Source organism: Pseudomonas auratipiscis (assembly GCF_036324085.1).
GTDB lineage: Bacteria > Pseudomonadota > Gammaproteobacteria > Pseudomonadales > Pseudomonadaceae > Aquipseudomonas > Aquipseudomonas auratipiscis.
In genome coordinates this window covers 1-56,264 of record NZ_JAZDCU010000007.1, presented here as the reverse complement: position 1 = coordinate 56,264, position 56,264 = coordinate 1, and the positions used below count along the sequence as shown (strand labels likewise).

The following is a 56,264-nucleotide window of genomic DNA, read 5'->3' as shown; positions in this document are numbered from 1 at the left end:
ATCCCGCCAGCGCGGTATCCCGAGGATGAGATGTCCGGTGAGCCGTGGTATTCGATTGGGCCGCACGATGTGTTCCCCGAGGAGTTTCCTCCGTTTCTGTTCGCCGATAGCGGGCAGCGGCGGCTTTTCAGTCAGTTGCATGGCGAGTTGTATGACGCTGACTATTGGAAAAGTCTGCAGGAAGCGATTCGCGGGGGAAAAGTGATTGATGTGTTCCCGTATCGGCGCAAGGCCCGGGAGTGTTGAGCTCAAGCCCGCGGGGAACACAGTGGTAGCGGGCTTGCTGTTTAGCTTTTCAGGCACTTGAGGTCGCTTAGGTCTTTTTGCACCTGGCTCAGCCGTTGTTCCAGGTGTTGGCGTTGCTGGGGAGTGCTCTGGGCGATCAGGTCAACCAGCAACTGTCGGGCGGCTTGTTCTGTACGTTGGTAGGCCACGCGGTATTCGGGGGTCCAGAGGCTTTCGCGATTTTTCAGTAGTTGTTCGAGTTGAGGTTCGAAGTTGGCGTTTTTACGCTGCTCCATGGCTTCGCTGAAGTGCGCCTGCCAATTCGCTCGATTGGCAATCCACTGGCGGTTCTGTTCGCCCAGACTCTGCGACCAGGTGACTATCCGCAGTTGTTGCTGCGCAGTGAGTTCACCCAGCCAGGGGGTAAGGCGCTTTTCCATGCGTTCGCTACGCGCTTCGATCTGACGGGCAAGAGGTGTCTTGACGAATTTGGCCTGGCGTTCGCGGATGTCTTCGCTGAAGGCCTGGCGCATTTCGCGTACTTGATCGTCGTCCATTGCACTTAGCAGTTGTGCGGCGGAGGGGGTGATCTGGTCCGCAACTTTGGCGATGGCCTGTTTTGCTTCTTGGGTGCGCAATTGCAGTTGCGCGTCAGTGACTTGATCATCGGCGACCATTTGTCGGACTTTATCGATCCAGGTCAGGTACTCGGGCAGTTGCGTGCGGCAGTGCCAGGCCAGATGCTGTTTGAGGCGCTGATTGAGCCAGGTCTTTTGCTGGCGGTTCATGTCCAGGTAGTCATTGAGTGACCAGGGCACCAGTACATCGAGGTTGCGATAGGCCAGGTCGATGCGGCTGCACGCCACCACCAAGAGGGCAGGAGCGAGTAGCAGCAGGCAGGGGCGCAGGTACTTGTGCAGGCAGGCGTACATGAGCGAATCCTTGCAGTGGCTTGCGTGTCTTTATAGAACAGCTTGGCTCATTGCGGTTCCTTTTGCCGGTTGGGTGTAGAATGCCGGGCTCGCAAAGAGGATTTCCGGAAATGGCTTTAGTTGGGCGTTACAACAGTTTGCAAATCGTCAAATACACAGACTTCGGCCTGTACCTGGACGGCGGCGCGGATGGTGAGATCCTCTTGCCCAATCGCTACATTCCGAAGGACACGCCCACCGAGGTCGAAGATTGGCTGAACGTCTTCGTCTATCTGGACAGTGAAGACAAGCTGATCGCTACCACGGAAAAGACCAAGCTACAGGTCGGCGAGTTCGCGAGCCTGAAAGTCAAGGAAATCAACAGCATCGGTATTTTCCTCGATTGGGGCCTGCCCAAAGACCTGCTGATGCCGTATTCCGAAGAAAAACGCCAGATGAAAGCCGGCGAGTACTGCGTGGTGCACGCCTATCTGGACAAGCGTACGCGTCGTATCACCGCGACCGCGCGTCTGGACCGTTATCTGGATAAAGTGCCGGCTACCTACAAGGAAGGTCAGGAAGTCGATTTGCTGGTGGTCGAAGAAACCCCGATGGGGTTCAAGGCAATCATCAATAACAAGCACTGGGGCCTGATCCACAAGAACGAAGTGTTCAAATTCCTGCGTTCGGGCAAGCAGGAGAAGGGCTATATCAAGGAAATGCGCAGCGACGGCAAGATAGCCTTGAGCCTGCAGCCGATTGGCCAGGACCTGGCCAACAGCTTGAACGACAAGATTCTGGCCAAGCTCAAGGACGCCAATGGCGTGCTGCCGGTCAGCGACAAGAGCGATCCGCAGGTGATCAGCGATATGTTCGGGGTCAGCAAGGGTAACTTCAAGAAGGCCATCGGTGCCTTGTACAAGGATGGCCACATCGTCATTCACGCCGACCGCATCGAACTGGTCTGATCAGGCCTGGCGAAAGCCTGCAAAGTTCAGGTTTTCGCCGCCTTGACGAGTGTCCTGGAGCAGCGAGTCGCGATCGGCGCTCAGTGCCAGGCTAATGGTGGAGCGCCGCTTGCCGGGGTGGCGCACTTCCATTTTTTCCAGATGGGCTTTCAGAAAGTTCACCGGCACCTTCAAATGCTGCAGCTCGTCGGTTTCGGGTGTATGCAGCAGCAGGTTGACCCAGTCGGCCGCCCCTTTGCGCAGCACCAGCTTCACCGGCACATCGAACCACCACAGGCTGCGTTTGCTGTCGAGCACGGCGAATAGGCTGTTGTCGCTGGAGAGCACCGGTTTTCCCAGCTCCAGGTTACGACGGGCGATGGCGGCGGGTTTATCGAGTTTCATGCAGGTTCCTACGGGTGACGCTTGAAAGGTCGACTATTGTGCTGGCAACGCGGCGAAACATAAAGCGGCGTAATGATTGAACCGGCGCCCGACAAATAATTGAAACTCCTGAACACAGCCATTGGTCCACTGACTGTCGACTCTGACAACCCGTTTTTCCCCTTCAGGAGAACTCTCATGAGTGGCACCAAAGATAAAGTCAAAGGCATGGCCAACGAAGCGGTTGGCAACATCAAGCAAGGCGTAGGTAAAGCAACCGACAATGATCGCATGCGCGCAGAAGGTGAGATGCAGGAGCGCAAAGGCGAGGTTCAACAAAAGGTCGGAGAGGTCAAGGACGCAGTGAAAAAGCCTTGATAGTTGTAGGCAAGGTTACGCGACGGCCATCCTGAGATGGCCGTTGTGCTATCTGCGCCAATCAATCGCAACTTTGGGCCAATCGTCGTTTAGACTTCAGTGCAAAGCTTATTGAGGCGCCGTGCCCATGATTTTCGAGCGGCGAAAGGAGACGCTATGATTTTTCCCGCCCTGCGCGGCTTGCCGTTGCATCGAGTGCTGGTACGCACCGTAAAGGAATTTCTCGACGACGAGATGTCGACCTATGCCTCGGCTCTGGCCTATCAGATGTTGTTCTCGCTGTTTCCCTTCCTGTTGTTCCTGATCGCTTTGATCGGCTTTCTGCACTTGCCTGACTTTTTTTCCTGGCTGCGTCTGCAGTCAGAGATGGTATTGCCACCACAGGCATTGGAGCAGGTCAATCCAGTCATTGACCAACTGCAGCAGTCCAAAGGTGGCTTGCTTTCGGTGGGTATCGTGATTGCTTTATGGACGGCATCTGCAGGTGTGCGCTTGATGATGAGTGCGATGAATGCCGCTTACGATGTGGTCGAAGGCCGCCCAGTGTGGAAGCGCATTCCACTGTCGGTCGTCTACACCGTGGGAATCGCGGGTATGTTGCTGGCCGCGGCGGCGTTGATGGTGCTCGGGCCGCAGGTGATGGAGTGGATCGCCTCGCAGGTCGGCATGCAGGAGTTCATCGTGACCTTGTGGACGATTCTGCGTTGGCCGGCAATCATCATTTTGATGATGGTGGCAGTGGCGTTGATCTACTACGTAATGCCCGATGTAAAACAGGAGTTTCGTTTTATCACCCCAGGCTCGGTACTGGCGGTGGTGGTATGGATCATCGCTTCGTTGGGGTTCGGCTATTACGTCAAAACCTTCGCTGACTACAACGCCATGTACGGCAGTATCGGTGCGATTATTGTCCTACTGCTGTATTTCTATATTTCTGCCGCGGTGTTGTTGTTGGGGGCGGAAATGAATGCAGTCATTGAACATATGTCCGTCGAGGGTAAGGATCCCGGTGAGAAAGAGGCCGGTGAAAACCTCCATGAACATGATAAAAAGCATGTTTCCGGGTTGGGACGCGATCACTCGCTCGACCACCCGGCTACCTCGGAAGATGAGCCCGTGAGACGTACATCCCATGATTCGTGACATTCTGAAAATGGGCGACGAGCGTTTGCTGCGTATCGCTGCGCCGGTGCCTGAGCAATTGCTTGCCAGTGCTGAGCTCGAGCAGCTGATTGCTGACATGTTCGAGACCATGCGCCATGTGGGCGGCGTTGGCCTCGCCGCCCCGCAAATCGGTATCGACCTGCAATTGGTCATTTTTGGTTTCGAGCGTAGCGAACGCTATCCGGACGCCGAGCCTGTTCCCCAGACCATCCTCCTCAATCCGCTGATCACGCCCTTGGACACCGAAGTCGAAGACGGCTGGGAAGGGTGTCTTTCGGTTCCGGGCCTGCGGGGGGTGGTACCGCGCTTTCGACGTATTCGCTACCAGGGGATCGATCCTCAAGGCCAGGTAATCGATCGGGTCGCGGAAGGTTTCCATGCCCGAGTGGTGCAGCATGAGTGCGATCACTTGATCGGACGGCTGTATCCGTCACGCATTCATGACTTCAATAAGTTCGGTTATACCGAGGTGCTGTTTCCCGGGCTGGATCCTGCCAGCGACGATTGAACCCGGGCCATGGCCAATAGCTGTTTGCTGCGCTGGTAACGCACCAGGCGCTCAGCCAGCGCGGCGGGCAGATCAATGCGCAGCTCGAAGCCTTGTCGCTGATAGAAGGGTACAAGCTCGGGGTGGCAGAATAACCAAGTGATTCCTTGCGCGTCTTGCATGGCCGTGTCAATCAAGTGCTGAGCGATCCCTTGTCCTCTATGTTCATGCGCGACCCAAAGTCCGGTCAGCCAAAAGCCACCTGAAACCGGCGTCAGGCACATCGCTGCGACGAGGTCTTCGGCACGGGCCACCCACAACTGCCCTTGAGCCGCCGCGCGCATGGAAGAACCCTGGCTTTTATAGAATTTATTCAGCAATGGCCGCTCAAGGGCGGTCAGCTGACAGTAGCGTAATTTGGTCACGGCAATCGTCCAGCAAAGGCTCTGGCTTGGGCTTTTACAGGGGCAACGTTCACCTGTCGAGGGTGAACATTCCAGTGGATTGTTACAGTTTTGGTAATAGTGATTGTCCGGCTTAGGGATTTAACCCGATTGGCCAACTTGTAAACTATGTTTGTCCCGACAAAAAGTAGCAGCGGGACCGGTACTTCGTGTTATGTCAAAGTGGTAGATGTAACAACTTCTCCGCGCCTCTGTTGGCCAATGAAGTCAATCGATTAGTTTGATTGCTTTGCAGGCTTATTATCATGAAAAGTTTACTTGTTCTTGCCCTTGTCGGTATGTCTTCTTTTGCCTTGGCTGATGAAGTTAAAGTCGCCAATGTACAGCCGGTAGTTGAACAGTACGATTATTCGACCAACCTGGATATTGCCAAGGTTATCAGCTTGTCGACCATTCCCAACGTCTGTGAAGTGGTGCCGGCAACCATGGTTTACGAAGATCACCAAGGTCAACGCCACACCCTCGAATACCGCGCCATGGGTAATGGGTGCACTAACGGCTGAGCCCAGCCCAGACCTATTACCGTGCTACGGATTTTCGCGCTCCAATAGCTGACGCTTTCGTTCGACGCCCCAACGGTAACCGGAAAGGTTACCGTCGCTGCGCACCACCCGGTGACAGGGGATCGCTACGGCGAGCGCATTGGCAGCGCACGCTTGGGCCACCGCACGCACCGCTTTGGACGCGCCGATGCGCTGGGCTATTTCGGCATAGCTTGCCGTTGTCCCGGCCGGGATCGTGCGCAGCGCTTGCCAGACCCGTTCTTGAAAGGCTGTGCCGCGCAAGTCCAGGGGCAAATCCAGGCCGATTCCGGGTGCCTCGATCAATCCCACCACCCTGGCCACCAGAGATTCAAACTCGCGATCACCGCCGAGCAGATTTGCCTTGGGGAATTTGTCCTGCAGATCCTGCAGCAAGGCCTGTGGGTTGTCGCCCAGGAGAATCGCACAGATACCGCGTGCGCTTTGCGCCACCAGAATCGCCCCCAATGAGCACTGGCCGAGGGCAAAACGAATATCGGTATTGGCCCCGCCATCGCGGTAAGACCCCGGGGTCATGCCCAGGCGTGCGTTGCTCGACTCGTAGAAGCGACTGTTGGAATTGAAGCCGGCTTGGTACAAGGCATCGGTTATGCTGCTGGAGTGCTGTAACTGATGACGCACTTTGTCTGCGCGGTGGGCCGAGGCATAGGCCTTGGGCGTCACTCCGGTAATGGCCTTGAACACCCGATGCAGGTGAAACGGGCTCATGCTCAATTGTTCGGCCAGTTGATTGAGGCTGGGTATCGACTCGGCGTCCTCGATCAGTTGGCAGGCTTGGGTGACCTTCGCCCGATGTTGCTCGGCCATCAGCGTCTGGTCAGCAACCTTTCGTTTGCTAGGCCGGTAACCCGCCGCTTCAGCTTGCGTCGGGGTGTCGAAGAACTCGACGTTGTCGATACGCGGCAGGCGCGAGCTGCTACTGGGCCGGCAGTACACACCGGTGGTGCGCACGGCATAGACAAACTCACCGTCGGCCGCCGGGTCGCGGGCGAGCATGGCTTGCCAGCGTGGATCGGATTCGCTGATGGAGGATTTACCTTGGCTCATACCGGGAATCTCTTGGTCAGTAGGGATGTGCTCAGGTTAGGGCGGTCGTTGAAGGAATAAACTCCGGGTCTTGCGTTCAAACTCGCGGGTTGGGCACGCGCCACAGGTACCAGGCAGCGACCGTGCGGTAGGGGCGCCATTGCTCACCCAGCTCGAGCATTTGCCGGCGGCTCGGCTGCGTGTCCAGACCTTGCAGGCGACGGTAACCTTCACGCACGCCGAAGTCATCGACGGGCAGGATGTCCATACGTTCCAGGGTGTAGATCAATAGCATCTCCACGGTCCAGCGGCCGACACCGCGTAAACTGATCAGGCGCTCGATCAGCGCTTCATCGGTCATTGTCAGCGCCTGCGCACGGTCTGGAACCACACCTTGCTGACGCGCCTGGGCAATGCCCTGGATGGTAACCAACTTGCTCCCCGAGAACCCGCACGCCCGCAGTTGCTCGGCTGGCGTGGCCAGCACTTGTTCGGGGCTGGGAAAATCACTGCCTGGATACAGTGCAAGAAAGCGCCCGAGGATGGCATCGCCTGCCTTCACGTGCAGTTGCTGGTAAGCAATGGCGCGTACCAGTGCCTGGTACGGGTCTCGCTGCGGGCGTGGCTGATGCAGGCATGGACCAATGGCCTGGACATGCGCGGCCCATTTCGAATCCAGCGTGCGCAGAAATTGCTCGGCCTCAGTGAATAACGTGTTCATGTCGCCTCCATGGCGTGGACCACCCGCTCCAGGGCCTGTTTGAGTTCCGCGCGGCTGCTGGCGGCCGAAAGGCTGACACGCACCGCCGGCAGTTCGCTCTGCTTTACGGCAAATACTTCTGCAGGCACCACTTCCACGGCATTGGCCCGACAGCGTTGTACCAGCGTTTGTGCAGGCACCGAACAGTTCACCCAGACATGCGGCGACGGCGCCTGGCCATAGAGCCTGTCAGCACCCAAAATTCTGCGCGCCAGGCGCCAGCGCTGTTGGGTCTCGGCACGTTGCCAGGCCAGGCGCCGATGTGCAGTGCCGTCACTGATCCAGCGACAGGCTATCTGCAAATTCAGCGGCGATACCTGCCAGTGTGTTGCCTGGGCGTGCGGGTCGATCCTGGCCAGCAACAGCGAGTCAGCGACGATCCAACCCAGGCGTAGCCCCGCCCCGACTGTCTTTGACAGGCTGGTTATCAATATTCCCTGCGAACCCAGTAACGGCCATAGGGGCGGCTGATCGGTCAGAGCACCATACACATCATCCTCGACCAACAGCAGGCCATGGCGCTGGATGACTTCGACAATCGCCTGCTGACGCTCGCGACTCATGGTGGCCCCCGTGGGGTTTTGCAGGCTGGGGGTGAGTACTACGAGCCGTGCACCGGTGGCGCGGGCGACGCGGTCCAGATCCTCAGGCAGAATTCCTTCCTGGTCCTGGGCGATGCCGTGCAGCGGCAAACGCAATTGGCGGCACGCAGCCTTGATGCCCGGCGCGGTCAGCGCTTCCACCAGCACCGGGTCTCCAGCCTGGCAGAGCGATAACAGAACACTGAACAGACCTTGTTGAGCGCCGCCGCACAACAGCAGTTGGCTGGCGTTCAGGTGCAGCCCGCGATTGGCTAGCCAGCTTGCCCCATGGGCGCGGGCCATTAGCAGCGCTTCGGCATTCAGATAATGGTCCAGGCCGCGAACTGCACCTTCGTGCAACAGTGCCTGCAAGGTGCGCTCAATATCCTGGTTGTCTGGATCGATCACCGGTACGTTGGTGGACAGATCGATCAGGCTGGGCTGCAGGCCGTTTTGCTTGAGATGAAACAGCGTTGCCTCTTTGCTGCCCGCCAGGACATAGGTGCCGCGACCCACTTCACCACTGACCAGATGGCGAACGGCAGCTTCACGGTACGCCTGTTGGGTGGTACTCGGGTTCAGCCCCAGGGCCCAGGCCAGGCGACGCTGTGGTGGCAGGCGTTCGCCGACTTTCAGTTCACCGCGCTCGATGGCGTCGGCGATGGCCTCGACCAAAGCCAGGTAGCGGGGGTGTTCAGTGGCGGGGAGGGTGGGCGTCCACATTTATTGTCGGCCATGCAATATAAGGTTTTACCCATACAATGGCTCGGCGCTAGGATCTGGTCAAATCCACTGTTGCCGAGGTGTTCCATGTTCGACCTGAATGACTTGCGTGAAGCTGCCCGCCTGGTACATGCCAGCGTGCCTGCCACTGCCCAGTACGCTTGGCCCCGGTTGGCGGAGCGACTGGGATGCGAAGTCTGGGTCAAACACGAGAACCACGCCCCGACCGGTGCTTTCAAGGTGCGCGGTGGATTGCTCTATGTGCAATGGCTGCAGGCCCAGAAGCCACAGGTTCGCGGCCTGGTCACTGCCACTCGTGGCAATCATGGGCAGAGCATGGCTCTGGCGGCGCGCAAGGCCGGGTTGCCGATCATTATCGTGGTGCCGCAGGGCAACTCTCGAGAAAAAAACGCGGCGATGCGTGCGCTGGGTGCGGAGTTGATCGAATACGGCGTCGATTTTGATCAGTCTCGGGAAGAAGCGGCCCGTCAGGCACAGATGCATGGCTATGAAATGGTACCGTCATTCCACCCGCAACTCGTTCGCGGAGTGGCCACCTATGCCCTGGAGTTGTTCGATGCGGTACAGAACCTGGATTGTGTCTATGTGCCGATCGGCATGGGCTCGGGAATCTGTGGGCTGATTCAGGCCCGCAACCTGCTGGGGTTGAGCACCGAAATCGTGGGCGTGGTCTCCAGCGCGGCCGATGCTTTTGCCTCGAGTTTCGAGCAAGGGCGCATCGTTACTACCGCGACCGCCGATACCTTTGCCGACGGTATGGCGTGCCGTATTCCTGTGCCCGAAGCATTCAATCTGGTTTACCAGCATGCCGCGCGCATCGTACGGGTGAGCGATGAAGAAGTCGCTCAGGCTATGCGCATCTATCACGAAGATACCCATAACACAGCTGAAGGCGCTGGGGCTGCCGGCCTCGCTGCCCTGATCCAGGAGCGCGATCGCCAGCAAGGGCGCAAAGTGGCGGTAATCTTGAGTGGCGCCAATATCGACCGGCAACGTTATGCGCAGGTCTTGGCGGGTGACTGAAAAATTCTGAATTGATCAATAGGAAAAAATGCTATCTTAATTTGATAGCATTTTCCGATGAACAATCGATACCGCAGAATCCTCGAGAGTATTTTTCGCTCACCTACAAGCGCCAGTCTGGCGTTCAGCGACATTGAAGCGCTGGTGCTGTATTTAGGCGGGCAAGTTCTGCAGCGTGAAGGTTCCAGGGTCAAGCTGGTTCTAGGTGCAGAGCAATGGCGTTGCCATCGCCCCCACCCCGGTAAAGAGGCCAAGCGATATCAAGTAGAAGAAGCCCGCGAATTTTTGCTGCGGGCAGGAGTTCAGCTATGAACGCGATGAACTACAAGGGCTATAACGCTCGAGTCGAGTATGACCCTCGTGACGACATTTTCGTCGGTCGGGTGCTGGGGGTGCGTGACATTATTAGTTTCCACGCCAGCTCTGTGAGCCAGTTACATGAAGCATTCCACCTGGCACTGGACGATTATCTTGCAGATTGTGCGGAGCGAGGCGTGCTCCCTGAGCGTCCAGCCTCGGGCAAAGTCATGTTGCGCATTCGCCCTGAGGTGCATGCCGCTGCGACGATCGCCGCGAAATCTGCAGGCAAAAGTCTCAATCAATGGGCGGATGAGGTTTTTGCGCGTGCAGCCCAGTTCTGACAGACCGGGGTAAAGGCAAGGCAGTTTTTCCAGTACAGCGCCCGTGTTTCCGCTTTAATAGCGCCTGCCTTCAACGCTGCCTATGGAATGCCCCATGCCTTTCTCCAATGGATTTCTTCTCAGTCTTTCCTTATGCCTCGATATCGGCATTGCCAACATCGCCATGATCACCCTGGCCATGCAGCGTGGGTTCTTCCAGGGCTTCTGGTTGGGGTTGGGTACGTGCGTCGGTGATCTGGTCTACGCAGTGGCTGCGCTGGTCGGGATGACCGTGTTACTGCAATTTGAGACGGTGCGCTGGGTGCTGTGGCTGGGCGGATCGCTGCTGCTGGTGTGGTTTGCCGTGAAGATGCTGTTGGCTGCCTGGCGCGGTGACGGCCAGGTACAAGCGGGGCAGGTGGTTGTGGAGTCGTTCTGGCGTGAGTTTCTGCGCGGGATTTTCCTGGCCATGTCATCACCGACGGCGATCCTCTGGTTTGCGGCTGTAGGCGGGGTGCTGATCTCCCGTTCCGGTGGTGGCAGTCTGCTTGAGGCTAGCCTGTTTCTGTCGGGGTTCTTTGCGGCAGGGCTCATCTGGTGTCTGTCGCTGTGCTTGATCGCCAGTCACGGTGGACGCTTGCTGGGTAATCGACTGCTGACGTGGTCGTATCTGCTTTCAGCGGCGATTTTCTGTTACTTCGCCGTCTATGTGATTGTTTCCGGTTATCGGGAATTCATCCTTGCCGTGCCTGCCGCCACAGCGGGTCTATAATCATTCGGGGTGCCCATTTGCAGGCGCCGACAGGCCGGAGGATTTTCGAGATGAAAGGTCTGGATGCAAAGAAAATGGCCAAGAAAAAGCCCCTCAGAACTATTGATGAAAAACGTGCCGCCAAACGCGCCAAGCGCTCGGCCAACAGTGGATTCCTTCCATGACATCCACAAGGAGCCCCGCAAGGGGCTTCTTGTGGTTTCCAGGTGCCGCGTTTTTCCCGGCGCAAAAGTTTTCCAGCAGCGTTGTCGATTTTTCCAGCAGCCATTCGACCATCTGTGAACGCACCGATTTGCTCGGTGCCTGGCACTCATCGAATCTGTGAGGATAAGACCATGAGCAGCACTGCCGAAAATGAAGTACGCCAACTCATCGAACGCTGGATACCTGCCGTTCGTGCGCGAGACATCCCTGCCATTCTCGCCCCATATACCGAAGACATCGTTGCATTCGATGCGGTCAAGGAATTGCAATTCAAAGGCAAGGCAGCTTATCGCGACCACTGGCAAGCCTGTATGGAGCACTGTCCCGGCGACATGATCTTCGAGATGGAGCAACTGCAGGTTCATGCCAGCGCCGACCTGGCTTTTGCCCACTGGCTGGTCCGCTGTGGTCCGGCCAGCGATGAGAGTGGCGAAGACAAGAGCTGCTACATGCGCGCCAGCGCCGGTTACAAGCGCATCGATGGGCAATGGATGGTTGTTCATGAGCATTGGTCGGCACCTTTCGACATGGAGACCGGTGCTGCGTTGTTCTCGCTCAAGCCTTGAGTCGAACACTTTCGAAAACGTGACCAAAGGCGCCTGCTGCAGCGGCGCGACTTGCAGCCATGTTGGCATTTGCGCTGGAGAAGACGATGAAATACCTATGCCTGGTCTATTGTGAAGAAGGTCTGCTGCACAGCTTGCCCGATAGCCCCGCCGATGCCGAGTGCATGGCGTATGCCGAAGCGATCCAGGGAACTGGGCGGATGCTCGCCGCCGAGGCGCTCAAGCCCGTGCAGACTGCCACCACGGTGCGTGTCCGGGGTGGGCATATGAGTTTGACCGACGGGCCGTTTGCCGAAACCAAAGAACAACTTGCGGGCTTCTATCTGGTAGATGCCCGTGACCTGAATGAAGCCCTGAACATTGCCAGGGGTATTCCTGCCGCCAGAGTTGGCAGTGTCGAAGTGAGGCCGATCCGCGAGTTGCAACCTTGAGTCGAAGGAGAACAACAAGATGAGCCTTCACCCTCCAGGGGCTGCGCAGTATGAGCTGTCCCTCAGCCGATTGATTGATGCTCCACGTAGAAAAGTGTTCCGGGCCTGGACTGACCCGCAGTTGTTGGCCCAGTGGTGGGGGCCGAACGGCATGATCACCCCGGTGTGTGAAATGCAGTTGTGGGTAGGCGGGTTGTTTCGCACGGTGATGCAGGCGCCAGACGGTGCCGAGTACCCCAACCAGGGGGTGTTCCTGGAAATTCTTGCACCTGAGCGAATTGTTTTCACTGATGCTTTCGGGCCAGGCTGGGTGCCGTCGAGCAAGGCATTCATGACGGCGGTAGTGACCTTCGAGGATGTTCAAGGCAAAACCCAGTACACCGCACGCGCCTGGCACTGGAATGCCGCCGATTGCTTGACCCATGAAGAAATGGGTTTTCATCGCGGGTGGGGTGAAAGCCTGGACCGACTGGTGACTGTGGTGACCACGCAGATGCCGGACTGATGGCAACGCAGGCCCAGGTGCAGGCCGAGGTCGAGTCTGTTTATCAGCGAGAATCGCGGCGCATTCTTGCTACATTAATTCGTTTGCTGGGAGATTTCGACCTGGCCGAGGAGGCCATGCACGAAGCGTTTTTTGTTGCTGTCGAACGTTGGCAGCGCGATGGAATACCCGCCAGTCCAAGGGCCTGGCTGGTGTCCACCGGCCGCTTCAAGGCCATCGACGGATTGCGTCGGCGCGCTCGTTTCGACCGCACCCAGGCGCAGTTGATGATCGCCTTGGAGGCACAGCAGGAGGATGAGGTGAAAGACGAGGAGCTGGAAGATGATCGCCTGCGCCTGATCTTTACCTGTTGTCATCCGGCGTTGGCCGCCGATGCCCAGGTGCCACTGACCTTGCGTGAGGTCTGCGACCTGACCACCGAGGAAATCGCCCGGGCCTTTCTACAGAGCCCGGCCACTATTGCCCAGCGCATCGTGCGTGCCAAGGCGAAGATCCGTGATGCGCAGATTCCCTATCAAGTGCCGGCGCTGAACGAATTGCCGGAGCGCCTGGACAGTGTGCTGAGGGTCATTTATCTGGTGTTCAACGAAGGCTACTCGGCGTCCTCGGGCGACAACCTGATGCGCAACGACCTCAGTGATGAAGCGATTCGCCTGGGGCGGCTGTTGCAGCAATTGCTGCCAGACCCGGAAGTGCTGGGGTTGCTGGCGTTGATGTTGCTGCAGGCTTCGCGGCAGGACGCGCGCAGTGACGACAAGGGCGAATTGATTTTGCTCGATGAACAGGATCGCAGTCTTTGGAATCGCGCATTGATCGCCGAAGGCAGCGAGTTGGTGCAGCAGGCATTGCGAACGCGCCACTTCGGGGTGTATAGCCTGCAAGCTGCAATTGCTGCGGTGCATGCTGAAGCGGCCAGCGCAGAACAAACCGACTGGGAAGAAATTGTCGGCCTTTACGATGTATTGCTGCGGGGCTGGCCATCGCCTGTGGTGGAACTCAATCGTGCCGCTGCCTTGGCGTCACGCGATGGCCCCCAGGCGGGGTTACTGGCGGTGGACGCGATTTTGGCGCGAGGCCAGTTGCAGGACTATCACCTGGCCCATTGCGCCCGTGCTGAACTCTGTCGGCAACTGGGGCGCGTGGATCAAGCGCGCGCGGCCTATCAAACCGCGCTGAACCTAACCCAACAAGGTGCCGAGCGGCGCTTTATCGAACGCCGCTTGAGCCAGTTGTGAGGGTTAGCCGATGGTGATTGGCGGCGGGCTGACCAATTCCACTGTCTGTTGTTTACGCGGCGCGAGGATCTCAGCCTCGCCATCGACGACCAATTCGTCATTCTGATTGAACACCCGCGTGGCGATGCGCACTTTGAACTTGGGCAGTTTTTCCAGGATTTCCAGGCGCACGGTCAGGGTGTCGCCGAACTTGACCGGCTTCTGGAAGCTCATGGTCTGTCCCAGGTAGATGGTGCCCGGGCCAGGCAGTTCGCAGGCAACTGCGGCGCTGATCAGTGCACCGCTGAACATGCCGTGGGCGATACGCTCCTTGAACATGCTCTTGGCTGCGAACTCGGCATCCAGGTGGACGGGGTTATGGTCACCGGACATCGCTGCGAACAGCTGGATGTCACGTTCTTCGACGGTCTTGCTGAAACTGGCAGTCTGGCCGACTTCAAGGGCTTCGTAAGGAGTGTTGGTGACCTGGGACATCGATTCGGTTCCTGCTAAGGGCGTGGAAACGGCCATTATTCACTGCGGGCAGGGCGGCACAGGGCCAACGCGTGCTCACACCAGTCAATGATCGCGGCCGTGACCTCGTCACGGTTGGTTTCGTTGAGCAGTTCATGTCGCGCTTTTGGATAGAGCTGCAACTGAACATGCTGGTTGCCGGCCAGGCGCAAGGCACCGGCCAGATCCTTGAGACGCTTGCCGGCACTGACCGGATCACATTCGCCGCCCATGACCAGGATCGGCAGGTTCGGATCGATCTGTTTGAGGTTGGCCGGTTGGCTGATTTGTTCAAGCCCCATCAGCAGGTCGATCCATAACCGGTTGGTGCAGCGAAAACCGCACAAGGGGTCGGCAATATAACGGTCGACTTCGGTAGTGTCGCGACTGAGCCAGTCAAAGGCTGTGCGAGTGGGTTTGAACGCTTTGTTGAACGAGCCAAAGGACAACCATTCGATCAATGCACTGTGACCCAGTGGTCCCTGACGCCAGGCCTCCAGGCGGGCGATCATGCAGGCCGCGCGGTACAGCGCCGGTGGCTGGAAATTCGAGCCACTGAGAATCGCACCTTGCAAGCTGGCGCCGTGGTGGATCAGATAGGCTTGGGCAATGTAGCTGCCCATACTGTGGCCGAAAAGAAACACAGGGGTGCCCGGGAACTGCTGGCCAATGTGCTGGTTGAGCAGCCCGAGATCGTTGACCACGGCGCTCCAGCCATTGTGGCGAGCGAACAGCCCCTGGGTTCCGAGTTCGGCGGTACGGCCATGACCGCGCTGGTCATGGGCAATCAGGGCATAACCCGCAGCACTCAGGGCCTGGCCGAGGCGCTGATAGCGACCGGCATGCTCGGCCATGCCGTGGGCCAGCAGCACGACGGCCTTGATAGGCGTGCTCGGCAGCCATTGGTAGACATAAAGGCTGCAATGATCGCTGGCCGGAAGCCAGAACGCATCGTGGTGCATGGCGAGTCCTTGTGCGCACAGGTGAAAGAGTCAGCTCAGTGTATAACTCAAGCGCACAATCGAAAGGTCGCAATAAACAAGATTCATAATGTTAATGACAGTGCTTGGCATATTTGCCACCTGCGGCATACCTGCTACCGTCGGCACAACATCCTTTCGTCAAGCAGACAGAGGACCGGAGCGGCCAAGGTATGAGGACAAGAATAAATGCAAGCTGATTTCTGGAATGACAAACGTCCTGCAGGTGTTCCGTCGACTATCGACATGAATACTTACAAGTCTGTGGTCGAAGTATTTGAGCGCTCTTGCAAGAAATTCGCTGACCGCCCTGCGTTCAGCAACCTGGGGGTAACCCTGACGTATGCCGAGTTGGAAAGGCACTCCGCAGCCTTCGCCGCCTACCTGCAGCAACACACCGATCTGGAACCGGGCGACCGCATCGCCGTACAGATGCCCAACGTGCTGCAGTACCCGATTGCCGTGTTCGGTGCCTTGCGCGCCGGACTGATCGTAGTCAACACCAACCCGCTGTATACCGCGCGTGAAATGCGTCATCAGTTCAAGGATTCCGGCGCCCGGGCACTGGTGTACCTGAACATGTTCGGCAAACTGGTGCAGGAAGTGCTGCCCGATACCGGCATCGAATTCCTCATTGAGGCGAAGATGGGCGACATGCTGCCGACGGCCAAGGGATGGCTGGTCAACACCATCGTGGCCAAGGTCAAGAAGATGGTGCCTGATTACCATCTGCCCCAGGCTGTATCGTTCAAGACCGCGCTCGGCCAAGGCCGCGGGGTGGTACCGAAGCGCGTGTCGCTGAGCCTCGAGGATATCGCCGTACTGCAGTACACCGGCGGCACCACTGGCCTTGCCAAGGGCGCGATGTTGACCCATGGCAACCTGGTCGCCAACATGCTTCAGGTGCTGGCGTGTTTCTCGCAACATGATGAGGACGGTCAGCGGCTGATCAAGGAGGGGCAGGAGGTGATGATTGCGCCACTGCCGCTCTATCATATCTATGCCTTCACCGCGAATTGCATGTGCATGATGGCCACCGGTAATCACAACGTGCTGATCACCAACCCTCGAGATATTCCAGGGTTCATCAAAGAACTGAAAAAGTGGAAGTTTTCCGGACTGCTGGGCCTGAATACGCTGTTCGTGGCGTTGATGAATCACCCAGGGTTCAAGGACCTCGACTTCTCTGCCCTGAAAGTCACCAACTCCGGTGGCACGGCCCTGGTCACCGCCACCGCCGAACGCTGGGAAAGCCTCACGGGCTGCCGCATTGTCGAAGGCTACGGCTTGACTGAAACGTCGCCCGTGGCCAGCGCCAACCCCTATGGCAAGCTGGCACGCCTCGGCACTGTCGGCATTCCGATGCCGGACACGGCATTCAAGGTCATCGACGATGAGGGAGTCGAACAACCGCTGGGGGAGCGCGGCGAGCTGTGTATCAAGGGCCCGCAAGTAATGAAAGGCTACTGGGAACAGCCACAGGCCACTGCCGAGGCACTGGACAGCGATGGCTGGTTCAAGACCGGTGATATTGCCGTGATCGATCCGGATGGCTTCACCCGGATTGTCGATCGCAAGAAGGACATGATCATTGTTTCGGGCTTCAACGTGTACCCGAACGAGATCGAAGAAGTGGTCATGAGCCACCCTCAGGTGGTCAATTGCGCGGTGATCGGCGTACCGGACGAGCGCTCGGGAGAAGCCGTGAAGCTCTTCGTAGTGCCGCGAGATGGCAACGTCAGCGTTGAAGAGCTCAAGGCCTTCTGCAAAGCCAACTTCACCGGCTACAAAGTACCCAAGCAAATCGTCCTGCGTGACTCGCTGCCGATGACGGCAGTGGGCAAGATCCTGCGCCGCGAACTGCGCGACATTGCCTGAAGGCAAGTACAGCCGCCGGCTTCAAGCGGCAAGTGATGCAAGACGAACCAAGCCGTTCGGTATGCCGCTTGCCGCTTGAATTCCCTGCTTTAGTCTTTTTACTCTAAAAATGACCATTGAGTTATCAAGAGTCATTTTTGTGACTGTTTGGGCTTCTTTAGCTCTAGTCGACCGTTTGCAAAGCTGCTAATCTCGGCCCGCTTGTGATTTTCTGGTTTGCAATAAACCGTAATCTTATATCAATAATAATCGCATCGACTGCGGTGAAGAATTCGCTGGTGCTGGAGGAGTGGGCTTCCATGATCGAAAACTTTTGGAAGGATAAGTACCCAGCCGGGATTGCTACGCAAATCAATCCGGATGAGTACCCGAATATCCAGGCAGTATTGAAACAGTCCTGCCAACGCTTTGCTGACAAGCCAGCCTTTAGCAACCTGGGCAAAACCATCACCTACGGCGAACTGTACGAGCAGTCGGGGGCGTTTGCCGCTTACCTTCAGCAAAACACGGACTTGCAACCCGGTGATCGCATCGCCGTTCAACTGCCCAATGTGCTTCAGTATCCGGTTGCTGTGTTCGGCGCTTTGCGTGCGGGCCTGATCGTGGTCAACACCAACCCGTTGTATACCGCACGGGAATTGGAGCACCAGTTCAACGACTCCGGCGCCAAGGCGCTGGTGTGTTTGGCCAACATGGCGCACCTGGCTGAAAAGGTAGTGCCCAAGACCCAGATCAAACACGTTATTGTCACCGAAGTGGCCGATATGCTGCCACCGGTAAAACGTCTGTTGATCAACAGCGTGATCAAGTACGTGAAGAAAATGGTCCCGGCCTATCATTTGCCGAAGGCGGTCAAGTTCGTTGACGTGTTGCGTCAGGGCGCCGGCAAACCGGTGCAGGAAGCGAATCCTGATCGCAATGATGTTGCCGTGTTGCAGTACACCGGTGGTACCACCGGCGTTGCCAAAGGGGCGATGCTTACACACCGTAACCTGATGGCAAATATGCTGCAGTGCCGGGCGTTGATGGGCTCCAACCTCAATGAAGGTTGCGAAATTCTGATCACCCCGTTGCCGCTTTATCACATTTACGCCTTCACCTTTCATTGCATGGCAATGATGCTGATCGGCAACCACAACATCCTGATCAGCAACCCGCGCGATTTGCCGGCGATGGTCAAGGAATTGTCGAAGTGGAAGTTCAGTGGATTTGTCGGTCTGAACACGTTGTTCGTTGCCCTGAGCAACAACGAGAACTTCCGCAAGCTGGACTTCTCGGCACTGAAAATCACCCTGTCCGGTGGCATGGCCTTGCAGATGAGCGTTGCCGAGCGCTGGAAAGCGGTAACCGGTTGCGCCATTTGCGAAGGCTATGGCATGACTGAAACCAGCCCTGTGGCGACAGTCAATCCTGCCGAGCACAACAAGGTCGGCACCATTGGTATTCCAGTACCTTCGACCCTGTGCAAGATCGTCGATGACGCCGGTGTCGAGCTGCCGTTGGGTGAAGTGGGCGAGTTGTGTGTCAAGGGCCCGCAGGTGATGAAGGGCTATTGGCAGCGACTGGAAGCTACCAACGAGATTCTCGACAGTGAAGGCTGGTTGAAAACCGGTGATATTGCCCTGATCCAGCCCGATGGCTACCTGCGTATCGTCGACCGTAAGAAAGACATGATTCTGGTGTCCGGATTCAACGTCTATCCCAACGAGCTCGAGGATGTTCTGGTGGCACTGCCGGGTGTGCTTCAGTGTGCCGCTATCGGTGTGCCTGACGAGAAGTCCGGTGAGGTGATCAAGCTGTTCATCGTCGTTCGGCCAGGTGTCACGCTGACCAAAGAACAGGTGATGGCGCACATGCGTGCCAATGTCACTGGCTACAAGGTGCCGCGCTTCATCGAGTTCCGCGATGCTCTGCCGACCACCAACGTCGGTAAGATCCTGCGTCGTGAACTGCGTGACGAGGAGCTGAAAAAGCTCGGTCTGAAGAAGATCGCCTGACAACGATCTTGGTGCAGCAGCCGGCATTGCCGGAAAAAAGGGCCGCTATGCGGCCCTTTTACGTTCAACCCTGGTTTCAACGCAATTTCTCAAGCATCTGGTAGTACCACATGCCTGCCGCCAGCAACGGATTGCCCAGCACATCGCCCATCGGCACCTTGATGTGTTTGCAGCCTGCAAAGGTATCGAACTTCTCCAGTGTGCCGGTCAATGCCTCTGCCATGATTTCACCCATGATGTGGCTGGTGGCGATGCCGTGCCCGGAGTAGCCCTGGCAATACCAGACGTTGTCGGAGAGCTTGCCCAGTTGCGGGATACGGTTGACCACGATGCCCATGGCGCAGCTCCACTGGAACTCCAATGGCACCCCTTTCAATGCCGGGAAGGTGCGCTCGATGCAGGGACGCAGCTCGCCGGCAATGTCACGCGAATCACGACCTGAATAGTTGGCGCCTCCGCCGAACAGCAGGCGACCGTCAGCGGTCATGCGGTAGTAGTCGAGAACAAAGCGGCAGTCATAAACCGCCAGGTCCTGCGGGTTGATTTGTGCTGCCAGCTCCCCGAGTGGGGCAGTGGTAACGATGCCGCCCATGGCCGGGAATATCTTGCCCTTGAGCTGACGCTTTTCCAGCTTGTGGTAGACATCACCGGCCAACAGGATCTGCTTGGCTTCGATGCGTCCCTGCGCAGTCACTACTGCCGGGTGATCACCGTGGACGATCTCCAGTACTTCGGAGTTTTCAAAGATCAGCGCACCAAGGCTGTGGGCTGCACGGGCTTCGCCCAGGCACAGGTTGAGCGGATGCAGGTGCAGGTTGCGCAGGTTCTTCAAGGCGCCGATGTACAGCGGGCTTTGCAGGTGTTTGCTGACCGCGTCGCGATCGAGCAATTGCACCTGATCACCCATGCCGCGGCGCTGGGCTTCGGCCTCAAAGGCCTGCAGTTCTTTCATGTGCGAAGCTTTCATTGCCGCATGCAAGTGACCGTGCTTGAGGTCGCATTCAATCCCGTAGCGAGCGATCCGCTGTTCGATGATCTGGTGACCACGCCAGCGCAATTGCCAGATGAAATCATCGACGTCGTCGCCAAGCTTTTCGCGCATCTGCTTGCGCATTGCCTCGTCACCGGAAAGGCTGCCAGTGACCTGGCCGCCGTTGCGTCCGCTGGCGCCCCAGCCAATGCGATTGGTCTCGACAACGGCGACCTTGAGGCCGCGCTCGGCCAGTTCGACAGCGCTGGCGACGCCTGTGAAGCCGCCACCAATGATTGCGACATCGACCTTCACGGTACCTTTGAGCGTCGGGTACTGGGTGGTGTCGTTGAGGCTGGCGGTGTAATAGGACGCACTGCGCTGGGCGGTGCTGGTGTTCACGGCTGCATTCATAAAAAATCCTTGGCGCAAAAATAAAAGGGCTCAGGCCTGGGTCAGGTACCAGCGCCAGTCCTGTTCGCCGACTTCGGCCATGAACTGTCGATACTCGGCGCGCTTGACCGCCAGGTACACCCCCAGAAACGCTTCGCCGAATGCCTCACGCGCCCACTCCGACGCTTCCAGCGCCTTGAGCGAGGCGAGCCATTCGGTAGGAAGCAGTTCCTTGGCCTGGGCATAGCCGTTGCCTTCGACAGGGGCGCCCGGGTCGAGCTGCTGACGAATGCCGCTGTGCACGCTGGCGAGAATGGCGGCCGCGGCCAGGTAAGGGTTGGCATCGGCGCCACAGATGCGGTGCTCGATATGACGGCTGTTGGCCGGGCCGCCTGGCACGCGCATGCTTACGGTGCGGTTGTCGACGCCCCAGGTCGGCGCCAGCGGTGCGTAGCTGTTGGCCTGGAAGCGGCGATAGGAGTTGGCGTTGGGGCAAAACAGCAGCAGCGAATCGAGCAGATGCTTGAGCATACCGGCCACCGACTGGCGCAGCAGTGGTGTGCCCGCCTTATCGTCGCTGGCGTAGAGGTTGTTACCTTGGGCGTCGGCCAGACTCACATGCATGTGCATGCCGGTCCCGGCGAGGTGATCGAACGGTTTGGCCATGAAGCAGGCCTGCATGCCGTGCTTGTGAGCCACACCTTTTACCAGGCGCTTGTAGCGTACAGCCTGATCCATGGCCAGCAAGGCATCGCCATGCTCCAGGGTGATTTCCACCTGGCCTGGGGCGTATTCGGAAATCGCTGTGCGCGCCGGAATGCCTTGGGCCTTGCAGGCACTGTAGAGATCGGCGAGGAACGGTTCGATCTGTTCCAGTTCGCGCAGGCCATACACTTGCGTGCCGCGCGGACGTCCGCCGTCGCTGTCCAGAGCGGGTTGCGGGCGCCCCTGATGGTCACGTTTCTGATCGAGCAGGTAGAACTCCAGTTCACAGGCCATCACCGGATGGTAGCCCTCGGCCTTGAGCGCATCGATCACCTTGACCAGCAAATGGCGCGGATCGGCGATGGTTGCTGGCATGCCTTCGCTAGGGTGCATGCTGACCTGCACCGCGGCGGTGGGAATCTGCCGCCAGGGTAAACGTACCAGGCTGTCTTCCAGGGGGTAGGCACGACAATCGATATCACCCACATCCCAGACCAAGCCGGAGTTTTCCACATCGTCGCCATTGAGGGTCAAGCCGAGGATGGTGCTGGGCAGTGGTCGGCCGCTTTCATACACCGCCATCAGCTCTTCACGGTGCAGAAGCTTGCCGCGTGGTACGCCGTTGGCATCAAGAATGAACAGTTCGATCATCTCGATATCCGGGTTTTGTGCCAGGAATGTTCGGGCTTGCTCGATGGAGGCAAATTGCATGCAGTTCTCGCTCGCGCCATCAGGCGCACAGGACTGTTTCCGCTACGGGGCGACAGTCAAAGACAGGTAGGCCAAGGCTGGCCGATGAAATCAGTCTAAGGCGAGAAAAGTATCTGGTGGGCGGGCATGGCGGCAGTGCCACAAGGCCCAGAAAGCGAGAATAATGTGAACCAGCGGGTTTTCCCCAGAGCGAGCCCGTACCTTCGGAAACGAAGGGCGCAACAACGAACGGGGCTTACACAGGGGCGAAGTCATGCCGCGATACTCCCATGCCAGCGAAGGTTCATTAAATCAGCCTTTGTATACCTTCAGTTTGTCTGGCGCTAAACAATCATCGCGCCACCCTGACCGTGCCGAACGGGGGCAAATCTGCGACAATCGCAGCCCTTCCTATGCCGATCATGAAAAAGCAGGCTCACCTGCACGACTAAAAAGCGCCCATGACTGACCACGCTATCGATCAACTGTTGAAAAACCTCGACCATGCAATGATTGCCGAGCGTCATCGCCTGCGCCGGCAACTGCACGAAATACGCAAGCGCCCGGACGAGGCCAGGCTGGCTCAGTGGGTGGAAAAGGTCCAGGCGTCCTGCGCGCAGGTCAGCGCGCGCAAAGCCAGTGTGCCGAGCATCCGTTACGACGACAGCCTGCCGATTGCGGCCAAACGTGACGAAATCATGAAGGTTCTGGCCAAGCATCAGGTGCTGATCATTGCCGGCGAAACCGGCTCGGGTAAAACCACTCAGTTGCCAAAAATCTGCCTCGAACTCGGGCGTGGCCAGCATGGTTTGATTGCTCACACTCAGCCCCGGCGTATCGCGGCGCGCAGTGTAGCCGCACGCGTGGCCGAGGAATTAGGTACGCCGCTGGGCGCACTGGTGGGGTACCAGGTGCGCTTTGAAGACCAGAGTGACGCCAATACCCTGGTCAAACTGATGACCGACGGTATTCTTCTTGCCGAAACCCAGCACGACCGTTTTCTTGAGCGCTACGACACCATCATTGTTGACGAAGCCCATGAACGCAGCCTGAACATCGACTTCCTGCTCGGTTACTTGAAGACCTTGCTGCCACGGCGTCCGGACCTGAAGGTCATCATCACTTCGGCGACCATCGACCTCGAACGTTTCTCCAGGCATTTCAACGATGCGCCGATCATCAAAGTCTCGGGGCGTACTTATCCGGTGGACACCTGGTACCGACCGCTGACCAGCGAGCAGGACGAGGAAGGTAATCAGGTAGAAAACGATCTGACCGTTGACCAGGCGATTCTCGCCACACTCGACGAGATTGCCAGTTTTGAGCGTGGCCAAGGCAAGGGGCCTGGCGATGTGTTGGTGTTCCTGCCCGGTGAGCGCGAGATCCGCGATGCCGCCGAGATGCTGCGCAAGGCACAATTGCGACACACCGAGATCTTGCCGTTGTATGCACGCTTGTCGCCGGCCGAGCAGCAGAAGATTTTTCAGTCCCATCCGGGGCGACGCGTGGTGCTCGCCACCAACGTTGCGGAAACGTCGTTGACGGTGCCGGGTATCCGTTACGTGATCGACAGTGGTACTGCGCGGATCAGCCGCTACAGCTACCGCGCAAAGGTTCAACGCCTGCCGATCGAGGCGGTGTCGCAGGCCAGCGCCAATCAGCGCAAGGGCCGTTGTGGCCGGGTCGAGCCGGGCATTTGCGTGCGCCTGTACAGCGAAGAAGATTTCAATGCGCGGCCGGAATTCACCGACCCTGAGATTCTGCGCACCAACCTTGCTGCGGTGATCCTGCAAATGCTGCACCTGCGTCTGGGTGAGATCGACGCCTTCCCGTTTATCGAGCCCCCGGACGGCAAGGCCATCAGCGATGGCTTCAACCTGTTGCAGGAACTTTCTGCGGTAAACCGTGAGAACCAGTTGACCCCCCTTGGGCGTCAGTTGGCGCGCCTACCAGTCGATCCGCGCCTGGGGCGGATGTTGCTCGAAGGTGCCAAGCAGGGCAGCCTCAACGAGTTGTTGATTGTCGCCAGTGCCTTGTCGGTGCAAGACCCACGCGAGCGTCCACCGGAGCGCCAGCAGGCCGCCGACCAGGCGCATGCGCAATGGAAGGATGCCGACTCCGACTTCGCCGCTTTGGTCAACCTGTGGCGTGGCTTTGAAGAACAGCGTCAGGCCCTGACAGCCAGCCCGCTGCGTAACTGGTGTCGGAAGAACTTCCTCAACTATCTACGCCTGCGTGAATGGCGTGATGCTCATCGGCAACTGAGCCTGATTTGCCGCGAACTGCAGTTGAGCATCAACAAAGAGCCGGCCGATTACCAGAAGTTGCACAAAGCGATTCTTTCCGGCCTGCTCAGCCAGGTCGGCCATAAAACCGAAGACGGCGATTATCTGGGGGCTCGCCAACGACGCTTCTGGGTACATCCATCTTCGGGCCTGGGCAAGAAGCGCCCGCAGTGGATCATGAGCGCCGAGCTGGTCGAAACCACCAAGTTGTACGCGCGTATGGTAGCCAAGATCGAGCCGGACTGGATCGAACCGCTGGCAACCCATCTGATCAAGAAGAACCATTTCGAACCGCACTGGGAGAAGAAGCGCGGCCAGGTGGTGGCTTTTGAACAGGTGACGCTCTATGGCCTGATCGTGGTCGGTCGTCGTCCGGTGCACTTTGGTCCGATCGACCCGGTGATGTCCCGAGAATTGTTCATTCGTGAAGCGCTGGTCGGCGGCGAAATTCAGTCGAAGGCCAAATGTCTGAGCGCCAACCGCAAGTTGCTCGAGCAGCTCGACGAGCTTGAGGCTAAAGCCCGGCGCCGCGACATTCTGGCCGATGAAGAAACCCTCTTCGGCTTTTATGAAGAACGTCTGCCGGCCGAGATTCACCAGACCGCAACTTTCGACAGTTGGTATCGGGTCAACAGCCAAAAAGATCCGCAACTGCTGATCATGCGCGAAGAAGACGTGCTTGCACGCGAAGCCAGTGAAGTTACCGCGGCGCAGTATCCAGATACCTTGCGCCTGGGCGACTTGAGCCTGGCGCTGAGTTATCACTTCGAACCCAATCATCCGCGAGACGGTGTCACCGTGCGGGTGCCGGCGCCTTTGCTGCCTAGCCTGCCAGGCGAACGCCTCGAGTGGTTGGTGCCAGGTTTGCTCGAAGCCAAATGCATTGCCCTGGTGCGTAACCTGCCCAAGGCGCTACGCAAGAATTTCGTGCCGGTGCCGGACTTCGTCAAGGCAGCCCTGCAACGCCTGACTTTTGCCGAAGGCTCGTTGCCTCAGGCTCTGGGGCGGGAATTGTTGCGCATGACCGGGGCACGGGTCAGCGATGAAGCCTGGGCTGAAGCCGCCGGGCAGGTGGACAATCACCTGAAGATGAACCTGGAAGTGGTCGATGCCCACGGCAAGTTTCTTGGTGAAGGTCGCGACCTGACCGAACTGACCGCACGCTTTGCGGCTGCCAGTCAGGCTGCACTGGCTGTGCCGCAGACCGAAAAGAGCCAGCAGCCGGTCCAGGCCAAGGCCTTTGCTCAGGTTGCCGAAACCGTCCAGCAAAAGATCGCCGGTCTTTCCATGACGGTTTATCCGGCGTTGGTGGAAGAAAACGGGACGGTCAAGGAAGGACGCTTCTCAACCCTGGCCGAAGCCGAGTTCCAGCACCGTCGCGCCTTGCAGCGCCTGCTTTTGCAACAACTGGCAGAGCCGGCCAAGTTTTTGCGTGGCAAGCTTCCCGGTCTGACCGAACTGGGCTTGTTGTATCGCGAGTTGGGGCGCGTCGACGCGTTGGTGGAGGATATCCTTCTGGCCAGCCTCGACAGCTGCATTCTGGAAGGAGAAAGCAACTTGCCTCGCGATGGCGCGGGCTTGGCCTCGCTGGCCGAACGCAAGCGCGGTAGCTGGACCGAGCACGCGGAGCGACTGGCCCGCCTGACCCTGGAGATCCTCAAGCTCTGGCATGGCCTGCAAAAGCGCTTCAAGGGCAAGATCGACCTGGCCCAGGCTGTGGCGCTCAACGACATCAAGCAGCAGTTGAGCAACCTGGTTTATCCGGGCTTTGTCCGCGAAACCCCAGGGGTGTGGCTCAAGGAGCTGCCGCGCTACCTCAGGGCGGTTGAATTGCGCCTGGAAAAACTTGGCTCGCAGGTGCAGAAGGACCGGGTCTGGAGTGGCGAACTGAGCAACTTGTGGGCGCAGTACAAGGCTCGCGCTGACAAGCACGCTCAGGAAGGCAAGCGTGATGAACAGCTGACGGTGTACCGCTGGTGGCTGGAAGAGTACCGGGTTTCACTTTTTGCCCAGCAGTTGGGCACCAAGGTGCCGGTTTCTGACAAAAGACTCAGCAAGCAGTGGAGTCAGGTAGAAGCCTAAACCCCAGGAGTTGTGGCACACTTGGCCGATATTCGCCGCTGCCGTGCCATTGTTGCCGGCAGCAGCGCTTACCGAATGTGGTGCCCTGCAGCGGTCCCGCGTGCCGGGATAATTATGTGCAAGAGTTGGTACGTTAGTGCCAGCCAAGCGAATTGAACAGGCCGGTGCCCGTCAGGCATCGGCCCCTGAACAGAGGAACGACCGTGCATAACGTCGTCATCAGCGGCACCGGCCTGTACACCCCGGCCAACAGCATTTCCAACGAAGAGCTGGTGGAGTCTTTCAACGCCTATGTTCAGCAGTTCAACGCTGACAATGCTCAAGCCATCGAACGCGGTGAAGTGCAGGCGCTGGCTCCATCCGACGCCGCGTTCATCGAAAAGGCCTCGGGTATCAAGAGCCGTTTTGTCATGGACAAGGCAGGGATTCTCGATCCCCAGCGCATGAAGCCACGCTTGCCGGAACGCTCCAACGAAGAGCCGTCGATCCTCTGCGAAATGGCTGTAAAAGCAGCCGAACAGGCATTGCAACGCGCCGGCCGCAGCGCTGCCGATGTCGACGCGGTGATCGTTGCCTGCTCCAACTTGCAGCGCCCGTATCCGGCCGTTGCCATCGAAGTGCAGCAAGCTCTGGGTATCAACGGCTTTGGCTTCGACATGAACGTCGCCTGCTCCTCGGCCACTTTTGGTATTCAGACTGCCTGTAACAGCGTGCAGTTGGGCCAGGCTCGTGCGGTACTGGTCATCAGTCCGGAGATCTGCACGGGTCACCTGAACTTCCGCGACCGTGACAGCCACTTCATCTTTGGTGATGCGGCGACTGCGGTGTTGGTGGAACGCGCCGACCTGGCAACCTCTGCGCACCAGTTCGATATTGTCAGCACCAAACTGCTGACGCAGTTTTCCAACAATATCCGCAACAACTTCGGCTTCCTCAATCGCGCTGCCGAAGAGGGCATCGATTCCCCGGACAAACTGTTTGTCCAGGAAGGCCGCAAGGTGTTCCGTGAGGTCTGTCCGATGGTCGCTGAACTGATCGCTCAGCATCTGGCGGAAAACGCCATCGACGTGAATGACGTCAAACGTTTCTGGCTGCACCAGGCCAATCTGAGCATGAACCACCTGATCGTCAAGCGCCTGCTCGGCCGCGAAGCGCAGGAAGAAGAAGCACCGGTGATTCTCGACACCTACGCGAACACCAGCTCGGCAGGTTCAGTAATTGCGTTGCACAAGTACCAGGATGACTTGGCTAAAGGATCCCTGGGTGTGCTCAGTTCCTTCGGTGCTGGCTACTCGATCGGCAGCGTGATTCTGCGCAAGCGCTGAGTCTGATGTAACAAGCCGCACGTTTCGACGTCAATTGCGCACGTCCAGAATGAGGTGGCGATGTCGGCCGATAATGAAGCACGCTTGCTTGAGCGCCTGTTGCTCGCCGATCAACAGGCATTCAAGGAGCTGGTAACAACGTATCAGGGCGCCATGCGCGCCGTGGCCTATGCCATTCTAGGCAGCCGTCAGGCCGATGAAGCGGTGCAGGATGCCTGGCTGGCCGTGGTGCGTGGCCTGCCAGGTTTCCAGCGGCGTTCCAGTCTGAAAACCTGGTTGCTGACCATCACCGCAAACGCGGCCAAAAACCGATACAAACAAAATCGCCGCGAGGTGCTGCTCGATGACTTGCCTTCCCCGCATGGCACTATCGGCGACGCACGCTTCGCCAGCGATGGTCATTGGTTGGCGGCGCCTTCCTCGTGGCACGAAGACTCTCCGGAAGCACTGCTCAGTCAAGATGAACTGCGTGAATGCCTGGAACACACCCTGCTCAGTCTGTCGCAGTTGCAAAGTAGCGTTCTGATCCTGCGCGAACGTCAGGGGCTGGAACTCGAAGAAATTTGTAACCTTCTTGGTATCTCGCTCTCCAATGTTCGCGTCCTGCTGCACCGGGCAAGGTTGAAGGTCTTTGCCACTTTGGAACACTTCGAGGAGACGGGCCAATGCTGAGTTGCAAGGAACTGGTCGCCTGCTCAAGCGACTACCTCGACGGGCAACTCAGCCTCGGTGAAAAGCTGCTGGCTCGTCAGCACCTGCTGTTTTGCCGGAACTGCCGGCGATTCCTCAGGCAGATGCGGGTGACCCAAGCGACGATCAAGGCTATGCCGGAGGCGCCGGTAGACGATGTTGATGAAATCGTCCAGCGGATGACGAAAGCGCAGCCACCTCACGAGGCTCCCTGAAAACCCTGCTGGAAGGCTCTGCAATGGGGCTTTTCGGCTTATTCGCATTCGAAGTAAAAAGTTCCCCTGTCATAAAAGATTTATATAAAAGCCACTGATCTGACACACCTCCCCGCCAAGATTCCTCCCCAGCACAAGTGGCCCAAGCCGCGTGTTTTTCCAACATTATCAAGACCATAAAGTAGGGGAGCTTCTTCGATGATCCGTAAGCACTTCGCAGGTTTCGCAGCCAGCGCCTTGGCAATGGCCGTTACCGCCCAGGCTTTCGCGGGTACCGTGACTACCGACGGCGCCGATATCGTAGTCAAGACCAAAGGTGGCCTCGAGGTCGCTACCACCGACAAGGAATTCAGCTTCAAGCTGGGCGGTCGAATCCAGGCTGACTACAGCCGTTTTGACGGTTTCTACACCAACAACGGCAACACTGCCGACGCCGGTTACTTCCGTCGCGCCTACCTGGAACTGGGCGGTGTGTTGTACACCGACTGGGCCTACCAGATTGCTTACGACTTCTCGCACAACTCCGGCGGCGACAACCGTTCCGAAGACGGCTACTTCGACGAAGCCTCGTTGGCCTACAACGGCTTCAAGCCAGTTTCGATCAAGGTGGGTCGTTTCGACCCCGAGTTCGGTCTGGAAAAAGCCACCAGCTCCAAGTGGGTAACCGCCCAGGAGCGTACCGCTGCTTATGATCTGGTCGACTGGGCCAACGCGCACAACGGCGGTATGGGCCTGCAGGCATCCGGTAACGCCGGTGACTCGCTGTACGGTTCGGTAGGTGTATTCGCCAAGGACGCCACCAACCAGGACGAGGATGGTGACAGCACCAAGCAGTTCAACCTGCGCGGTGTCTTCGCGCCGATGCACGAAGCCGGCAACGTCCTGCACTTCGGTATCAACTACGCTCAGCGCGACCTTTCCGACACCGCCTTTGATGGTCGTATCCGCAGCCGCCTGGGCATGCGCGGTGTGAGTACCGATGGTGGACAGGATGCTGGCAGCAACGGCAATCGCCTGGTGCTGGGTGGCGCCAACAACACCCCGGCCGGTGCATTCGACACCGACAAGGCCTGGAACCTGGAAGCTGCATGGGCCATGGGCCCATTCTCGGTACAGGGTGAATACATCAAGCGTGACACCCAGGCCGACGATGATGCGTTCAGCGACATCAAGTCTGAAGGCTACTACGGTCAATTGGCTTACACCCTCACCGGTGAAGCGCGTGGCTACAAGCTTGGCAAGTTCGACGCGATCAAGCCGTCGAACAAGCAGATCGGTGCCTGGGAGCTGTTTTACCGCTATGACCACCTGAGCGTCGATGATGACAACGGCGCATTTGCCGACATTGGCGATGTCGAAGCCAAGGTGCACAACGTGGGCCTGAACTGGTACGCCAACGAGTCGATCAAGCTCAGCGGCGTCTATGTCAAAGCCAAAGTCGACAACGCTCAGAACGCTGCCGGCGACGACAGTGGCGACGGTTTCGTAATGCGCGCGCAATACGTGTTCTAAGCAGCACCGCTCCTTATCCGTTAGATCTTCAGCCCCGCACACGCGGGGCTTTTTTTCGTCGGTGTGACGAGGCAGACTGCAGCAATGCCTATCCATATCCTGTCACAGCTTGCCGAGCTCACACCTGCCACCTGGGATACCCTGGTGCCGGGCGAACAGCCTTTTTTGCGTCACGCTTTCCTGAGCAGCCTGGAGGACAGCGGCAGTGTCAGTAAGCACACGGGCTGGATACCGGTCCATCGGGTGTTTGCCGATGCTTCTGGCCACCTGCAGGCCGCTATGCCGTGCTATGTGAAGTCTCACTCTTTCGGTGAGTACGTGTTCGATCACGGCTGGGCAGATGCCTGTGAGCGGGCGGGCATTGCCTATTACCCGAAACTGCTGTGCGCCGTGCCGTTCTCGCCCGTATGTGGCCCACGCCTGCTTGGCGATCCCAGCGTGGCGGCTGAACTTGTGGAGCAGCTTGCCGAAGATTTGCCTGGGTTGGGGTTGTCCGGTGCGCATATCAACTTCACCGACGATATGGGTGACGCGGTGATGCACGGCCGCGAAGGGTGGATGGAACGCCTGGGGTGCCAGTTTCACTGGCGCAACCAGGGTTACCGCGACTTTCAGGATTTTCTCGACAACCTCAGTTCACGCAAGCGCAAACAGATGCGCAAGGAGCGTGAGCAGGTTGCGGGGCAGGGCATCGAGTTTCGCTGGTACCGGGGCGATGAACTGAGTGAAGCGCAGTGGGATTTTGTTTTTGCCTGTTACGCCAACACCTATGCAGTGCGTCGTCGTGCGCCGTACCTGACCCGGTCATTCTTCAGTTTGCTGGCCGAGCGTATGCCTGCAGCGATTCGTGTGGTCATGGCCCGTCAGGCAGGGCGTGATGTAGCCATGGCTTTCAGCCTGGTAGGCGGCGACAGTCTCTACGGTCGTTACTGGGGGTGTCTTGATGAGTTTGACCGGTTGCATTTCGAGACCTGCTTCTACCAGGGCATGGACTTTGCCATTGCTGAAGGCTTGCAGCGCTTTGATGCGGGGGCGCAAGGCGAGCATAAGCTGATCCGTGGGTTCGAGCCTGTGATTACACGCTCATGGCATTACCTGTTGCACCCGGGGTTGCGCCGCGCCGTGGAGGCGTTTCTACACCAGGAGCGGGCAGGGGTGCTGGCCTATGCCGAAGAGGCACGCACGGCGCTGCCTTATCGGCGGGCTGGATAGCAGGAGAGCAGTTGTTGTGCAGGCGATTCAATCGATCCCGACAAACCCTCCGGTCTGGTGATGCCACAGGCGTGCATACAAGCCTTGGTGCGCCAGCAGCTCGGTATGGCTGCCCATCTCGGCGATGCGGCCTTTTTCCAGCACGACCAGGCGGTCCATGCGGGCGATGGTCGAAAGACGGTGGGCAATGGCGATCACCGTCTTGCCCTGCATCAGTGTCTCGAGGCTTTCCTGGATGGCGGCTTCGACTTCCGAGTCCAGCGCTGACGTGGCTTCGTCCATGATCAGAATCGGCGCGTTTTTGAGCAATACCCTGGCGATCGCAATGCGCTGACGCTGGCCGCCGGAGAGTTTAACCCCTCGCTCACCCACGTGTGCATCGAATCCCGTACGCCCCTGGGCATCGGATAATTGCGGTATGAACTCATCGGCACGGGCGCGGCGCACGGCCTCCCAGAGTTCTTCTTCGCTGGCATCCGGGCGCCCGTACAACAGGTTCTCGCGGATCGAGCGGTGCAGCAGTGAGGTGTCCTGGGTGATCATGCCGATCTGGGCACGCAGGCTGGCCTGGGACACTTGGGCAATGTCCTGGCCGTCGATCAGGATCCGTCCGTTATCAAGGTCGTACAGGCGTAGCAGCAGATTGACCAAGGTCGACTTGCCGGCACCGGACGGGCCGATCAGACCGATTTTTTCCCCGGGGCGGATGTCCAGGCTCAGGTCGTCGATAATTCGATGGCCTTTGCCATAGTGGAATCCGACATTCTCGAACTTGACTGCGCCGCGTTCGACTTTGAGCGCTGGAGCGCCGGGTTTGTCGGTCACGCTTACCGGCTGGGCGATGGTCTGCAAGCCATCTTGGACCATGCCGATATTTTCGAAGATGCCGTTGACCACCCACATGATCCAACCCGACATGTTGACGATTCGAATGACCAGGCCAGTGGCCAGGGCAATGGCGCCGACCGTGATCAGTGACTGTGTCCACAGCCACAGGGCAAGCCCCGTGGTGGTAACGATCAACAGACCATTGAGGCTGGTGATGACCACATCCATGCTGGTAACCACGCGGGCAGCCAGTTGGGTTTTTTCGGTCTGTTCGCTGATCGCCTCGCGCGCGTATTGTTGTTCGAAGTCAGTGTGGGCAAAGAGTTTGAGCGTGGCGATGTTGGTGTAGCCGTCGACGATGCGGCCCATCAGTTTGGAGCGCGCATCTGAAGAAATCACGGCGCGGGCTTTGACCCTGGGTACGAAATAGTAGAGCGCGCCGATATAGCAGGCGATCCAGCTTATCAGTGGCAGCATCAAGCGCCAGTCCGCCTCCGCAAACAGCACCAGCGAGCTGATGGCATAGATCAATACATGCCACAGGGCATCAACCGCTTGTACGGCGGAGTCGCGAAGGGAGTTGCCGGTCTGCATGATGCGCTGGGCAATACGACCGGCAAAATCGCTCTGGAAGAAGTTCAGGCTCTGCTTGAGCACATACGTGTGGTTTTGCCAGCGGATCATGCTGGTCATGCCGGGGCTGATGGTCTGGTGCACCAACAGATCGTGCAGACCGACGAACACTGGCCGCAGAAGAAGAGCTACCACCAGCATCCAGATCAGCTCGTTGGCATGCTCGCTGAAGAAGTTGACGTTGGGGGTGCCCTGGGTCAGATCGATGATTCGACTCAGGTAACTGAACAGCGCCACTTCGATCAGCGCACCGATCAGGCCAACCACCAACAGCGCGGCAAAACTGGGCCATACCTGGCGCAGGTAGTACAGGTAGAAGGGCAGCACTGTACTGGGTGGCGCAGCGCTGGGTGCTTCACGAAATATATCGATCAGCCTTTCGAAGCGGCGGAACAGCATGAAAACCTTAACTCCTGTTCATAGACCCGCAGGCCTTGGCTCACGTCCCTGTGAGGCTCGGGGTCAGTCGATGCGCTTGGCCGACTTGATGAATACCGGATCGACCGGCACATCACGCATACCGCGCTTGACGGTGGTTGGTGAGTTGACGATCTGATCGACCACATCCATGCCTTTGACCACTTTGGCGAAAACTGCGTAACCGGCATCACGGCCCGGATCGAGGAAGGCGTTGTCGGCTACGTTGATGAAAAACTGGCTGGTAGCCGAGTTCGGGTTCGATGTGCGGGCCATCGACAAGGTGCCGCGTGTGTTGTGCAGACCGTTGCTGGCTTCGTTCCTGATCGGCGACTTGGTTTCCTTCTGCGACATCTGCTCGGTGAAGCCACCCCCCTGAACCATGAAGCCCGGAATCACCCGGTGGAAGATGGTGTTGTTGTAGAAGCCGCTGTCCACGTACTCCAGAAAGTTCTTGCTGCTGATGGGCGCCTTGACCGGATCCAGTTCTACTTCAATCTGGCCAAAGCTGGTGTCGAGCAGTACATGGGGCGCTTTATCGGCCGCCATCAGGCTGGTGGCGAAGACGACCGAGCAGGTGGCGAGCAGGAGTTTTTTCAGCATGGGCTCAATGTTCCTTGAGGGGTGGTCGACGCTGCCAGAAATTGCAGCAGCGTCTGATTGAATACATGGGGTTGATCCAGCGGCGTAGCGTGCCGGGAATCTTCGATGACCGCCAGTCGCGCCTGAGGTATCAGGCGCACATAACGCTCCTTGAGGAGTACCGGGGTGTAATCCTGGTCAGCGCTTATGACCAGGGTAGGACAGCGGATCTGCCCCAGGCGTTCGCTGACGCCCCAACCGACAATGGCATCGAAGCTGGCCAGATAGGCACGCTTGTCGTTCGTCGCCCAGCGCTGGGCCATCTTGCGGCGCAGGTCCGCCTGCTCCGGTTTGGGGAATAGTCGCGCCGCCAGGCCTTTGCCAATCGTTTCAAGGCTGAGCATCCGGGCCAGGGTCCAGCGCTTGGCCCACCAGATCCAGTCCTGGCGGCTACGACGCTTGACCTCCGGTGCGCTGTTGACGATGCACAGGCTGCGCAGCGACTCAGGGTGCTCAACGGCGAATTGAAAGCCGACCATACCGCCCATGGACAGCCCCACCAGATGCACCGGGCCGGTCTGCAGTTGCTCGAGCAGGGCCAGCAGGTCGGCGCTGAAACTGGCGATGCTGTAGCGTTCGCGCGGTTTGTCGGAGCGGCCATGGCCACGGATGTCCATCAGGATCACCCGGTAATGGCGAGCAAGCGCGGGCACCTGCATTTCCCAATCCTGGCAGCTGGAACCCAAGCCGTGCAGCAATACCAGTGGCTCGCCCTGGCCGTATTCCTCGTAGTGCAGCGAGCAACCTTCGTGTTCGAAATAGGCCATGGGCGTGATTCCTGTCAGGCTTGGGCGGGGGCGGCGAAGGGCACGTCCAGTGGCGCGGTATCGAAATTGCGCAGCAAATCGATGAGAATCTGCGTGGCCGGGCCCAAGGGTTTGTCCTTGTTGGAGTAAAGGTAGAACAGTGGATGGCGACTGCCACCCTGATCCAGTGGCAGCGGTTTGAGCACGCCTTCGCGCAACTCGCGTTCGATCAAATGACGGGGTAGCCAGGCAAAGCCCAGGCCACTACTGACGAATGTCGAGGCGGTTGCCAGGCTGCCAACTGTCCAGCGCTGTTCAGCGCCGAGCCAGCCGACATCGCGCGGTTGCGCCCGGCCCGAATCACGGATGACCACTTGCAGTTGGCTTTCCAAGTCCTGGAAGCTCAGTTCACGACCCAGACGGTGCAGGCTGTGCTCGGGGTGGGCGACAGCGACGAACTCCACTGAACTGAGTTCAGTGCCCAGGTAGCCGGAAATATTGAAGCCGCTGATGGCAAGGTCAGCGATGCCCTCATGCAGCACTTCTTCAACGCCCGACAGTACTTCCTCGCGCAGACGTACACGACAGCCACGGCTTTGCGGCATGAAGGCGCTCAAGGCACGGACCAGGCGGGCATTGGGATAGGCAGCATCCACGACCAGACGGACTTCGGCTTCCCAGCCTTGCTCCATGTGATGGGCAAGATCTTCCAGCTGGCTGGCCTGCTTGACCAGTTGCCGGGACCGGCGCAGCAGCACATTTCCAGCCTCGGTCAGCACAGCTTTGCGACCATCGATACGCAGCAGCGGCACCCCTAGTTGATCCTGCATGCGTGCGACGGTGTAGCTCACGGACGATTGCGAGCGATGCAGCGCTTCGGCCGCCTGGGCAAAGCCACCGTGGTCGACCACCGCTTGCAGGGTTCGCCACTGATCCAGGGTAACGCGTGGCGCTTTCATCTTCGGCTCCTGTTGTCCTAAGCTGGCGCTCTTTCATGGAGAGCGTCGTATGAAGAAATGTTGTGCTGTATTGCTGGCCCTGCTTCCACTCACCGCGATGGCATACCCAATCGAGGTAGAAAAGAATCTCGAGGGCGTCAAACTCGACTACAACACCTATGACACCGACTACGACATGGGCTCGATGACCTTGAACAACTACGGCGACGTTGCCGCCCAATGCACGGTGCGTTTTCGCAACGGCCCGGAGGCTCCGCGGGTGCGCCGGGTGCTGGTGGAAGCCAAGCAGAGCAAGGACGTCACCGCCAAATTCAACCGCAAGATCATCAAGTTGCGCATCGACCTCAGTTGCAAACCGCAATAGCCTTGCTGTGAATGAGGGTAGTGCACAGGCACAATAAAACAAATTAACTGATAGATTGCACCCAGATTTTACGCTTTTTAATCGATCGGTTACTGAATAATCTTACCTCCATTGACTTACCGCATTCGCCGATGGAGGCAACCCATGTCCCGTGTACTCGTTATCGAAAGCAGCGCCCGCCAGCAGGGCTCGATCTCCCGGCAACTGACCGCTGATTTTGTCAGCCAGTGGCAAGCTGTCCATCCGGCCGACCAGGTCACCCTGCGCGACCTGGCCGTGAATCCGGTGCCGCATCTGGATGCCAACCTGTTGGGCGGCTGGATGAAGCCTGAGGACCAACGTAACGCAGATGAACTGCAAGCGCTGGCTCGCTCCAACGAGTTGACCGACGAAGTGTTGGCCGCCGATGTGCTGGTGCTGGCAGCACCGATGTACAACTTCACCATTCCGAGCACCTTGAAGGCTTGGCTGGACCACGTGCTGCGCGCTGGCGTTACCTTCAAATACACCGAGACCGGTCCCCAGGGCCTGCTCACCGGTAAAAAGGCTTACGTTCTCACTGCCCGTGGCGGTATCCATGCCGGAGCCACGAGCGATCATCAGGAACCATACCTGCGTCAGGTGATGGCGTTTATCGGTATTCACGATGTGACCTTCATTCACGCCGAGGGCCTGAACCTGGGGGGGGACTTCCACGAGAAAGGCCTGAATCAGGCCAAGGCCCAGCTGGCTGCAGTGGCCTGATCGAACTGAATTTTCCCGCCTGACACCTGTTGCTCCTTTGGGTGTACCTGCCCGGTCAATGACCGGGCTTTTTTGTGGTTCTTTACGCAATCCCCAGGAGTATTATCTTGGGGCTGGGCTGGGCTGGGCTGGGCTGGGCTGGGCTGGGATTTGATTGGGGGCTTATCCATTCAATGCGGCGCCGTTGTTGGCCCCTTCCGCCCTTACGGCGGGTCCCTTTTGTCTTGGCAAAAGGAACCAAAACCGCTCGCTCCTGCATACGGCCCTACGCTGCGCTTCGGGTCCCCTCGCTACGGCACCTTCCAGGGCCACGCGGCCTACGACTTGCTACGCCAAGTCTACGTCTCGCGTCTTCGGCTAACGCCGAAGGTGCTGCGCACCGCCCCTACAGGTGCCTCCACTCGGCCTGCTGAAGTCGCACTCTGCGGCGCCTGAGCTGACGTGCATGAAGATCAAGATCAAGAGCGTTGAATGGATGAGCTAGCAGCCTCAAACCCCAACCCAACCAGGGGGTTATAGTCCGCGGGATTGCGGGAAGATCTTTTTTATGTGTGCTGTCCGGCAGTTGCCGCAGATATCGCGAACGGCTAAGGTCGCCGCCTCTACTGCAAGGGGCACCCATGGGCTATTTATTGATCGTTGCACTGATCCAGGCGTTTTCTTTTAGTCTGATCGGTGAGTACCTGGCTGGCCACGTTGATAGCTATTTCGCCGTGTTGGCGCGGGTGGTGCTGGCTGGACTGGTATTTTTGCCATTGACTCGCTGGCGTCAGGTCGAGCCGCGCTTCATGCGCTCGATGCTGTTGATTGGCGCGCTGCAATACGGCATCACCTATGTTTGTCTGTACTTGAGCTTCCGGGTGCTTACGGTGCCGGAAGTCCTGCTGTTCACCATTCTCACACCGCTGCATGTGACCCTGATTGAAGATGCCTTGAACCGTCGCTTCAATCCCTGGGCGCTGGTGGCGGCTCTGGTGGCCGTGGCGGGCGCGGCGGTGATTCGTTTTGATCGGATCAGCCCGGACTTTTTCATGGGCTTTTTGCTGCTGCAGTTGGCCAACTTCACCTATGCCGCCGGTCAGGTACTGTACCGTCACCTGATCGCTAGAAATCCCAGCGACCTGCCGCATTACCGGCGTTTCGGTTACTTCTACCTGGGTGCCTTGTTGGTGGTGCTGCCTGCGTTTGTGGCGTTCGGCAACAGCCAGCACCTGCCAAGCACCGACGTGCAATGGCTGGTGCTGCTGTTTTTGGGTCTGTGCCCGACGGCATTGGGCTTGTACTGGTGGAACAAGGGCGCGTGTCTGGTTTCCGGCGCGACCCTGGCAGTGATGAACAACCTGCACGTACCGGTGGGGCTGCTGCTCAACTTGCTGATCTGGAATCAGCACGAGCCCCTGGGCAGGTTGTTCATCGGCGGGGCGGTGATTCTGGCGTCCCTATGGCTCGGCCGTCTCGGCACTCAGCGTCCGTTGCAGGCTGGGTTGGGAAGACGGTAGCAGGCCGGCACGCAGGTCGTTGCCGCTAGGCTGCTGGTACAGGCTCAGGCCGAATTCGGGCATCACTGCCAACAGGTAGTCGAAGATGTCGCCCTGGATGCGCTCGTAGTCAGCCCATGCGGTGGTGCGGGTGAAGCAGTAGATTTCCAGCGGTACGCCCTGGGCGGTGGTGGCCATTTGGCGGACCATGCAGGTCATGTTCGGCTGGATTTCCGGGTGGCTCTGCAGGTAGGCCAGGGCGTAGGCGCGGAAGGTGCCGATGTTGGTCATGCGCCGACGGTTGGCCGACAGTTCGGCGACATTGCCCTGTGCTTGGTTCCAGGCCTTGAGTTCGGCACGCTTGCGGGTGATGTAGTCGGACAACAGCCGAACCTGGCTCAGGCGCTCTTCTTCGGTGTTGCTCAGGAAACGCACGCCGCCGGCGTCGATGAACAGGCTGCGCTTGATACGTCGGCCGCCGGACTGCTGCATGCCGCGCCAGTTCTTGAACGACTCGGACATCAAGCGCCAGGTGGGGATGGAGACGATGGTCTTGTCGAAGTTCTGCACCTTGACGGTATGCAGGGTCATATCCACCACGTCGCCGTCGGCACCGACCTGCGGCATTTCGATCCAGTCGCCGACGCGCAGCATGTCGTTGCTGGTCAGTTGCACGCTGGCGACGAACGACAGCAAGGTGTCCTTGTACACCAACAGGATCACCGCCGACATTGCACCCAGGCCCGACAGCAGCAGCAGCGGCGAGCGGTCGATCAAGGTGGCAACAATGACGATCGCGCCAAATATGAACAGGACCATCTTCGCCAGTTGCACGTAGCCCTTGATCGAGCGCGTGCGGGCATATTCAGTGCGGGCGTAGATGTCCAGCAGGGCATCGAGCAGGGCACTGATCGCCAGCACCAGGAACAGGATGGTGAACGCCAGTGCTACGTTGCCGAGGAAATGCTGGCTGGTGCTGCTGAGCTCCGGCACCAGTTTGAGCCCGAATTGCACAACCAGTGACGGGGTCATTTGCGCCAAACGGTGGAAAACCTTGTTGTGCAGCAGGTCGTGCATCCAATGCAGGGCCGGTTGTCGGCCCAGCAGCTTGACGGCGTGAAGAATCAGAAAGCGTGCCACTCGTCCCAGAACCAGGGCGATGACCAGCAAAATGGTCAGTCCAAGGCCTGCATGCAGCACGGGGTGTTGATCGAGAGTGCCCCAGAGATCGAGGGCGTTTTGCCAGAACTGTTCAATAGCCATGCGGTAGTTGACGTGTCCGAATAGAAAATGAAGGGTTATTAGAGCCCGGAAAGGTGCATCAATGCCAAAAGAAATTCGGCGTAGGCGCTGGAAAACGTTACCCTATACGGCTGAATTTCTGCTCATGCCCGAGGTACACCCGTGTTTTCCCAATTCGCCCTGCACGAACGCCTGCTCAAAGCCGTTGCTGCATTGAACTTCGTAGAGCCGACTCCCGTGCAGGCGGCCGCTATTCCCCTGGCCTTGCAGGGACGTGACCTGCGCGTAACGGCGAAAACCGGTAGTGGCAAGACTGCTGCATTTGTACTGCCTGTGCTCAACCGTCTGGTTGACCTGAAACAAAAACGTGTCGAGATCCGCGCCCTGGTGTTGCTGCCAACCCGTGAGTTGGCTCAGCAGACCCTCAAGGAAATTGAGCGTTTTGCCCAGTTCACCTTCATCAAGGCCGGCATGATCACCGGTGGTGAAGATTTCAAGGAACAGGCTGCAATGCTGCGCAAGGTGCCGGATATTCTGGTCGGCACCCCAGGCCGCATGCTCGAGCAACTGAATGCCGGCAACCTCAAGCTTGAGCATGTGCAGGTAGTGATTCTTGACGAAGCCGACCGCATGCTCGACATGGGCTTCGCCGAAGACGTCGAGCGCCTGTGCGGCGAGTGCCCGAACCGTGAGCAAACCCTGCTGTTCTCCGCCACCACTGGTGGTGCGGGCTTGCGCGATATGATCGGCAAAGTGCTCAAGGACCCCGAGCACCTGATGCTCAACACTGTCAGCCAGCTCAACGACGGCACCCGTCAGCAAATCATCACTGCCGACCACAACCAGCACAAAGAACAGATCGTCCAATGGCTGCTGGCCAACGAGACCTATCAAAAGGCGATCATCTTTACCAATACCCGGGTCATGGCCGACCGTATCTACGGCCACCTGGTAGCCAAGGACATCAAGGCTTTCGTCCTGCACGGCGACAAAGACCAGAAAGATCGCAAGCTGGCCATCGAACGCCTGAAGCAGGGCGGCGCCAAGGTGCTGGTAGCCACTGATGTGGCGGCCCGTGGTCTGGACGTGGACGGTCTGGATCTGGTCATCAACTTCGACATGCCACGCAGCGGCGACGAGTACGTGCACCGTATCGGTCGTACCGGCCGTGCCGGTAACGAAGGTCTGGCGGTGTCGCTGATCTGTCATGGCGACTGGAACCTGATGTCGAGCATCGAGCGCTACCTGAAACAGAGCTTCGAGCGTCGAGTCATCAAGGAAGTCAAAGGCACCTACAGCGGACCGAAAAAGGTCAAGGCGTCGGGCAAAGCCGCGGGCGTGAAGAAGAAAAAGACCGACAAAAAAGGTGACAAGAAGGTGGTAGCCAAGCGCAAGCCGACCGCCAAGCCAAAGCCGAATGCACCCCTGGCAAGCGCTGACGGCCTGGCGCCGTTGAAGCGTCGCAAGCCGGCACCGGCTGCCGAGTAAAGGCGGGCCTCAGGCAGGCGTCAGCCTTGCTGGCGATGCCCGGTATAGCCGGGCATCGCGTACATCGGGCGCTCGCCGGCACCGCCGACGCCTGCACACATTACGGCTTCACACCTTCTTCTCTGCCGATCTCAGCTCTTGCAGCCGCTTGTCGATCAGTTGGCATTTGTCCGGCAGGTCCTTGCTGGCGCTGTCCAGCTTCATGCCTTGCAGCTCGTCATTGATTTCTTTGGCCTTCTGCGGATTCTGCTCCGTCAGTCGGGTAACCTCCTTGGCCAATTCCTCACGCTTTTGCGTGGCTTCTTCAAGTGTGCATGCCCAACTGGGCAGGGCCAGCAACAGGCTAGCGGCGGCGGCAATGTTCAACAGGGTTTTCATCGGCACAGCTCCCTTGGCATGGTTGTGTGGTTGAGCGCCAGAGTGCGCGCAAAGTTCAGTCGAACCGCTGCCGTTGGTGTCGGTCACAACCATACACATCCTTGAGTGAGGCCATGCCGATGAGTAACTACGACTGGGACTTGATCGAACGTTTGTTGCACGAAGTGCAGAACGGTGCCGGTCACAGCTTTACGCCGCGTCCCTACGCTGAGCAGCATGCAGCGGACCTGGCCGCCAAGGGCCAGATGTCGGGTGATCTGGATCATCTGAAGACACGCGCCTGTGAGTATGAAAAGTTGCTGTTTGAGCGCGGCTATATCGAAAGCCGTCCTGAGGAAGAGGGGGGCAATGGCGAGAACTTTGTCCTCACCGCTCGTGGCTCATGCCTGCTCAGCCTGATCGACAGCAGTATTCCGGGCAACGATCACCCACGTGAGGTGCTCGATCAGCAGGAGGATGCACTGGATGAAGCGACCTTCGACGCATTGGCGTCGAAAGCGCAAATTGCCTGAGTGCATACAAGGCTGGTAATGAAGACCGTGGGCCGCTGATAATTGGCGTTGGATCCACAGCTGCCGAGAGTCTGCCATGCCCTTCGCCGATAGCGGGTGCCCGCAATGAGCGCCACCCGCCGTAATACCGATGCCTTTGCTCTGCAAATAATGCTGGTGCTGTGCCTGATCTGGGGCATTCAGCAGGTGATGATCAAGATGGCCGCACCGGATATCGCGCCGGTCATGCAGCAAGCCCTGCGTTCCGGCATGGCAGCGGTGCTGGTGGGGCTGTTGATCTGTTTTCGTGGCGGCTGGGAACAGGTTGCGCACACCTGGCGAGGCGGGCTGTTGGCGGGCGCGCTGTTTGGGGTGGAGTTTTTGTTCATCGCCGAAGGTCTGAAACTGACCTCGGCGGCGCACATGTCAGTGTTTCTTTATACCGCGCCAGTCTTTACCGCCCTGGGCTTGCACCTGCTGTTGCCCAGTGAACGGCTGCGACCGTTGCAATGGTTGGGCATTGTCTTGGCCTTTGCCGGCATCGCCTATGCCTTCGCCGGTGGTGTTTCGCTGTCGGACATGGACAGCCGGATGCTCCTGGGCGACGCGTTTGGTGTGCTGGCAGGCCTGGCCTGGGGGGCAACCACTGTAGTGGTGCGTGCTTCGCGGTTGTCCGAGGCGCCTGCGACGCTGACCTTGTTCTATCAGTTGGCAGTGGGTTTCGTTGGTCTGTTGCTTATCGCCGTCCTGAGTGGACAGGTCAGCGATGTTCATTTCACGCCGCTGTCGATTGGTAGCTTGCTGTTCCAAGGGTTGATCGTGTCGTTCTTCAGCTACCTGACCTGGTTCTGGTTGTTACGGCGCTATCTGGCGTCGAACCTGGCGGTGTTTTCCTTTATCACTCCGTTATTCGGGGTGACCTTTGGTGTGGTGCTTCTGGGCGAGCCTCTGAGCCTGAATTTCGTGCTTGGCGCGGTGATGGTTTTGCTGGGGGTCACCATGGTCAGTGCTGAGCAGTGGGTGCGCCGACGTTTGCGCAGCCTACTGGGGTAGGTTGCACTCGCCAGAGCAGCGCGCCAGCCAGCAGCAGGCCGCAGCCCGCGAAAATCAGCGCGGGCTGCAGGCTCGCGGCGAACTGATTGCTCAGCGCAGCGAGCAGCGGGCCGCTGAGTTGGCCTAGCGCGAAACAGGCGGTCAGAAGGCCGGTGTTGCGCTGGTAGCCCTGGGGCGACAGTTCGCGCAGGCGCTGCATTACCAGCAGCATGCACGCTAGAAACGGCGTGCCACAGAGCAATACGCCCATGGCCAGTCCCAGGCCATTGCCCAGCAGGCAAGCGAACACACCCACGGCTTGCAGCCAGAGCGTGGCTATCAACCAGCGTGATGTACTGCCCCAACCTGGTCGGCGCAAGCTTGTTAGCACCACCCCCAACGCCGCCGCCAGACCGAACCCCGGCCAGAATAGATCTGCCAACCAATGCCCGTGCAGACGGGCGCTGGCCATTTGCGACATGAACGTGGCTGGGATGATGTAGCCGACCCCGTAAAGCGCATAGATCAGGCCCAGGCGTGTGATCCCGTGGGTCGGCTCTTGCGCTGCTTGAGAGGTACTGGGCGCCAGCGGGGCTTGCGGGCGGGGCAGAAAAGGCACCACTGCCAGCAACATCGCCAGCGCAGCACCGGCATAGACCAGCCACAGCGAAGCGGCGCTCAGTCCGTAGAGGTTGGCAAGAAGCGCCAGCAGGCCGGTGAGCGCGATGCCCAGCCCCGGCCCGGCAAACACCAAGGCGCCGAGCCTGGGCTGCTTACTGGCGGCGGCCACTTGCTGGCTGAGTGTGGTGAGCATCACCAGTACCCAGGCACTGGCCACGCCCGTGCCGAAACGCAGCACCAAGTGGCTGCAGAAACCGTTGGCCCAGAACGAGGCCAGGGTCAACAGCACACACAGCCACAAGCCACCCTGAAGGCGAGCACTCACTTGACGGGGGCGGCGGGCGAACATTGCATCCAGTGCACCTAAGAAGTAGCCCAGGTAATTGGCGGCGGCAATCAGGCCGGCGGCGGTCAGGGTTATCTGGCCTTCGCCAATCAAGTGCGGTAATTGCGGGGTGAGGGCGAAGCGGCCGATACCCATGGCCATCATCAGGGCCACGGCGCTGGCGAGCAGGCGGCTATGTGCAGACATGGTCGAGTTCCTCAAAGGGGCTGCAATGACCGTCAGGCTAAGGGCGATTGACTTTCAGTAAAATTGAATAATCATGATTAACTTGTTCTGTTCTGGAGAATAACTTGTGGAGCTCAGTCAGTTGCGTATCTTCCAGGCGGTCGCCGAAGAGGGGTCGATAACCCGCGCTGCGGAGCGCTTGCACCGCGTGCCGTCGAACCTTTCCACGCGCCTGCGGCAACTGGAAGAGCAATTGGGGGTCGAGTTGTTCCGTCGTGAGCGCCAACGCCTTCAACTGTCACCGGCCGGCAAGGTGCTGCTCGATTACACCGGGCGCATGCTGGCGCTGCGAGATGAGGCGTTTGCGGCAGTGCAGGGCGGGCAACCGGCGGGCAATTTTGCCCTTGGCACCATGTACAGCACGGCAGCGATACAGCTACCGGCGCTGCTGGCGCGCTATCACAAGGCTTATCCTGCGGTGAACCTGCAAGTGCAGGCAGCGCCCAGCGGCGAGCTGCTTGAAGGGCTGGTCAATGGTCGACTGGATGCTGCCTTGGTGGACGGCCCGCTGGCACTGGCCGGGCTGGATGGCGTGCCATTGTGCGACGAAACCCTGGTGCTGATTACCGACCCAGATCATCCGCCGGTGCTCAGCGCCCAGGATGTAGCCGGGCAGGCCGTATTCACCTTTCGCCAGGGCTGTTCCTACCGGATGCGCCTGGAGGCCTGGTACGCCCACGACCATGCTGCCATGGGCCGAGTCATGGAGATTGAGTCGTATCCCAGTATGTTGGCATGCGTGATTGCTGGGGCAGGGGTGGCGTTGATGGCTCAGTCGATGCTCGATAGCTTGCCCGGACGTGAGCGTGTGACGGCGCACCGCTTGCAGACGCCGTTCGATCAGGCAACCACCTGGTTGATGTGGCGCAAGGGTATGTGCGGCGCAAATTTGAGTGCGTGGATCGATCTGCAACAAGGCGAAACAGTTGCGACGGCGACGGAGCGCGCGGTTAGGGCTTGATTAAGGTCAACATCGACCCAAGTTGTAGTCCAAGAGAATGCGTAATGTAAGACATAGGGCTATGATCTGTATGAAGCATCGCAGGATTGAAACGCCGTGCAGGCTGACCCGTGAGGGGGATTTATGAGAAATAATCTGTTCAACTGGCTTCACGACCTGGCAGCGGCTCTGGGTTTGATTCCACCGCCATTGCAGCCGGTGCCGATCCCTACCGACGAAGAGCAGCGCAAACGCCAGCCTCGTCGCTAGCGTCAGGCTTGGGCCGCCGCATCAGCGTGATGCGACGGCCACCGTTGGTCAGGCTCAGGCCAAGTTGACTGCACCCGCCGGGCGGCGAGACATCACGCTTACAACCACAAAGCTGATCAATGCCACCGACAGGCTGTAGTAGATTGGCGTGTTGGCATCCATCCCATCCTTGATCATGAAGGCCAGGGCAGTGACGAAGCCCAGGGTCATGCTGGTGATTGCAGCGGCAGTGGTCGCACGCTTCCAGTAGATCGCCCCGATCAGTGGTACCAACATGCCACCGACCAACAGGTTATAGGCCAGGGTCAGGGCACTGATCACGTCTTCGACAACCAGGGCGATACCCAGCACGGCAATACCGGTGAGGCAGGTGAACAGGCGGTTGATCGTCAGGCTCGACTGCTTGCCACCGCGCAGTTTGGGCAACAGGTCTTCGGTCAGTACAGTCGAAGCTGCCAACAGGCCAGCACTGGCAGTGGACATCATGGCCGCCAGGGCAGCAGCAATTACCAGGCCGCGGATGCCGTCAGGCAGTGCGGATTTGACGATGGCGGCAAAGGCGTTGTTGGCGTTGCCCAGGTCCGGCAGCAGGACATGGGCTGCCATGCCGATAGTTGCACACACCAGACCGTAGATCACACAGTAGATGCCAGCAGTGGTACCAGCGCGCTTGGCGACTTTTTCGTCCCGCGCGGTGAACACCCGTTGCCAGATATCCTGGCCGATCAGAATGCCGAAGAAGTAGATCAGGAAGTAGGTGATGATGGTGTCCCAGCCGATGGTGGTCAGGCTGAAACTTGAAGCCGGCAGCTTGGCTACCAGTTCATCCCAGCCACCCACGCGGTACAAGCAGATCGGCAGCAGGACAAACATCAGACCGACAGTCTTGATCACGAACTGGACGATGTCGGTCAGGGTCAGCGACCACATGCCGCCGATGGTCGAATACACCACCACCACGCCGCCGCCGAGCAGGATCGCAGCCCAGAAGGGCATCTCGAACAGCACTTGCAGAACGGTACCGATTGCTAGCGTCGAGGTTACGGCGATCATCAAGGCATAGGCGAGCATGATCACTGCGCTGGCTTGACGGGCCATTGGGTTGTAGCGCTGTTCCAGCACTTGAGTGACGGTGAAGATTTTCAGGCGCAGCAGCGGCTTGGCCAAGAACAGGTTCAGCGCGATGATGCCCAGGCCCAGGGCTGCACATAACCAGAAGCCCGAAATACCGTGAACGTAGCCGAGCTTGACCGTACCGACAGTCGAAGCACCGCCGAGCACGGTAGCCGCCATGGTGCCCATGTACAGGCTCGGGCCCAGGTTGCGTCCCGCTACCAGATAGTCTTCATGGGTTTTCGCTTTGCGCATGCCGTACCAGCCCAGCCCGAGCATGCCGGCCGCATAGATCAAGACAACGAATAAGTCTAAGGCCATGGGTGTCTCCGATTATCTTTATTATGGTGAGATCGATCCTGGCGCCAGGCAAGCCTGGCGCCGGTCATTCGTCTACTGCGCAGGCCGCTTGTGCGACCCGGCGATCATGGCTCCTGCCTCGTTGTAGCTCCTTGTGCCTGTCGATCAGCGATGAGCGACACCCGGCAGGACACAGAGCATTTCGTACAGCAGGTTGGCACCGAGCAAGGAGGTGTTGCCGGTGGTGTCGTAGGGGGGGGAGACTTCCACAAGGTCACAACCAATCAGGTCGAGACCCTGGCAGCCACGGATGATTTCCATGGCCTGGATGGTGGTCAGGCCGCCGATTTCAGGGGTGCCGGTGCCAGGCGCCCAGGCCGGGTCGATACCGTCGATGTCGAAGCTCAGGTAAACCGGGCCATCGCCCACTTTCTCGCGAACCTCAGCCATCAGGGGGGCCAGGGACTTATGCCAGCATTCTTCGGCCTGAACGACACGGAAGCCCTGCTTGCGGCTCCAGTTGAAGTCTTCGGCGGTATAACCCTGGGCGCGCAAGCCTATCTGCACTACGCGGTCACAGTCCAGCAGGCCTTCTTCGACGGCGCGGCGGAAGGTGGTGCCATGGGCGATCTTCTCGCCGAACATGTGGTCGTTGACGTCGGCGTGCGCGTCGATGTGTACCAGGCCAACCTTGCCATGCTTCTTGTGGATCGCCCGCAGGATCGGCAGGGTGATGGTGTGATCGCCGCCCATGGTCATGGGAATGACGTTGTGTTCGAGGATCTCGTCGTAGGCCTCTTCGATGATCCGTACAGCGTCGAGCAGATTGAAGGTGTTGATCGCTACGTCGCCGATGTCGGCAACCGACAGGGAATCGAACGGGGCAGCGCCAGTGGCCATGTTGTAGGGGCGAATCATCACCGACTCGGCACGGATCTGCCGTGGACCGAAGCGGGTGCCGGAGCGCAGCGAAGTACCAATGTCCAGCGGAATGCCGATGAACGCGGCATCAAGGCCTTCGGCGCTTTGCAGGTGAGGGAGACGGAGCATGGTGGCGATGCCGCCGAAGCGCGGCATTTCGTTGCCGCCCAGTGGTTGGTGAAGAATTTTGTCCACGGTCGGGCCTCATCGGTTCGATTGTTCTAGTTGTTTGAATCTGTCTTGCCGGGGCGATTTAAACCCTGGAACGCTGGCAAGCAGGTGCATTGCCGCAGAGTCTGCAAAAGGTAGTGGGCAAAGAGAATCGCTACAGACAAATACTTAGTTCAGCTTTTTCTAAACTAATGCCGTTAAGCAGGTTAGACTTTTCCTACTGCCATCTTCCTGAGTGCTAGCAACCATGGCTTCTGCTGTGCCTGACCTGAAACTTCTGCGCATTTTTGTCAGTGTTGTGCGCCATCAAGGCTTCGCCAACGCTCAACGCGAGCTCAACCTTTCCACGTCAGCCATCAGTACCTATATGAGTCAGTTGGAGGCAGCGTTAGGGATTGTCCTGTGCCATCGCGGCCGCGGAGGTTTCAGCCTGACCAGTAAAGGTGAGTTGTTTCATCAGGAAACCTTGCGCCTGCTGGCAGAAATCGATGGTTTCGAGCAGTACGCCGCAGCCCTCAAGGGTGAGCTGCGCGGCACGCTGAACTTGGGGGTGATTGACTCGACGGTAGGTGATCGGGCCTTGCCGTTGGCTGAGGCCATCGGTGCCTATAGCCAGGAACATCCCGCGGTGCACTTGCACCTGTCAGTGTCCAGCCCCTATGAGTTGCAGTTGGGCGTCCAGGACAACCGCCTGGACCTGGCGATCGGCGCGTTCTCCACGCGCATGAGCGGGCTGGTCTATCAACCGTTGTACCGCGAACAACACTGGTTGTACTGCAGCAACCGTCACCCGCTGTTCAACGAACGGCGCATCCCCGAACAGGTGATTACCCAGCAGCGCATGGTCGGGCGCGGCTATTGGAGCCAGGCGGAACTCGCTCGCCATGGCTTCAAGCACAGCGCCGCAACGGTGGAAAGTATGGAGGCGCAACTGATCCTGGTGTTATCCGGTGCCTACATCGGTTACTTACCCGAGCACTATGCTCAGGCGTGGGCTGACAAGGGGGATTTGCGCGTGTTGTCACCAGCGACGTTCGGTTATCAGGCGCCGTTTTCCATGATCATTCGGCGAGGCCGCAGCCGGGAACCCTTGATTCAAACCTTCCGCGATTTGCTCAAAGCACAGTTGACCCCGGCGTGACCGAACGCTTCAATCGCTGAAGTTCTTCGTTTCCCTACAGGGAAGTGGGTTTTTATCGGGACTGCTGGCACACTTTGTCGGCCCAGGAGAACCCGATGTCCAGAATTCACTGCGAGCGCTGCCTGCGCCCCCAAGCCCATTGCCTTTGTGCGTTGATCCCGTCACTCGAAAGCCGCACGCGTGTGCTGGTGTTGCAGCATCCCAGTGAAGTGCGTCACGCCCTCAATACCGCGAAACTGGCGGCACTTGGTTTGCGTAATGCGTACTTGCGGGTGGGGGAGGTCTTTGACGACCTGGCCGAATTGATCGACGTGCCGGGGTACCGCAGTGGGTTGCTGTTTCCGGGAGGCGAGGCGCAGCCTTTGCTGGCCTATACCGATATCGCCGATCAACGCCCGTGGCTATTGGTTGTACCCGATGGCACATGGCGCAAGGCAAGTAAGCTTTTGCACCTCAATCCACAATTGGCGGCGCTGCCACGGGTGACATTGGCCGAGGTCCAGCCTTCGCGCTACCGCCTGCGCAAAGCACCGGCAGCAGGAGCACTGTCGACGGTGGAGGCAGTGGTGCAGGCGTTGAATGTGCTCGAGGCGCCGGCCTGTTTCGATGAGTTGCTCAAGCCGTTCGAGGCCCTGATCGAAGGGCAGATTGCAGCAATGGGCTCAGAGACGTATCAGCGCAATCACCTCGATCAGTAAAAGCAGGCTTGCCCCGCGAGGGGATGCGTTGCGGCCTTTTCTATTCAGGCGGCACTGGCCTCATCGCAGGGCCGGGAAATCAGCGCTCGCGCATGGCTTCGGTGCGTGCCTTGAGCACGGGTTTGAGCAGGTAGTCGAGCACGCTTTTGTGTCCTGTGATGATGTCTACAGTGGCCGTCATCCCAGGAATGATCAGCAACGGCTTTTTGTCTCCGCCCAGGTGGTTTTTGTCGGTGCGCACCTGGATCAGGTAGAAGGAGTTGCCCTTGTCGTCAGTTACGGTATCGGCGCTGATCAGCTCCAGCTTGGCCTTGAGCCCGCCATAGATGGTGTAGTCATAGGCGCTGAACTTGACCATTGCCTGTTGTCCCGGGTGCAGGAAGGCAACGTCCTGTGGGCGTACTTTCGCCTCGATCAGCAGGTTGTCCTCCAGGGGCACGATCTCTACCAGATCACTGCCCGGCTGCACGACGCCACCGATGGTGTTGATCTTGAGCAGTTTGATGATGCCATGTACTGGCGAGACCACAGTAGTACGCGAAACGCGGTCATCAATGGCGATGCTTGAGGCGGTAATCTTCGACAGGTCGGTGCGTTTTTCGTTGAGTTCCTTGGCCGCTTCCGAGCGAAAGCCTGCTTCCGATTCTTCAATCTTGCTTTTCATTTCCGCAACCGCCGCCTCTGCCCGGGGAATGGCCAGCGTGGTCGCGTTCAGCGAGCCACGGGCTTCCACGGTGCTGCGTTTAAGGCGAAGAATTTCCACCGGTGAAATGGCGCCGGTGCCCACCAGTGGCGTGGACATATTCAGTTCCTGTTGCAGCAGGGCCAGTGCCGAGCGGTATTGCTCAGCCTTGGAACGGAACTCCGCCAGTTCCTGGGTTTTCTGCCGGAGCTGTTCACTGAGTGTCTGCTGCTCGCTGGTCAGGCGCCGTTGCCGGGACTGGTACAGCGACAATTCGTCCTCGGCCACCTGAGGTGCCTTTTTGAGTACTTCCTCAGACACCTGGAACGGGCGGCCCTCGGCTTCGGCAGACAATCGCTCGACCTGGGCGGTCAGGGCATAGCGGTCTGCTTCGCTTTCACCCTTGTTGGATTTGAAACGGGTGTCGTCCAGGCGCAGCAAGGTATCGCCCTTGTTCACCACTTGGCCTTCGCGAACAAAAATCTCCGTGACGATACCGCCTTCAAGGTTCTGGATGACTTGGATCTTGCTCGATGGAATAGCTTTGCCTTCGCCCATGGTGACTTCGTCGAGCACGGCGAACCAGGCCCAGGTCAGGGCTGTGAGCAACAAGGCGGCAGCCAACCATACAGTGATTCGCGACAGACGCGGCGAATCCTGCAATGTGGCGCCGGCCAGATCGGGCATATAGTCGCGCTCTGCAGTCTTGCCGAAACTCTGGAAGTAACTGCGCAAGCCTTGGCTGATAGACATGACTGAACTCCCTAGATGGCCGAACCCACCCGGCCTTTGCGCAGTGCATCGATAACCGCTTCCTTGGGCCCATCGGCCACGACTTTGCCGTTGTCCAGCACCAGCAGCCGGTCAACCAGACTGAGCATCGAGGTGCGGTGGGTAACCAACAGCAACGTCTTACCCTGAACCCAGCCATGCAGACGCTGGCGCAGTTGGTCTTCGCTGGCGTTATCCATGTGGCTGGTGGGCTCGTCGAGAATCATGATGGGCGGCTCCAGCAGCATTGCCCGGGCCAGCAGCACTGCTTGGCGTTGCCCGCCGGAGAGCAACTGGCCACGCTCACCCACAGGGCGGTCGAAACCTTGCGGATGCTGACGTGCCAGGTCGCTGACGCCAGTCAGTTCGGCAACTTCAAGCATGCGCGCATCGCTTATGTAGCGCGCGCCGAGGGTGAGGTTGTCGCGCAGGCTACCGGCCAGCAATGGCAAATCATGGGCAACGTAGCCGATCTGGGTGCGCAGGTCGGCGATGTCCAGTTGGCGCAGGTCAAGATTGTCGAGCAGGATCTGCCCTTCGTCAGGGGCGTAGAAGCCCATCATCAAGCGCGCCAGGGTGCTTTTACCCGAGCCGCTACGGCCAATGATGCCGATGCGTTCACCCGGCTTTACGGTGAAACTCACAGCATTGAGGGCGGGGGCGTTCTGACCGGCATAGCGGAAGCTGACATGGCTGACTTCGAGCGCACCGTGCAACTGGGTGCGCTCCAGCGGTTGTTGGCCGGTCTGGCGTTCCTGCGGCAAGGCCATCAAGGCGTCGGTGCTGCGCATGGTCAGTTGCGCCTGCTGGTAGCGCGTGATCAGCCCGGCTATCTGCCCCAGCGGCGCCAACACACGGCTGCCGAGCATGTAGCTTGCAACCAGCGCGCCGACGCTGAGATTCCCGGCGATGATGCTGTAGACACCGGCGACAATCGTCGCCATGCCGCAAAACTGCTGGATGAACAATGTGCCGTTGGTGGCCAGTGCCGACAGGTTGCGGGCGTGGGCGTCGAGTCGAGTCAGGGCGCCGTGGGTGCTTTCCCATTGGAACTGACGCTCGCTCTCGGCACTGCAGGCTTTGAGCGTTTCCAGGCCGCCAAGGGTTTCGATCAGCAGGGCCTGGCGCACGGCGCCCAAGGCCAGGCTTTTTTCCACGGTATCGCGCAGCCGTACCTGGATGAGCAGGGCAAAGATAATGGTCACTGGAAAGGCGATCAGGGGGATTACCACCAACCAGCCACCCAGCAGGCCGATCACCACCAACATCAACACCACGAACGGCAAGTCGATGACGCTGGTAAGGGTCACCGCGGTGAGAAATTCGCGCAGCCCCTGGAAGTCGTGGATGCTTTGAGCAAAGCCGCCAATAGTGGCGGGGCGTGCTTTCATCGACATGCCAGTGATGCGCTCGAATAAGGTCGCCGAAAGAATCAGGTCGGTCTTTTTCCCGGCCTGATCCAAAAGATGAGCGCGCACCACCCGCAGGATCAGCTCGAACAGGGTGCCGATCAGCAGGCCAGCCACCAGCACCCACAAGGTCGAGATAGCCTGGTTGGGCACCACCCGATCATAGGTCTGCATGACAAACAGCGGCACCATGAGCCCCAGCAGGTTGATCAGCAGGCTGGCCAACACCGCATCGCTGTAAAGCCAGCGCGACAGTTTCAAGGTGTCGCGGAACCAGGCATTGACCCGTGGCATCAAGGGTGTGCGCAGGTCTTCGAGTTCATGGCGGGGGCGGGCAAACAAAGCTTCGCCGCTATAGGCCTGGGCCAGTTCCTCACGGCTGACCCATTGCTCACCGCCTTCGGCCTCGCTGGGCAGGATCAACGCCTGATCATTCTCGCCCCAGCGGCGCAGCACCGCGCAACGACCCTCCTTGAGCAGCAGCAGCACCGGTAGATTGAGCGCAGAAATCGCGTTCAACTCTCGGCGCAGCACACGTGCCTGCAAGCCGGCACGCGCGGCAGCGCGTGACAGCAGGTCAGGACTCAGCCGCTGTTGCGCCAGCGGCAGCCCGGCGCTCAGGCCGGCACGGCTGAGCGTGCAACCATGCAGCTTGCAGAGAATCAGCAATCCATCGAGTAACGGGTCATCGAAACTCTGGCGCGGATCCGCCGCCGAGCTCGCAGGTTGCATGCTGGTCACAATGGCCTACTCCTGCAGCGGTTTTAGGATTAGCGCATATCAGGCAAACGGGCTTCGCTCCTCACTTCACTCGCGGCAATGGCTTCAGGGGGCAGAGAAATTCGCTGTTTGTTCAGCAGTTCACCCATGTTGGCCAGAACCCGATACATCGAGAACTCTTCGACATAGCGTACTTCGGTATACCGGCGGTTGGCGTTGTACAGCTCGTTTTCACTGTCGAGCAGGTCAAGCAGGGTGCGCTGGCCGAGCCCGAACTGGTCCTGATAGGCGGCGCGTACTCGGGTTGTGGTGTCGGCGTATTCGCGCGCGGTTGGGGTTTGCTTGCGGGCGTTGGTCATGGCGTTCCACGACAGCGCCAAGTCCTCGTTGAGGGTTCGCAGGGCGTTGTTGCGAATGTCCATCGCCTGGTTGATCTTGTGTGCGTCCGACTGCAGGCGGGCTTTGTCACTGCCGCCACGGAACAGGTTGTAACTGAGCTCGACACCGGCTTGCCAGTCGTTGTTATCGTGACCGACCTGGCCTGCGGTGTTGTTGTTGGCACCGGTGGCCAGCACTGCGTCCAGACGTGGATAAAACGGCGACTTGGCCACTTCATACTGCTGCTCGGCGGCTTGCACATCGGCCTGGGCCGACTTCAGGTAGGGGTTGTGCTCAAGCATGTCCTGACGGGCGTCCAGCAGGCTTGCAGGCATTTCGCCCTTGATGGTGACCGGTGTTTCGAGCTCATCGGGGACGCGTCCGACAACGCTGTAGAAGTTGGCTTCGGCATCGGCCAGGTCGACTTCGGCGGTGTACAGGTTGTTTTCTGCCAGGGCGCGACGTGCGGTGGACTGATCGCGGTCAGCGATACTGCCCACGCCACGCTCACTGCGCAAGCCAATCTGGTCATTGACGCGCAAGTGAGCCTGGAGGTTGTTGGTGGCCAAGGTCACCAGTTCGCGCCGCTTGAGCACTTCCAGGTACACCTCGATGGCGCGCAGGGCAACACTCTGGGCGGTTGCCTGGGTGTAGTAGGCGCGCGAGTTCACCACAGCCTCGGTGCGGCCGACTTCGTTCGGGGTGTTGAAGCCGTCAAACAACATCTGCCGCAAGCGCAGATCCGATTGGGTGTAATTCAGTGTTTCCTTGTTGTGATCGCGTGAGCCGTCGATGTTGGAACCGCGGGTGTTGGTGTTGTCGGATTTCTGCCGACCATAGCCTGCAACCAGATCAACGCGTGGGTACCAGCCACCTTTGGCAACGTTGACGTCTTCGTCTGCAGATAATCGGCTGTTGCGGCTCGCGTTGATTTCAGGATGTTGGTCCACGGCGCTTTGAACAGCTTCCGTAATCGACATCGCCAGGGCATTGGCAGAGGCCATAGCCAAAAAAATCGCGCCGGTGATGGGGGTCAAAACGCGCATGGGGTACTTCTCCCTGATTTCTAATTTATGTATTGCTGTCGTCAAAAAAATGACGGAATTTTGAGTCTAAACCGTTTCAAACTTGTAACATGAGAGCTAAGAACATTTATAAGAATAGCTAAGAAGAATTTTTCATAAGGGTTATGCGAAAAAAAACTTATGCGTTCTAAGGAATCCACGACATTGTTCATATCGGGCGACCCGTGGATTCCACGCTGGAGTGCATTTTTCGGGCGTCGGCAATTAGTTCAATTTTTTTTGCAGCAAAGGGCACGGATGTAGCGGAGGGGATGGAGGAAAATCAGATTTGGCGACAATTTTTTGGCATTTGCCGGTTTGCCAGATCAATTCCACGTTCACTGTGTGTCGATCACGCGAAGGTGTTGATTTCATTGAAAATCAGCCTTCGCCTTTAGCGCTTGTCGAGTAACGACTCCAGCAGGCGCCACGGCCGACCACGCGCGATTCAGAGTGCTTTCCTGCGAAAAACCGTTTTGCAGCAGAGGAGAGCGCTCATGGCCAAGCTAATCGGTGTTGTCAGCAAAGTAGTCGGAGAGGTCTTCGCAGTCGCCAACGACGGTACTCGTCGGGCACTTGCCGAAGGTGACCGGCTGTTTGCCGGCGAGCAGTTGGAAACGGGGGCCGCTGGAGCGATTGCCGTTCATCTGCAAAACGGTGCCGAATTGACCTTGGGCCGTGACAGTAGTCTTGAGCTTACGCCTCAACTGCTGGCCAATCAGGCCCCCCATGTCGATGCGCCAGAAGCACTGGCACCTAGCCAGGCTGAACTGACAGACGTGGAGAAACTCCAGCAGGCCATCGCTGCGGGGGCTGACCCGAGCCAGGAAGCTGATCCAACTGCCGCCGGTCCTGGTAGTGGCGGTGCTCCGGGCGCCGTCGGTGGCGGGCACTCCTTTGTCATGCTCAGTGAGGTGGCCGGTCGAGTTGATCCGATCATTGGCTTTCCTACCGCGGGCTTCAACGGTTTTGCCGAACTCCGGGATCTGGATGTCGGTTTGCTCAATGACAGCAACGACGACGCTCCGCCGCCGCTCGTTCCTGAAGTAGACCATCCGGTTATTCTTGACGGCCTGGACGTTGGCGGCGGCGAATTGTCGCTGAATGAAGCCAATTTGGCGCAAGGATCGGCCAGCGATCCAGCGGCGCTCACCCAGAACGGCAGTTTTACCGTGGTGGCTGCAGATGGGGTGTTCAATCTGAATGTCGGTGGCATCAACGTCGTCACTGCGGGTGCGGTGACCGGCGTGGGCCAATCCATTGTCACTGGGCTTGGGAACGTTCTAACCATCACCGGATACGATGCCGCGACTGGTGTTGTCAGTTACAGCTACACCCTGACGGGCGCCGAGTCCCACGCCAATGGGGCTGGGACCAATGGGCTGGGGGAGAGCATCACCGTATCCGTCAGCGATACCGATGGTGATGTGGCCAGCGGCTCGCTGGACATCAACATCGTCGATGATGTGCCAAAGGCTATGGCAGACACCAACGCGGTGACCGCCACGGAAAATCAGCTGAGCCTCACCGGCAACGTGCTGGATAACGACATTCAGGGCGCCGACCGCATCGCCAGCGGTCCGATCACCCCGCAAACCATCGAAGGGACCTACGGCAAGCTGGTGCTGGCTGCTGACGGTTCATACACCTACACCCT

Annotated in this window: 55 protein-coding genes (1 of these 55 running past the window's edge); 33 read left to right on the top strand and 22 right to left on the bottom strand. The window is 58.8% G+C overall.

The window, feature by feature from the left end; translation table 11 throughout:
• Positions 1-246 carry the 3' portion of a bifunctional isocitrate dehydrogenase kinase/phosphatase gene (gene aceK / locus V0R60_RS11730; protein WP_136477664.1) on the top strand. It extends 1,476 nt beyond the left edge of the window, so the window shows 246 of its 1,722 coding nt (coding positions 1,477-1,722); its start codon lies beyond the left edge, outside the window; it ends in the stop codon at positions 244-246.
• Positions 247-287: 41 nt separating this feature from the next.
• On the opposite strand, the gene V0R60_RS11725 is transcribed toward aceK, so the two are convergent.
• Complete coding sequence (locus V0R60_RS11725; RefSeq protein WP_136477663.1) at positions 288-1,157, bottom strand: DUF6279 family lipoprotein; 870 nt, start codon at positions 1,155-1,157, stop codon at positions 288-290.
• Between the two features lie 110 nt (positions 1,158-1,267).
• On the opposite strand from V0R60_RS11725, the gene V0R60_RS11720 reads away from it, so the two are divergent.
• Positions 1,268-2,104, top strand: coding sequence for a CvfB family protein (locus V0R60_RS11720; protein ID WP_330079756.1), 837 nt, complete (start codon positions 1,268-1,270; stop codon positions 2,102-2,104).
• On the opposite strand, the gene V0R60_RS11715 is transcribed toward V0R60_RS11720, so the two are convergent.
• Positions 2,105-2,488, bottom strand: a complete 384-nt coding sequence (locus V0R60_RS11715) for a hypothetical protein (protein ID WP_136477661.1) — start codon at positions 2,486-2,488, stop codon at positions 2,105-2,107.
• A gap of 177 nt (positions 2,489-2,665) precedes the next feature.
• Between V0R60_RS11715 and V0R60_RS11710 the strand changes: the two genes are divergently transcribed.
• The 3 genes from V0R60_RS11710 (at position 2,666) to def (ending at position 4,517) form a co-directional block, all read left to right on the top strand.
• Positions 2,666-2,845: a CsbD family protein gene (locus tag V0R60_RS11710; protein ID WP_136477660.1), complete on the top strand. Its 180-nt coding sequence runs from the start codon at positions 2,666-2,668 to the stop codon at positions 2,843-2,845.
• Between the two features lie 156 nt (positions 2,846-3,001).
• On the top strand, positions 3,002-3,988 hold the full coding sequence (locus V0R60_RS11705; RefSeq protein ID WP_136477659.1) for a YihY/virulence factor BrkB family protein: 987 nt from the start codon (positions 3,002-3,004) through the stop codon (positions 3,986-3,988).
• On the top strand, positions 3,978-4,517 hold the full coding sequence (gene def / locus V0R60_RS11700) for a peptide deformylase (RefSeq protein ID WP_136477658.1): 540 nt from the start codon (positions 3,978-3,980) through the stop codon (positions 4,515-4,517). Before V0R60_RS11705 ends, def begins: the two co-directional genes overlap by 11 nt.
• Here the strand turns inward: def and V0R60_RS11695 are convergent.
• The gene (locus tag V0R60_RS11695; protein ID WP_371922216.1) at positions 4,469-4,921 is read right to left on the bottom strand and encodes a GNAT family N-acetyltransferase; all 453 of its coding nucleotides are present in this window, start codon (positions 4,919-4,921) and stop codon (positions 4,469-4,471) included. The two genes, def and V0R60_RS11695, sit on opposite strands and share 49 nt — an antisense overlap.
• Before the next feature lie 284 nt (positions 4,922-5,205).
• Between V0R60_RS11695 and V0R60_RS11690 the strand changes: the two genes are divergently transcribed.
• Entirely contained in the window at positions 5,206-5,463 is a 258-nt protein-coding gene (locus V0R60_RS11690; RefSeq protein ID WP_136477657.1) for a DUF2790 domain-containing protein, read from the top strand.
• Positions 5,464-5,487: 24 nt separating this feature from the next.
• Here V0R60_RS11690 and ada read toward each other — a convergent pair whose 3' ends face one another.
• The 3 genes from ada to V0R60_RS11675 form a co-directional block, all read right to left on the bottom strand.
• Positions 5,488-6,549: a bifunctional DNA-binding transcriptional regulator/O6-methylguanine-DNA methyltransferase Ada gene (gene ada, locus V0R60_RS11685; protein WP_330079755.1), complete on the bottom strand. Its 1,062-nt coding sequence runs from the start codon at positions 6,547-6,549 to the stop codon at positions 5,488-5,490.
• Between the two features lie 76 nt (positions 6,550-6,625).
• On the bottom strand, positions 6,626-7,249 hold the full coding sequence (locus V0R60_RS11680) for a DNA-3-methyladenine glycosylase family protein (RefSeq protein WP_330079754.1): 624 nt from the start codon (positions 7,247-7,249) through the stop codon (positions 6,626-6,628).
• Positions 7,246-8,592 carry an aminotransferase-like domain-containing protein gene (locus tag V0R60_RS11675; RefSeq protein WP_330079753.1) on the bottom strand — a complete coding sequence of 449 codons (1,347 nt, stop codon included), beginning with the start codon at positions 8,590-8,592 and terminating at the stop codon, positions 7,246-7,248. The genes V0R60_RS11680 and V0R60_RS11675 overlap by 4 nt, the downstream gene beginning before the upstream one ends.
• A gap of 87 nt (positions 8,593-8,679) precedes the next feature.
• Between V0R60_RS11675 and V0R60_RS11670 the strand changes: the two genes are divergently transcribed.
• The 8 genes from V0R60_RS11670 (at position 8,680) to V0R60_RS11635 (ending at position 13,969) form a co-directional block, all read left to right on the top strand.
• On the top strand, positions 8,680-9,636 hold the full coding sequence (locus tag V0R60_RS11670; protein ID WP_330079752.1) for a threonine dehydratase: 957 nt from the start codon (positions 8,680-8,682) through the stop codon (positions 9,634-9,636).
• 57 nt (positions 9,637-9,693) lie between these two features.
• A complete protein-coding gene (locus V0R60_RS11665) occupies positions 9,694-9,948 on the top strand; it encodes a type II toxin-antitoxin system HicA family toxin (protein WP_330079751.1) in 255 nt (84 codons plus the stop codon).
• Positions 9,945-10,277 (top strand): type II toxin-antitoxin system HicB family antitoxin, encoded by a 333-nt coding sequence (locus V0R60_RS11660; RefSeq protein ID WP_136477651.1) that lies wholly within the window; start codon positions 9,945-9,947, stop codon positions 10,275-10,277. Before V0R60_RS11665 ends, V0R60_RS11660 begins: the two co-directional genes overlap by 4 nt.
• A gap of 94 nt (positions 10,278-10,371) precedes the next feature.
• The gene (locus tag V0R60_RS11655) at positions 10,372-11,028 is read left to right on the top strand and encodes a LysE family translocator (protein ID WP_330079750.1); all 657 of its coding nucleotides are present in this window, start codon (positions 10,372-10,374) and stop codon (positions 11,026-11,028) included.
• 335 nt (positions 11,029-11,363) lie between these two features.
• A complete protein-coding gene (locus tag V0R60_RS11650; protein WP_136477649.1) occupies positions 11,364-11,798 on the top strand; it encodes a YybH family protein in 435 nt (144 codons plus the stop codon).
• A gap of 86 nt (positions 11,799-11,884) precedes the next feature.
• Positions 11,885-12,229 (top strand): YciI family protein, encoded by a 345-nt coding sequence (locus tag V0R60_RS11645; protein WP_136477648.1) that lies wholly within the window; start codon positions 11,885-11,887, stop codon positions 12,227-12,229.
• A gap of 19 nt (positions 12,230-12,248) precedes the next feature.
• Entirely contained in the window at positions 12,249-12,734 is a 486-nt protein-coding gene (locus V0R60_RS11640) for an SRPBCC family protein (RefSeq protein ID WP_136477647.1), read from the top strand.
• Positions 12,734-13,969, top strand: a complete 1,236-nt coding sequence (locus V0R60_RS11635) for an RNA polymerase sigma factor (protein ID WP_136477646.1) — start codon at positions 12,734-12,736, stop codon at positions 13,967-13,969. The genes V0R60_RS11640 and V0R60_RS11635 overlap by 1 nt, the downstream gene beginning before the upstream one ends.
• Positions 13,970-13,972: 3 nt before the next feature.
• Here the strand turns inward: V0R60_RS11635 and V0R60_RS11630 are convergent, their stop codons facing one another.
• The gene (locus tag V0R60_RS11630; RefSeq protein ID WP_136477645.1) at positions 13,973-14,443 is read right to left on the bottom strand and encodes a MaoC family dehydratase; all 471 of its coding nucleotides are present in this window, start codon (positions 14,441-14,443) and stop codon (positions 13,973-13,975) included.
• Positions 14,444-14,478: 35 nt separating this feature from the next.
• On the bottom strand, positions 14,479-15,423 hold the full coding sequence (locus V0R60_RS11625) for an alpha/beta hydrolase (protein WP_330079749.1): 945 nt from the start codon (positions 15,421-15,423) through the stop codon (positions 14,479-14,481).
• A 207-nt stretch (positions 15,424-15,630) separates the two neighbouring features.
• Here V0R60_RS11625 and fadD2 point away from each other — a divergent pair, with 207 nt between their 5' ends.
• On the top strand, positions 15,631-17,319 hold the full coding sequence (gene fadD2 / locus V0R60_RS11620; RefSeq protein WP_330079748.1) for a long-chain-fatty-acid--CoA ligase FadD2: 1,689 nt from the start codon (positions 15,631-15,633) through the stop codon (positions 17,317-17,319).
• A gap of 299 nt (positions 17,320-17,618) precedes the next feature.
• Positions 17,619-19,316: a long-chain-fatty-acid--CoA ligase FadD1 gene (gene fadD1 / locus V0R60_RS11615; RefSeq protein WP_136477641.1), complete on the top strand. Its 1,698-nt coding sequence runs from the start codon at positions 17,619-17,621 to the stop codon at positions 19,314-19,316.
• Between the two features lie 76 nt (positions 19,317-19,392).
• Here fadD1 and V0R60_RS11610 read toward each other — a convergent pair whose 3' ends face one another.
• Together V0R60_RS11610 and V0R60_RS11605 are read right to left on the bottom strand one after the other, a co-directional pair.
• Positions 19,393-20,700 (bottom strand): NAD(P)/FAD-dependent oxidoreductase, encoded by a 1,308-nt coding sequence (locus V0R60_RS11610; RefSeq protein WP_136477640.1) that lies wholly within the window; start codon positions 20,698-20,700, stop codon positions 19,393-19,395.
• A 30-nt stretch (positions 20,701-20,730) separates the two neighbouring features.
• Positions 20,731-22,095 carry a glutamine synthetase family protein gene (locus tag V0R60_RS11605; RefSeq protein WP_330079747.1) on the bottom strand — a complete coding sequence of 455 codons (1,365 nt, stop codon included), beginning with the start codon at positions 22,093-22,095 and terminating at the stop codon, positions 20,731-20,733.
• Positions 22,096-22,535: 440 nt separating this feature from the next.
• On the opposite strand from V0R60_RS11605, the gene hrpA reads away from it, so the two are divergent.
• From hrpA to V0R60_RS11575, 6 genes are all read left to right on the top strand, one after another.
• Positions 22,536-26,441 carry an ATP-dependent RNA helicase HrpA gene (gene hrpA / locus V0R60_RS11600; RefSeq protein WP_330079746.1) on the top strand — a complete coding sequence of 1,302 codons (3,906 nt, stop codon included), beginning with the start codon at positions 22,536-22,538 and terminating at the stop codon, positions 26,439-26,441.
• Between the two features lie 203 nt (positions 26,442-26,644).
• Positions 26,645-27,766 (top strand): beta-ketoacyl-ACP synthase III, encoded by a 1,122-nt coding sequence (locus V0R60_RS11595; RefSeq protein WP_136477637.1) that lies wholly within the window; start codon positions 26,645-26,647, stop codon positions 27,764-27,766.
• 60 nt (positions 27,767-27,826) lie between these two features.
• Complete coding sequence (locus tag V0R60_RS11590) at positions 27,827-28,438, top strand: RNA polymerase sigma factor (protein ID WP_330079745.1); 612 nt, start codon at positions 27,827-27,829, stop codon at positions 28,436-28,438.
• Positions 28,432-28,671 (top strand): anti-sigma factor family protein, encoded by a 240-nt coding sequence (locus tag V0R60_RS11585; RefSeq protein WP_136477635.1) that lies wholly within the window; start codon positions 28,432-28,434, stop codon positions 28,669-28,671. Before V0R60_RS11590 ends, V0R60_RS11585 begins: the two co-directional genes overlap by 7 nt.
• Positions 28,672-28,869: 198 nt before the next feature.
• Positions 28,870-30,183, top strand: a complete 1,314-nt coding sequence (locus V0R60_RS11580) for an OprO/OprP family phosphate-selective porin (RefSeq protein ID WP_136477634.1) — start codon at positions 28,870-28,872, stop codon at positions 30,181-30,183.
• Between the two features lie 84 nt (positions 30,184-30,267).
• Positions 30,268-31,395 carry a GNAT family N-acetyltransferase gene (locus V0R60_RS11575; protein ID WP_330079744.1) on the top strand — a complete coding sequence of 376 codons (1,128 nt, stop codon included), beginning with the start codon at positions 30,268-30,270 and terminating at the stop codon, positions 31,393-31,395.
• Between the two features lie 27 nt (positions 31,396-31,422).
• On the opposite strand, the gene V0R60_RS11570 is transcribed toward V0R60_RS11575, so the two are convergent.
• The 4 genes from V0R60_RS11570 to V0R60_RS11555 all read right to left on the bottom strand — a co-directional run bounded on the left by V0R60_RS11570 (position 31,423) and on the right by V0R60_RS11555 (position 35,620).
• On the bottom strand, positions 31,423-33,255 hold the full coding sequence (locus tag V0R60_RS11570) for an ABC transporter ATP-binding protein (protein WP_136477632.1): 1,833 nt from the start codon (positions 33,253-33,255) through the stop codon (positions 31,423-31,425).
• 63 nt (positions 33,256-33,318) lie between these two features.
• On the bottom strand, positions 33,319-33,876 hold the full coding sequence (locus tag V0R60_RS11565) for a peptidylprolyl isomerase (protein ID WP_136477631.1): 558 nt from the start codon (positions 33,874-33,876) through the stop codon (positions 33,319-33,321).
• Entirely contained in the window at positions 33,870-34,682 is an 813-nt protein-coding gene (locus V0R60_RS11560; protein WP_330079743.1) for an alpha/beta fold hydrolase, read from the bottom strand. The genes V0R60_RS11565 and V0R60_RS11560 overlap by 7 nt, the downstream gene beginning before the upstream one ends.
• Positions 34,683-34,696: 14 nt before the next feature.
• On the bottom strand, positions 34,697-35,620 hold the full coding sequence (locus V0R60_RS11555; RefSeq protein WP_136477629.1) for a LysR family transcriptional regulator: 924 nt from the start codon (positions 35,618-35,620) through the stop codon (positions 34,697-34,699).
• Between the two features lie 49 nt (positions 35,621-35,669).
• Between V0R60_RS11555 and V0R60_RS11550 the strand changes: the two genes are divergently transcribed.
• The 3 genes from V0R60_RS11550 (at position 35,670) to V0R60_RS11540 (ending at position 38,227) form a co-directional block, all read left to right on the top strand.
• A complete protein-coding gene (locus V0R60_RS11550; RefSeq protein ID WP_136477628.1) occupies positions 35,670-35,984 on the top strand; it encodes a 3-phosphoglycerate kinase in 315 nt (104 codons plus the stop codon).
• Positions 35,985-36,128: 144 nt separating this feature from the next.
• On the top strand, positions 36,129-36,728 hold the full coding sequence (locus tag V0R60_RS11545) for an FMN-dependent NADH-azoreductase (RefSeq protein ID WP_330079742.1): 600 nt from the start codon (positions 36,129-36,131) through the stop codon (positions 36,726-36,728).
• Between the two features lie 620 nt (positions 36,729-37,348).
• A complete protein-coding gene (locus V0R60_RS11540) occupies positions 37,349-38,227 on the top strand; it encodes a carboxylate/amino acid/amine transporter (protein WP_136477626.1) in 879 nt (292 codons plus the stop codon).
• Here the strand turns inward: V0R60_RS11540 and V0R60_RS11535 are convergent.
• On the bottom strand, positions 38,168-39,469 hold the full coding sequence (locus V0R60_RS11535; RefSeq protein WP_330079741.1) for a mechanosensitive ion channel family protein: 1,302 nt from the start codon (positions 39,467-39,469) through the stop codon (positions 38,168-38,170). The two genes, V0R60_RS11540 and V0R60_RS11535, sit on opposite strands and share 60 nt — an antisense overlap.
• Positions 39,470-39,610: 141 nt before the next feature.
• Between V0R60_RS11535 and V0R60_RS11530 the strand changes: the two genes are divergently transcribed.
• The gene (locus V0R60_RS11530; protein WP_136477624.1) at positions 39,611-40,936 is read left to right on the top strand and encodes a DEAD/DEAH box helicase; all 1,326 of its coding nucleotides are present in this window, start codon (positions 39,611-39,613) and stop codon (positions 40,934-40,936) included.
• A gap of 108 nt (positions 40,937-41,044) precedes the next feature.
• Here the strand turns inward: V0R60_RS11530 and V0R60_RS11525 are convergent, their stop codons facing one another.
• Positions 41,045-41,314, bottom strand: a complete 270-nt coding sequence (locus V0R60_RS11525) for a hypothetical protein (protein ID WP_136477623.1) — start codon at positions 41,312-41,314, stop codon at positions 41,045-41,047.
• A gap of 119 nt (positions 41,315-41,433) precedes the next feature.
• Between V0R60_RS11525 and V0R60_RS11520 the strand changes: the two genes are divergently transcribed.
• Positions 41,434-41,826, top strand: a complete 393-nt coding sequence (locus V0R60_RS11520) for a transcriptional regulator (RefSeq protein ID WP_136477622.1) — start codon at positions 41,434-41,436, stop codon at positions 41,824-41,826.
• Positions 41,827-41,931: 105 nt separating this feature from the next.
• Positions 41,932-42,858, top strand: a complete 927-nt coding sequence (locus V0R60_RS11515) for a DMT family transporter (protein WP_330079740.1) — start codon at positions 41,932-41,934, stop codon at positions 42,856-42,858.
• On the opposite strand, the gene V0R60_RS11510 is transcribed toward V0R60_RS11515, so the two are convergent.
• On the bottom strand, positions 42,809-43,990 hold the full coding sequence (locus V0R60_RS11510) for a YbfB/YjiJ family MFS transporter (protein ID WP_330079739.1): 1,182 nt from the start codon (positions 43,988-43,990) through the stop codon (positions 42,809-42,811). The genes V0R60_RS11515 and V0R60_RS11510 overlap by 50 nt on opposite strands.
• Before the next feature lie 106 nt (positions 43,991-44,096).
• Between V0R60_RS11510 and ptrR the strand changes: the two genes are divergently transcribed.
• Together ptrR and V0R60_RS11500 are read left to right on the top strand one after the other, a co-directional pair.
• On the top strand, positions 44,097-44,990 hold the full coding sequence (gene ptrR / locus V0R60_RS11505) for a putrescine utilization regulator PtrR (protein WP_330079738.1): 894 nt from the start codon (positions 44,097-44,099) through the stop codon (positions 44,988-44,990).
• A 123-nt stretch (positions 44,991-45,113) separates the two neighbouring features.
• Complete coding sequence (locus tag V0R60_RS11500) at positions 45,114-45,239, top strand: PA1414 family protein (RefSeq protein ID WP_256205393.1); 126 nt, start codon at positions 45,114-45,116, stop codon at positions 45,237-45,239.
• A 54-nt stretch (positions 45,240-45,293) separates the two neighbouring features.
• Here V0R60_RS11500 and V0R60_RS11495 read toward each other — a convergent pair whose 3' ends face one another.
• Positions 45,294-46,673: a sodium:solute symporter gene (locus tag V0R60_RS11495; protein WP_330079737.1), complete on the bottom strand. Its 1,380-nt coding sequence runs from the start codon at positions 46,671-46,673 to the stop codon at positions 45,294-45,296.
• A gap of 144 nt (positions 46,674-46,817) precedes the next feature.
• Entirely contained in the window at positions 46,818-47,768 is a 951-nt protein-coding gene (gene speB, locus V0R60_RS11490; protein ID WP_136477617.1) for an agmatinase, read from the bottom strand.
• 223 nt (positions 47,769-47,991) lie between these two features.
• Between speB and V0R60_RS11485 the strand changes: the two genes are divergently transcribed.
• On the top strand, positions 47,992-48,885 hold the full coding sequence (locus V0R60_RS11485; protein ID WP_136477616.1) for a LysR family transcriptional regulator: 894 nt from the start codon (positions 47,992-47,994) through the stop codon (positions 48,883-48,885).
• A gap of 95 nt (positions 48,886-48,980) precedes the next feature.
• A complete protein-coding gene (locus tag V0R60_RS11480) occupies positions 48,981-49,583 on the top strand; it encodes a tRNA-uridine aminocarboxypropyltransferase (protein ID WP_330079736.1) in 603 nt (200 codons plus the stop codon).
• Positions 49,584-49,662: 79 nt separating this feature from the next.
• Here V0R60_RS11480 and V0R60_RS11475 read toward each other — a convergent pair whose 3' ends face one another.
• The 3 genes from V0R60_RS11475 to V0R60_RS11465 are packed head-to-tail and all read right to left on the bottom strand — an operon-like array spanning position 49,663 to position 54,589.
• Positions 49,663-51,018 (bottom strand): HlyD family type I secretion periplasmic adaptor subunit, encoded by a 1,356-nt coding sequence (locus tag V0R60_RS11475; protein WP_330079735.1) that lies wholly within the window; start codon positions 51,016-51,018, stop codon positions 49,663-49,665.
• Between the two features lie 11 nt (positions 51,019-51,029).
• A complete protein-coding gene (locus V0R60_RS11470; RefSeq protein ID WP_375547274.1) occupies positions 51,030-53,177 on the bottom strand; it encodes a type I secretion system permease/ATPase in 2,148 nt (715 codons plus the stop codon).
• A 38-nt stretch (positions 53,178-53,215) separates the two neighbouring features.
• Entirely contained in the window at positions 53,216-54,589 is a 1,374-nt protein-coding gene (locus V0R60_RS11465; protein ID WP_203541921.1) for a TolC family outer membrane protein, read from the bottom strand.
• 515 nt (positions 54,590-55,104) lie between these two features.
• Between V0R60_RS11465 and V0R60_RS11460 the strand changes: the two genes are divergently transcribed.
• On the top strand, positions 55,105-56,264 hold a 1,160-nt coding region (locus V0R60_RS11460), incomplete at its 3' end, for a retention module-containing protein (protein ID WP_330079733.1).

Bases quoted from the DNA above. Each gene is read 5' to 3' on its own strand.
- V0R60_RS11725 (WP_136477663.1), bottom strand. From the start codon at position 1,157: ATGTACGCCTGCCTGCACAAGTACCTGCGCCCCTGCCTGCTGCTACTC.
- V0R60_RS11720 (WP_330079756.1), top strand. From the start codon at position 1,268: ATGGCTTTAGTTGGGCGTTACAACAGTTTGCAAATCGTCAAATACACA.
- V0R60_RS11715 (WP_136477661.1), bottom strand. From the start codon at position 2,488: ATGAAACTCGATAAACCCGCCGCCATCGCCCGTCGTAACCTGGAGCTG.
- V0R60_RS11710 (WP_136477660.1), top strand. From the start codon at position 2,666: ATGAGTGGCACCAAAGATAAAGTCAAAGGCATGGCCAACGAAGCGGTT.
- V0R60_RS11705 (WP_136477659.1), top strand. From the start codon at position 3,002: ATGATTTTTCCCGCCCTGCGCGGCTTGCCGTTGCATCGAGTGCTGGTA.
- def (WP_136477658.1), top strand. From the start codon at position 3,978: ATGATTCGTGACATTCTGAAAATGGGCGACGAGCGTTTGCTGCGTATC.
- V0R60_RS11690 (WP_136477657.1), top strand. From the start codon at position 5,206: ATGAAAAGTTTACTTGTTCTTGCCCTTGTCGGTATGTCTTCTTTTGCC.
- ada (WP_330079755.1), bottom strand. From the start codon at position 6,549: ATGAGCCAAGGTAAATCCTCCATCAGCGAATCCGATCCACGCTGGCAA.
- V0R60_RS11680 (WP_330079754.1), bottom strand. From the start codon at position 7,249: ATGAACACGTTATTCACTGAGGCCGAGCAATTTCTGCGCACGCTGGAT.
- V0R60_RS11675 (WP_330079753.1), bottom strand. From the start codon at position 8,592: ATGTGGACGCCCACCCTCCCCGCCACTGAACACCCCCGCTACCTGGCT.
- V0R60_RS11670 (WP_330079752.1), top strand. From the start codon at position 8,680: ATGTTCGACCTGAATGACTTGCGTGAAGCTGCCCGCCTGGTACATGCC.
- V0R60_RS11665 (WP_330079751.1), top strand. From the start codon at position 9,694: ATGAACAATCGATACCGCAGAATCCTCGAGAGTATTTTTCGCTCACCT.
- V0R60_RS11660 (WP_136477651.1), top strand. From the start codon at position 9,945: ATGAACGCGATGAACTACAAGGGCTATAACGCTCGAGTCGAGTATGAC.
- V0R60_RS11655 (WP_330079750.1), top strand. From the start codon at position 10,372: ATGCCTTTCTCCAATGGATTTCTTCTCAGTCTTTCCTTATGCCTCGAT.
- V0R60_RS11650 (WP_136477649.1), top strand. From the start codon at position 11,364: ATGAGCAGCACTGCCGAAAATGAAGTACGCCAACTCATCGAACGCTGG.
- V0R60_RS11645 (WP_136477648.1), top strand. From the start codon at position 11,885: ATGAAATACCTATGCCTGGTCTATTGTGAAGAAGGTCTGCTGCACAGC.
- V0R60_RS11640 (WP_136477647.1), top strand. From the start codon at position 12,249: ATGAGCCTTCACCCTCCAGGGGCTGCGCAGTATGAGCTGTCCCTCAGC.
- V0R60_RS11635 (WP_136477646.1), top strand. From the start codon at position 12,734: ATGGCAACGCAGGCCCAGGTGCAGGCCGAGGTCGAGTCTGTTTATCAG.
- V0R60_RS11630 (WP_136477645.1), bottom strand. From the start codon at position 14,443: ATGTCCCAGGTCACCAACACTCCTTACGAAGCCCTTGAAGTCGGCCAG.
- V0R60_RS11625 (WP_330079749.1), bottom strand. From the start codon at position 15,423: ATGCACCACGATGCGTTCTGGCTTCCGGCCAGCGATCATTGCAGCCTT.
- fadD2 (WP_330079748.1), top strand. From the start codon at position 15,631: ATGCAAGCTGATTTCTGGAATGACAAACGTCCTGCAGGTGTTCCGTCG.
- fadD1 (WP_136477641.1), top strand. From the start codon at position 17,619: ATGATCGAAAACTTTTGGAAGGATAAGTACCCAGCCGGGATTGCTACG.
- V0R60_RS11610 (WP_136477640.1), bottom strand. From the start codon at position 20,700: ATGAATGCAGCCGTGAACACCAGCACCGCCCAGCGCAGTGCGTCCTAT.
- V0R60_RS11605 (WP_330079747.1), bottom strand. From the start codon at position 22,095: ATGCAATTTGCCTCCATCGAGCAAGCCCGAACATTCCTGGCACAAAAC.
- hrpA (WP_330079746.1), top strand. From the start codon at position 22,536: ATGACTGACCACGCTATCGATCAACTGTTGAAAAACCTCGACCATGCA.
- V0R60_RS11590 (WP_330079745.1), top strand. From the start codon at position 27,827: ATGTCGGCCGATAATGAAGCACGCTTGCTTGAGCGCCTGTTGCTCGCC.
- V0R60_RS11585 (WP_136477635.1), top strand. From the start codon at position 28,432: ATGCTGAGTTGCAAGGAACTGGTCGCCTGCTCAAGCGACTACCTCGAC.
- V0R60_RS11580 (WP_136477634.1), top strand. From the start codon at position 28,870: ATGATCCGTAAGCACTTCGCAGGTTTCGCAGCCAGCGCCTTGGCAATG.
- V0R60_RS11575 (WP_330079744.1), top strand. From the start codon at position 30,268: ATGCCTATCCATATCCTGTCACAGCTTGCCGAGCTCACACCTGCCACC.
- V0R60_RS11570 (WP_136477632.1), bottom strand. From the start codon at position 33,255: ATGCTGTTCCGCCGCTTCGAAAGGCTGATCGATATATTTCGTGAAGCA.
- V0R60_RS11565 (WP_136477631.1), bottom strand. From the start codon at position 33,876: ATGCTGAAAAAACTCCTGCTCGCCACCTGCTCGGTCGTCTTCGCCACC.
- V0R60_RS11560 (WP_330079743.1), bottom strand. From the start codon at position 34,682: ATGGCCTATTTCGAACACGAAGGTTGCTCGCTGCACTACGAGGAATAC.
- V0R60_RS11555 (WP_136477629.1), bottom strand. From the start codon at position 35,620: ATGAAAGCGCCACGCGTTACCCTGGATCAGTGGCGAACCCTGCAAGCG.
- V0R60_RS11550 (WP_136477628.1), top strand. From the start codon at position 35,670: ATGAAGAAATGTTGTGCTGTATTGCTGGCCCTGCTTCCACTCACCGCG.
- V0R60_RS11545 (WP_330079742.1), top strand. From the start codon at position 36,129: ATGTCCCGTGTACTCGTTATCGAAAGCAGCGCCCGCCAGCAGGGCTCG.
- V0R60_RS11540 (WP_136477626.1), top strand. From the start codon at position 37,349: ATGGGCTATTTATTGATCGTTGCACTGATCCAGGCGTTTTCTTTTAGT.
- V0R60_RS11535 (WP_330079741.1), bottom strand. From the start codon at position 39,469: ATGGCTATTGAACAGTTCTGGCAAAACGCCCTCGATCTCTGGGGCACT.
- V0R60_RS11525 (WP_136477623.1), bottom strand. From the start codon at position 41,314: ATGAAAACCCTGTTGAACATTGCCGCCGCCGCTAGCCTGTTGCTGGCC.
- V0R60_RS11520 (WP_136477622.1), top strand. From the start codon at position 41,434: ATGAGTAACTACGACTGGGACTTGATCGAACGTTTGTTGCACGAAGTG.
- V0R60_RS11515 (WP_330079740.1), top strand. From the start codon at position 41,932: ATGAGCGCCACCCGCCGTAATACCGATGCCTTTGCTCTGCAAATAATG.
- V0R60_RS11510 (WP_330079739.1), bottom strand. From the start codon at position 43,990: ATGTCTGCACATAGCCGCCTGCTCGCCAGCGCCGTGGCCCTGATGATG.
- V0R60_RS11500 (WP_256205393.1), top strand. From the start codon at position 45,114: ATGAGAAATAATCTGTTCAACTGGCTTCACGACCTGGCAGCGGCTCTG.
- V0R60_RS11495 (WP_330079737.1), bottom strand. From the start codon at position 46,673: ATGGCCTTAGACTTATTCGTTGTCTTGATCTATGCGGCCGGCATGCTC.
- V0R60_RS11485 (WP_136477616.1), top strand. From the start codon at position 47,992: ATGGCTTCTGCTGTGCCTGACCTGAAACTTCTGCGCATTTTTGTCAGT.
- V0R60_RS11480 (WP_330079736.1), top strand. From the start codon at position 48,981: ATGTCCAGAATTCACTGCGAGCGCTGCCTGCGCCCCCAAGCCCATTGC.
- V0R60_RS11475 (WP_330079735.1), bottom strand. From the start codon at position 51,018: ATGTCTATCAGCCAAGGCTTGCGCAGTTACTTCCAGAGTTTCGGCAAG.
- V0R60_RS11470 (WP_375547274.1), bottom strand. From the start codon at position 53,177: ATGCAACCTGCGAGCTCGGCGGCGGATCCGCGCCAGAGTTTCGATGAC.
- V0R60_RS11465 (WP_203541921.1), bottom strand. From the start codon at position 54,589: ATGCGCGTTTTGACCCCCATCACCGGCGCGATTTTTTTGGCTATGGCC.